This is a genomic window from Faecalispora anaeroviscerum (assembly GCF_947568225.1).
Lineage (GTDB): Bacteria > Bacillota > Clostridia > Oscillospirales > Acutalibacteraceae > Faecalispora > Faecalispora anaeroviscerum.
The window spans coordinates 748523-805422 of record NZ_CANOOQ010000001.1 but is presented as its reverse complement, the minus strand read 5'-3'; the positions used below and the strand labels follow the sequence as shown (position 1 = coordinate 805422).

Here is a 56900-nt window from a genome sequence, read left to right as displayed (position 1 = left end):
TGAGTCGTTTTATAATCTTCAATCAGCTGTTTGCGCTGCTCGATGGGATTTTCTGAGCCAGCCAGCTGATCGCCGGACTGGAACAGAGCGGCCGCGGAAGGCGAAATGGGAGATACCACCGCGCTGGTCCATGCCATTGTTACATCCGCGTTGGCTCCACGGCCTGCGGTAGCAATATAGAATGCACCCACAGCTTGGCCGGAAATCACGGTGATCTTAACGGTAGTAGCCTCGGAATACGCGGCGGAGAGCTTTGCAGCCTCGCGCAGAGACGCAAACTTATCAGCGTCCACAATCGTAATCAGTGGCAGAGAAAACGCGTCACAGAAGCGAACGAACCGGGCGGCCTTCGAGCAGCAGTAGGAACCGACCACATCGCGGTAAGCGATCATTCCGACGGAAGTCCCGTTAATCAGTGCTAGACCAGTAATAGCGGAGGTGCCATATTCGGGGCAGAACTCCATGAAACTGCCGTCATCCACAACCGCAGAAATAATGTCTGTTACCTTTGCACCCTCCTGCAGCTCGGAATTGCTGCAAACACCGAGAGTGTCGGCCTCCGGAGCCAAAGCCAGGTTATTCGAAGGCAGGCGGCAAAGCACCTGACGTGCTCTGTCCAGAGCCTCTTCTTCGGTTTTCTCTACCCAATGGGCCAGTCCCAGTTTGGCCGCCGCTTTTGCGGAGCCGTCCTCATCGCCTGTTTCCACAGTGAAAGTTGCATTTTCCGCCATAACAACAAAGTCGGCGCAGGCTGCAATCAGAGCAGAGGTGCCTACACAGGGACCGAGTACAACAGAAATTTGAGGAACCACACCGGACAAATTATTGCTTTTCAGCAAAATTTCTCCATACGCCGCGAGCAGCTCGGCCCCTTCTTTCAGATGTCCGCCCACAGAATCATAGATTCCCACAACCGGTGTTCCGGTTTTCAACGCCAGATCATACAGCTTGCGAATCTTATACGCCTGCGATTTGGACATTGCTCCCCCGTCGACTTCGCTGTCCTGTGCAAAAACATAGACCGGTAACCCGCCGACATACCCGAAGCCGGTTACAACTTCTGCCGAATGGTCAGCAGATTTTGCATAAGCATCCAATTCCTGAAAGGAGCCTTCGTCTACCAAGAGGGAAATACGCTGATACACTTTTTTACTCTCAGCAGCATCGCGAGCGCTTTGTAGCAATTCTTTATTGCCGACAACACTCATGTTTTTGTTCCTCCATTCCTTTGCAATATACTATTTTTCACGATACAAATCATACAGATGACCAATGACTTATGCCCAATTTCATTCTTTCTTCTCCAAAAAAACGAAAATGAATCCATAATTCAACAATCAATACTTGGTATTATTATACTGTATTCCCATAGGAATAACAAGCCGAAACACACAAAAAAATCAATAGAAATATGAGTAACCGCTGAAAAAGACGGAATGTTCAAATTAGGAACCATTCCGTCTTCGGCATTATTTTTTAGGAGAAAATTTTGGCTTGCGGCGTACTGCGGGCCTGGCGGCGGTTTTAGTCTTCTCTGGCTCGGGCTCCGGCTCGGGTTCCTTGTCCCCTTTTGCTGCAGCCATTAGTCGTTTGACCTCTTCCCCGGTCAAATTCCGCCACTGGCCGGGCTGAAGCATACCCATGCGAACGGGGCCGACAGAGATGCGCTTCAGTCTGGCTACATCCAGTCCCAGAGCTTCGCACATCTTTCGAATTTCGCGGTTGCGGCCCTCGTACAATACGACTTCCAGTACGACTCTGCCCGGCTCCTGAGAAATAATATGCACATTGGCCGGCGCAGTTTTCTGGCCGTCAATCACAATTCCAACGGCGATCTGCGTGAGCTGATCCTCCGTTACGCCGGGGCGTACGGTAACACGATATGTTTTCGATACATGTTTCGACGGGTGCGTCATCGCATTCGCAAACGCGCCGTCGTTTGTCATCAGAAGCAGGCCCTCCGATTCTCTGTCAAGCCTCCCTACGGGATAAACCCGTTCCGGAATCTCGCTGACGAGCTCCGCCACGCATTTGCGCTCCATTTCATCACTCATAGTTGTAATAAATCCGCGGGGCTTATGCAGCATAATATATACATTTTTAGTGCGCTTTGCAACATTTCTCCCGTGAACCGTCACTTTATCCTTGTGTACGTCCACCTTGTCGCCAATCTTCGCCACCATGCCGTTCACACGTACGGCACCTGCGGCAATCATTTCCTCCGCTTTTCGGCGGGATGCGATGCCGCTGTCAGCGAGCATTTTTTGCAGTCTAACGTCTTTTGCCATAAATTACTTCCTTACTGAATTTTCTGATTTATTGAAAAATCGATTTAATTCTGTCCCATATTTTTTCCATTCGTGTTTTTTGCGGCTGCGGGCACTCTACCACCTGCTCCGCCAAAAGCGGAACCTCAAGTATGACCTTCCCGTCCAGCAAATAGCTGACCGTGCCTAGCATTTCGCCTTCCCGGATGGGTGCATAAACAAAACGCGGCAGCTCCACCTGCTGCTTCATTCGAGCGATCTCGTCATCCGTTAGCGAAATGCTGTCTGCTGTACCCGGAACAATCGAAACAGTCTCGGCCGTACCGCCGACGACGGGAAGGGTATAACGCAAGGCGGCAGTATCCGGAGTAAACGAATGCAGCTTAGCAAAACCATAGTTAAAGAGCTTACTGTGATCGTCCCAGTCATTCGGCGCATTGAGGGTAACGGCCACAAGGCGGACGCCATCCCGCTGAGCTGCGCTGACCAAACACCGCCCCGCCTTTTTGGTAAAGCCGGTTTTAATACCGATGCTGTCCGGATACAGACTAAGCAGGCGGTTATGGTTTCCGTAGCTGATCGTCTGCTCCGGGTTGATGAATTTTACGGTCATTTGCTTTTGCGACACGATGCCGGCGAACCGGCTGTTATTTAAAGCCTCGGCACCCAAAAGCGCCATGTCGTACGCAGTGGAATAGTGCATAGCCGAATCAAGACCGGAGGGGGTAACGAAGTGCGTGTTCTTCATGCCGATTTCCTGCGCACGGGCATTCATCAGCTCTGCAAATTTGGCAGCGCTACCGGCCATGGCTATTGCCGCGGTATTGGCGGCATCGTTGCCCGAAACCATCAGCATGCCCACAGCAAGATCGCTCAGATGAAGCTTGTTCCCGGGCATCAGCCCCATGGAGGAACCTTCCACCCGAACCATCTCATCCGTAACGGTCACAACCGGGTCTTTCACCTCTGCCTGCTCCAGCGCGAGCAGCGCCGTCATTATTTTCGTTGTGCTGGCCATGGGCAGCTGCAGAGATTCCTGTTTGGCAAACAAAATCTTGCCACTGTCCGCATCGATCAATACCGCCGCTCTGGCGGAAACCTCCGGCGTACTGGTTTGCTCCTGTGTCTGTGCAGATACCGCAGAAAAAAGAGGTATCGTTAAAACTGCCGCGATCAGCGCCGCAAAAACTCTCTTTAACAAACTCATCACCTGCCTGCTAATAGTATGCAGGCAGGCGTCGGTTTATTAGTTAGATTTGAGGGTCGTCCATCTTGCCGGATTCGGTGGAGGAAGCGGATTTTTTTGCTTTCTTCTGCCCGATCATGTCGTTGACCTTGTCAAACACTTCGGGTACCATGCCGATCACGCGATCCACAGAGCCGTGGTACGGGTCGACCTGCATCATTCGCACATTACCGCCGCTGATAGTCAGAAACGCTACCGGCTGAATGGTGATTCCCGCCGCAGCTCCGCCGCCGAACATATTCTTCTCCCCGGCGGTCTTTACCGGCAGATCGGAACCGCCGGAACCAAAGCCGTAAGAGATTTTCGAAACCGGAATAATGATTGTTCCGTCCGGAGACGTTATGGGGTCGCCAATAATGGAATTGACGTCCACCATCTGCTTGATCTTCTCCAGGGTCGTATCCATCATGCCTTCAATTGGATGTTCACTCATTTGATTACACCGCTCTTTCTTTATCAGTTTCCTCTATTATGATTTTCCCACAGCTTCTCCGGTCATTGCAGCCTGCCGGCCTTCTTCTCGTTTTTGCCGAAGGATCATTTTAACGTACCGCAAGAGTGCGTACAAGCCAACCGTGATCAGAAACACCAAGCGGACGCTTCCGTCCAGAAACATCTGCGCGGAGAGTTCCTCTCCGTTAAAATTTGGCGTTATCCGCACATCGTAGTGCCTGCATCGAAATGCCGTTACCAGCGTGCTGGCCGCAGGATAAATCACTCCGCCAATCGTGCCGTACAACACAGCCGTTGTGGCCGCATCCTCCGCCCCGATGGTAACGTGTATCTTCATTTCCTTCAAAACAAAGTGCAACAGCAGTCGTTTTGCCGCGCCCGCGGCGATGGAAGCAAGCTCAGAAAGGAATTTCAGAAATCCCGCGAACCCCTTTTCTTTTATTATATCCCGAATAGACTGCTTTTTGTCTGGCTTGCCGGTTTTTTTCTCTTCTTTTTTCTTTTTTTCAGCTTCGCTCTCTGGCTTTTCCTCTGTGGGGAAGCGATAACGGAAGAACAGGTACCGCGCCTCTCCGGAAAATCCATCCTCCATGCCAAAGGAGAAACGGATTTTTACCCGAGCTGCCAGCAGCAGCGCCAACAGGCCGAGAATGCCCAGTAAAATCCAAACCCAGGTCATTGGCGCGTACCCTCCTTTGCTTTTGTGCTCCGTCCGAAAGCCTAAAGTGTTTTCTCCAAAATATCCTCTTCCTCCTCATCCGATTCCTCCCGGTTGCTCTGAGGCAACGGGGGCAGATCGTGCAGGGAGGAAAGATTAAAGCAGCGAAGAAAATTAGAGGTTGTTCCATACAGCAACGGGCGACCCGGCAAATCAAGCCGGCCCCGTTCCTCCACAAGCCCTTTTTCACACAGGTTAGAGATCACCCCTGAGCTGTCCACTCCGCGCACCTGCTCCACAAAGGCCTTGGTTATCGGCTGTTGGTAAGCAATTACCGCCAAAACCTCCATCGCCGCCTGTGAAAGAGGAGCATTCCTTCTTAAGTCCAGTGTGCGCCGTACCGTTTCACCGTATTCATCAGCGCTGCACATTTGATACTGATTTTCTAACTGTACGATCCGGATTCCTCTGGCGGACTGGTTAAAGGAATCCATCACGCTTTTCATGAGCCTCCCCGCCGTGGCTCGATCCAGTTCTAATGCTTCCGCAATTCGCTCCAGCGGAACAGCATCCCCGCTGGAAAACAGGATGGCTTCGATCGCACCCTGCAATTTTTTTATTTCCATCGATCAGCACCGCCAGTCAACAGAGTAATCGTTGTTCCGCCGTCCTCTCCGTCTACACGGACGCGGTGATTTTTCACTAGCTCCAGCACCGCCAGAAACGTCGCTACCAGATCTGATTTCTGCCGGCTTTCCCACAAAAGATCATGAAACGGCATCCGCGTTTGCTTCCACAAGCGGCGGAGCACAAAGATAATCCGCGAAGCGACCGAAACGGGCTTGCGGGTTACAATACCGTCAAAGGATTCCGCCGGCGGGGGCAAAAAGCGTTTTCCCCTTCCCGCCGCACTGAGATATGCCGCAAGCAGCTCGTCCGGGCTGTGGGAACGGCTGTACGCCCGTTCCGGCGGCAAGGGCGCCGGCGGCCGAATGAACGAGTCCCACGAAAAGAACCCGGCTAGGGCCTGCGCCGTGCGCTTCCACTCTTGATATTCCATCAGCTGCCCGGTTAGCTCTCGGCGCAGTTCCTCCGCTTCTTCATTCTTGGGAAGAAGCGAAACGGTTTTTAAATATACTAGACGTGCGGCCATCTCCAGAAACTCGCTGGAAACCTCCATCTGCTGCTCCTGCATTCTCCCAATCTGCTCCAGATACTGGTCGAGCAGCTCTGAAATCGAGATTTCGCAGATCTCCACCTTGTTTTTGGAAATCAACGCCAAAAGCAGATCGAGGGGACCGTTAAACACATCCAGATGATATGACAGCTTTTCCATTTCTTAAAATGCGCCGAATAGGCGGAACGGAAGGGCTGCGAGCCATTCTACACCTGACTGCACCCACATCTGCATCAGGCTCAGCGGAAGATCCAGAACACCAAGGAACAACAGCACAAACAGCGCCAGCATAATCATCTGCTGATTCTGATAATACCGATACATCGCGCGGTCCGATAAAAAGGCTCCCAGGATTCTAGAGCCGTCGAGCGGCGGCAGGGGAATCAGGTTAAATACCGCCAGCATGACATTGATGGCAACATAATACTGAAAAAACACCGCAATTCCGATCATAATCGCATGCGGGATGCTCCCAATAAACAGGTAAGCAACATTCAGAAGGATCGCGCCCACCAGCGCGGCCACAATATTGGAAACCGGACCTGCCAGAGCAGTGATCGCCATATCGCGCTTCGGATTTTTAAAATTGCGAGGGTCTACTGGAACAGGCTTGGCCCAACCGAAGCCGAACAGCAGAATTGCAAGCGCTCCGAGCGGATCGATACTGGCCAGCGGATTGATCGTCAGGCGGCCCTGATATGCCGCCGTATTGTCGCCCAGCTTTTTTGCCATCCAGCCGTGAGCGAACTCATGGATAGGCAAAACGCAAAAAATGATGACCAGAACAGCCAAAATCTGCATGATGACGCTGGTCATATCAATTTGGTACCCTTTGAAAATGGATTGAATTACTTGATAAAGCATTTTTACCGCCTTTCGCAGCACAGCAGCCATATGACCGCGTTCCCGGTTCCGTTGCAGAGATAGCTCGTGTTGATTCCTCCGCCTGTGACAAAGAAATCAAAGATTGTCTCACTCAATGGAATTGCCTTGACTGCCTGTACGTAAAAGTGTATGATTTGTTAGCATTATAATACGTTTTCCAATAAAAGACAAGAGAATGTTCCCCACCGATTCGGGACGCTATGCGGCGGAAGAACCGTTATTTTGGTTGATTTTTGCAATTCCTGTGGAAATGAGTGAAAAAAAGCTTGCAATTAGCGTTTAGATTTGCTAGAATATTCTTCGTAGTTTAAAGCCCTTTAAAGGAGGTGCAGACACATGGCGAAGTGTGAGGTTTGTGGCAAGGATATTGCTTTCGGTATAAAAGTTTCTCATTCTCACAGACGTGCGAACAGAACTTGGAAGCCCAATGTAAAACGCGTAAAGGCAGTTGTTAACGGCAGTCCGAAGCGGATTTACGCCTGCACCCGTTGTTTACGTTCCAACAAAGTGACCCGCGCAGTTTGATGACGTAAAACCGGAAAGTTTAGAGGAGCCTGATGTAGGTTCCTTTTTTCTTTTTTATGGCCGTTTCGATTTGGCCATTCAAAGGAACACACAAAGAACAGCTGCAGACAGTTTTAGTCTGCGGCTGTTCTTTTCAAAATAATTCCTGCGCAGGAAATACCGGTCACTGCAATGTTGATTTGCTTTTCGATAAAAAGCAAGTCGGACTTCATCCGGCTCAAGCGATAAAAAAACACTCTTCCCCATTTTTTTACGGAGAAGAGCATTTTTTATAACATGATTTCTAATTACTGCGGTGGGGACTTATGGGAACGCAGACTGACTTTCTTTTCCGTTCCATCCAGAATCCGTTTGATATTCCCCCGGTGCTTGATGATGATAATGCACCCGATGATAAAGGAAGAAATCGTGGCAATCACAACGTAAGAGAGCGGCACCGTAGCGCTGGAACGGTAATCGTAAAAAAAGGTCAGGAAGAAGGTGGCGAACGGGTAGGTAGCCGCGCCGCAGATCGAGCCCAGTGAAACCATTTTAGAACAGAATACCGCAATGAAAAAAGCAGCCCAAACAATAATGGAAACGCGCCAGTCGATGATCATGATCATCGCGATGGAGGTCACCACTCCCTTGCCGCCCCGGAAGCCGAAGTACAAGGGGAAAATATGGCCCAAAATACACACGATACCGGCAATATAGGCGCCTGTCTGCTCAATGACCACGGGAGAAATGCCGGGGATTTGAAAAAAATAGCTGAAAATAGCCCGGCCAGCCAGAACGGCCAGAACACACTTTAAAAAGTCAAAGAGAAAGGTTAGAGCCGCCGGCAGTCTGCCGACAGAACGCAGCACGTTTGTTGCACCAGCATTTCCGCTGCCCATCTTGCGAATATCCGTCTTTTGGCCGAACATTCGGGTAATCAGAATGGAAGAATTGACGCTGCCCAGCAAATACGCAACCAAAGCGGTCAGAACGATTGCCAGAATGATGTTTTGTAGATTCTCCAAAGAAAATCCTCCTCCTTATTTGTCCCCGCGCTCCCGAACAACCATCCGGATCGGAGTGCCCTCTAGTCCAAAGGTTTCGCGAATTCGATTTTCCAGGTAACGCTGATAGGAAAAATGAAACAAATCCTCGGAATTGACAAAACAAATAAAGGTCGGCGGCTTCACAGAAGCCTGAGTAATGTAATAAATCTTCAGGCGCTTGCCCTTATCCGTAGGCGGCTGAACGCGCGCCGTAGCCTGTGCCAGAATATCATTCAATATGCCGGTGCTGATGCGCATAGAATTCATGCTGGCCACATGCTTGATGGTTTCAAAGAGACGGTCTACCCTCTGCCCCGTCTGGGCGGAAATAAAGAGAATGGGCGCATAGGACATGAAGGAAAAATCTTTTTCCAACTGCTTGCGGTATTCATTCATGGTATAACCGTCTTTTTCTATCGCGTCCCATTTATTAACCGCAATCACGCAGCCCTTGCCCGCCTCATGCGCACGGCCTGCCACCTTAGAGTCCTGCTCAGTAAAGCCAACAGTGGCATCAATCATGATCACGCAGACATCGGAGCGCTCAATGGCCATTTCGGCACGAAGAATGCTGTATCGCTCAACAGAATCCTCAATTTTGTTCTGGCGGCGGATTCCAGCGGTATCGATTAGAATAAAGATGCCGAATTCATTTTCAATTTTGGTATCGATCGCATCACGGGTCGTTCCGGCTATATCAGATACAATGCTGCGGTTTTCGCCGGAAACATAGTTGATCAAAGAGGATTTTCCTACGTTCGGTTTCCCGATCACAGCAACCCGAATGACCTCTTCTTCATCCTCCTCCCCGGTTTCCTCCGGGAAGAAGTCGACAATACGGTCCAGCAAATCGCCTGTGCCATGACCGTGTACAGAAGAAACCGCAACCGGCTCCCCAAGACCCAGATTATAAAATTCATAAAAGTCAGGCGGTGGGTCACCGATCTGGTCGCACTTATTCACGCACAGAATCACCGGGCGGCCGCTTTTCTGCAGCATCGCCGCAACCTCCATATCCGTCGCTACCACGCCGGAACGAAGATCTGTTACCATCACAATGACGTCTGCGGAATCAATCGCAAGCTGAGCCTGCGCCCGCATTTGAGACAGAATGATATCCTTGGATTCCGGCTCGATTCCACCGGTATCTACCAGACTGAATTTATGACTTCCCCATTCACAGTCACCAAAGATTCGGTCTCTGGTAACACCGGGGGTGTCTTCTACTATAGAAAGGCGTTGGCCGATCAGCTTATTGAACAGGGTGGATTTCCCCACGTTTGGCCGGCCGACAACCGCCACAATCGGTTTGATCAAATTATACTTCCTCCTACCGCTGCATTACACAGCCCTCATCAAAATCGTTTTTAGGTAGCACCGCATAAAAGCCGCATAATAAATGCAATCCGGATGTACTTCGTTTGCAAATTCTATATTTGTACATAAGCCCTTCTGCCACGCGGAACTGGAATTCAACCGTTTTATTTTACCCCAAAACGATTTGGAGTATCTGCCTTTTAATACGTTTGATTATGGCATTTAATTGGCGATTCGTCAAGTAATTCCACAATAAAAACACAAACGCTTTGCTTGTTTTGTGCAGAAAATTTTCGTCTTGATTTTTTTCACAAAAACCATCTCGCAGAATCTGTATTCGCTTATGATCTTAGCGAATACAATTGATTTTCAGTCAAGAAAAAACAGAGAAGGATCGCTCCTTCTCTGTTCTCTGCGAAAATAAAAAAAGAAATCAAGCTTCTTTTTTCAAAACATCTCTGCCGTTATAGTAACCGCAGCTGCCGCAAACTCTGTGAGCCAGTTTATACTCACCGCACTTCGGACATCTTGCCAGAGCGGGGGCGCTCAGCTTCCAAACATTGGAACGTCTCTTATTCTGTCTTGCGCTGGATAATTTTCTCTTTGGTACCGCCATTATCAGCACCTCCTTATATCTTTAAAATTAATCTATCAGCTGTTTCAGAACCGCCAAACGAGGATCTGTCTGCCGGGAAACACATTGGCACATCCCCTGATTCAGGTTTTGTCCACATTGCGAGCAAAGGCCCTTGCAATCTGGTGAACACAAGAATCTGGTGGGCAGTTCCAACAAAACATCCTCCCGCAGCAGCGTATCCAAATCCAAACGATGATTCTCTGCGACGATATACAGGTCGCTGCCCTCATCTGTTAAAGAGGACACCACAATATGTGAAAAAGAAAGATCATAGTGAGTACGGAATTCCGTTGTGCAGCGATCGCAGGGAATTTCAAAATCAAAGGAAACCCGGGCATCCAACTTTGCGGAGCCCGCATGACTTCGAACCGTTCCTGTTACCGCAACGGGAGAAACAAACGGATGAAAACCGTTTACAGTGGTAGAGGAGAAAGACATTTCATAAGAAAACGGGAGAATTTCACCGTCACTTAGCATGATCTTTTTCAGTTCAATAATCATATCATTTACCTCGACACTACAATATGCTATTATATCGACTTGCTTCTCTTTTGTCAACAATAAATCAGGATAAATCTGCTTTTTTTATCAAAATCAGCGGAGTCAGCTCATCCGATTGTCCTGCAGGGTTGTCTTTGATCATCGCGATCAAATCCTCATCCTGCACCGGAGCCAGAGTATCGGATTTACCGAAGATGACAACGCTCAGGTCGTTGGCATCTACCAAGAGACAGTCTATCCCAAGCTCCTGCTGGATGTCGTTACAGACCTTTACCGGTTCCTTTGGGTTCAGCAACGCCAGATCATGGTACAGCTCGAAGGAAGAACCCATATAGAATCCATCAATTCCATCAATTCCATGTCCGGCAATCTTATAAAACACACCGTGCATTCCAAACAGCTTTGTGACTGCGGAACAGAATGCAGCCAAAAGGATTCTAGGCAGGCCCGCCAGATTAATCGCCAGCTGAAGCTTATACGGCTCGTCCATGGCAATTCCGTGATTATTCGAAGAAGCAAACTTAGATAAAAAACGCGCCCAAAAGCCGATTTTTACATCCTTCTTCTCTACCACATTGTTCTGGCACATGGAAATGATCTTCTCACTCATGGACAGAATATCTCCGGGCTGATATAAGGGCAAAACGTACTTTCTTACCAGCTCCACATACGATTCGCCGCGCTCCACAAAATGCGTCTGAACCGCATACCGCTGGTGCTCCTGACCGTTCACCGTTACGGGGTCACGCAAAAAATAGGTAATCCCGTTTTCCTCTCGCTTGGCTTCCGGCAGATTTCTAAACGACATACAGATGATCTCCTCGCTGTCTTTTTGCACAAAAGCGCTGCCGGCAGTAAAAAACTGCCAGCAGCTCTACCTTTACAAATACTGACATTCTAAACTATGATTGAAAGCAAAAGCCAAATCAGATCTCGGCGATCTCCGCCTTTATGCCCTCAGGAAGCTCGTTCTGATCAAGAGAAACGGAAAGAAGGATTTTGGTATTGGCCAGTTCAGACAGAGCATTTGCTTTCTCAACGAGAGAACTCAGAACCGCAGTGTCGGAACCGATGATTTTGAACGTGGAATCGATAAAGAGATCGGTCACATCATAGTTTCCAGCGCAGATGCCGCTGATGAAGCCGTACAGACCATCCATGCCCTGCACCCCATAAGCGTCGATGTCAACCAGTCTGGCTCTGTGGGAAATGTCGTAAGTGAGCTTTAACCCCTTTTCAATTACCACCACGTTGCCATCCGATTTTTTGACTGCAGCATTCGCCATTTCAATCAGTTTTTTTGTCTTTCCGGAACCTTTTTTACCGATGATGAGAGTGACCATATCAAAACTCCTCCTGCTATTTTTTAGTATTTCCGCAAAATGCGGATTTCAATCCTGAAAACATAGAATCTATCAATGTTTCAGACGGGCCTGCAAAGCAGCCTTCTCGGCCTCATACCCGGGCTTGCCCAATAAAGCAAACATGTTTTTCTTGTAGCTTTCTACGCCAGGCTGGTCAAACGGATTGACCCCCAGCAGATAGCCGGAAATCGCACAGGCTTTTTCGAAGAAATAGATCAGCTCGCCGAGCGATTTTTCAGAAAAATCTGCTACCCGCAGCACAATGTTGGGAACACCGCCGTCCACGTGCGCCAGAACGGTTCCTTCAAAGGCCTTTTCGTTGATATAGGCCATAGATTTCCCCTGAAGGAAATTCAGCCCATCCACATTCTCCGGGTCGTTGCCAAGCGTAATCTCCTGTTTGGCCTGCTCGAACAGAACTACCGTTTCAATTAGAAGCCGGCGGCCGTCCTGTACATACTGGCCCATGGAATGCAGATCGGTCGAAAAAATAACGGAAGCCGGGAACAGACCTTTTTGATCCTTTCCTTCACTTTCGCCATAAAGCTGCTTCCACCACTCGCACATCATGGTAAAGCAAGGCTCATAGCTGGCTAAGAGTTCGACCGTTTTTCCCTTTCGGTACAGCAGATTGCGAATGGCTGCGTATTGATAACATGGATTTTGTTGTAAATCAGGATTCGAATACTCGTCTCTTGCCTGTAAAGCACCCTGCATCAGCTGAGTAAGATCGGCTCCGCTAACCGCAATCGGGAGAAGTCCCACAGCGGTAAGCACAGAATACCGCCCGCCAACATCGTCGGGTACCACAAAGGTTTCGTACCCTTCCTGATCTGCCAGCTTTTTCAGGGTTCCTCGCGCACGGTCTGTGGTGCAATAGATTCTTTCGCAGGCAGCCTGCTTGCCATACTTCTTCTCCAACAACTCCCGGAATACACGAAACGCGATGGCCGGTTCGGTTGTCGTACCGGATTTCGAGATCATGTTAATGGATACATCTTTCCCTTCACAGATGGAAAGAAGCTCAGCCAGTGCACTGGAGCTGATGCTGTTGCCGGCAAAATAAATATCCGGCGTGTCTTTTTTCATCGAATTATAGTATGGGGATTTTAAAAATTCAATCGCAGCGCGCGCACCAAGGTAAGAACCGCCGATTCCAATGACAACAAAAACATCGGTATTCGAACGGATTTTCGCCGCCGCTGACTGAATGCGTGAAAATTCTTCCTTATCGTACTCGCCGGGCAAATCCAACCAGCCAAGATAATCGCTGCCAGGGCCGCTTCTAGAATGAAGCAGCTCGTGTGCAAGCTTTACCTGAGGTTCGATTGCTTCCAGTTCGCCTGAATTCATAAAACCGGACAGATGCTGTGCGTCAAGCTTCACAGACATGAATGCTAACCTCCTGTCATTTTCTGAATCCTTTTGTTTATTTTACAATATCTTAGCATTATTTGCAAGGCGGCGGCCGCAAGAATTTACGAATAATTTCGGTGGAATTTACCAATCAGAAGGAGATCATCCCCATGCAAAGCAGGCGGAATACGGAGAAGAACGTGATTTTTTCCACCGCCGTTTTGGCGTGGATGTCGGTTTCCAGAAGGGTTTCATCCCCCAGCTTATACGTAATTTTCCCAATAATCTGCCCGGCCTCCACAGGGGCCTCCAGGGAATCTGCCACCACGATCTGGCTGGCTACCTCGGATTCCTTGCCCTTTGGTACCAACAGGGCGGGATTATCGGTTGTTTCAGGCTCCACCGAAGACCGCATGCCGTTACTGACCGGAACCTGCTGCAGCTCGGGCTTTTCCGGGGTGGCCATCGACCAATTCGCAAATCCGTAATCCAACAGCTTTGCCGCCGAGGAAAACCGATCGTCGGTAGAGGAACTGCCCAGAATGACCGCGATCAGATTGACTGAGCCTCTGGTTGCGGAAGCACTGATACAGCTGCCCGCTTTCCCCGTCGTTCCCGTTTTCAGGCCCGTGATTCCCTTATAGGTTTTGATCAGTTTGTTGGTGTTGACCAGCTGTGTCTTGCCGTCGCGCACATGGTCGATCCACGTGAGGGTATACTCCGTGATTTTAGGGTGCTTGAGCAGCTCCGCAGACATCAGCGCAACATCGTTTGCCGAGGTCAGGTGACCGTCTTCATCCAATCCGTTGCAGTTCTTAAAGGTGGTGTCTTCCATGCCAAGCTCCTTGGCTTTTGCGTTCATCATGCCCAAAAAATCATCCTCGGTGCCCGCCACATGCTCCGCAAGAGCCACAGCGGCGTCGTTCGCGCTCATAATTACAGTGGCCTTAATCAGATCATTGACAGACATGGTTTCCCCCTGCTGCAGCCAAATATCCGACCCGCCCATAGAGGCCGCGTGGGCACTTGCAGTGACCGTATCGGTCAGCGCAATTTTACCGGAATCGATCGCCTCCATAACTAGCAGGAGTGTCATGACCTTGGTAATGGAAGCAGCCGGACGTTTTTCATGGGAATTCTTTTCGTACAGGACCTTACCGGTTTTTGCTTCCATCAGAATTGCCGCGGGGGCCTTCACCTCTTCGTTCGAAATCGCCATCGCGGGAGCAGTGGCGAAAATCAGGACACAGACGGATAACAGCACAGAAATTGTTTGTTTTTTCCAATTCACCTTTCCTACACCTCCAGCATAGAAAACCGGTATCCCGGTTTTTTCAGAATAAACCGAACTTACTCCATTCCCCCGGCACGCGCAGTTTGACCGGTTTGGGCAGAGGAACAGAACTTGGTAATTCTTATGCCGTGTCCGGCAAATCTATCCATAAAGCGAGAAATAATCGGAAAAAGAAGCGGATTCCGGTTCCCCGGAATCCGCTTCAAAGCACCCGTCGATTACAAACGGACAGGAATCTGTTTTTCTTTTAAATATTTTTTCAGCTCCGGGATGGTGATCTCTCCGAAATGGAACAGCGAAGCTGCCAAAACAGCATCGGCCTTTCCCGCGGTAAACGCGTCGTAAAAATCCTTCAGACTGCCGGCCCCGCCGGAGGCGATCACCGGAACGCCCACCTGCTCAGAAATCGCGGCGGTCAGCTCCAGATCGTACCCATCCTTTGTTCCGTCGCAGTCCATGCTCGTCAGCAGGATTTCCCCCGCACCGAAGGAGACCGCTTTTTTTGCCCACTCCACGGCGTCCAGACCCGTATCGATTCGGCCGCCGTTTAGGTAAACCGTCCAGCCGCCGGAGGATGCACGCTTGGCGTCGATAGCACATACTACACACTGGCTTCCGAATTTTTGAGCAGCCTCACTGATCAGCGACGGATTGCGCACCGCCGCGGAATTGACCGAAACCTTATCTGCCCCCGCGCGCAGCAGCTGGGTGAAATCTTCCACCGAGCGAATGCCGCCGCCTACCGTAAACGGAATGAAAATGCGCTCCGCGACACGCTGCACCAGCTCTACAATCGTTCCGCGCGCCTGCACGGTTGCGGTAATATCCAAAAACACCAGCTCGTCCGCGCCCTGCTTATCATACTGTACCGCAGCTTCCACCGGGTCGCCCGCATCGCGCAAATTAACAAAATTCGTTCCCTTGACCACGCGCCCGTTATTGACATCCAAACACGGGATGATTCGTTTCGCATACATCAGCAGATTTCTCTCCCTTCCTGACCGGTTTTCGCCATTTGCGCAAAATTTCTTAGCATTTGAAGACCGGCCTGTCCGCTTTTTTCGGGATGGAACTGGGTAGCAAAAACATTCCCGGATTGCACTGAGGCATCAATTGTAACGCCGTACTGCGTGCGTGAAGACACGATTTTTCGTACAGGCGAGTGCAGGTAATAGGAGTGGACAAAATAAACGTAAGATTGATCCGGCACTTGGCTGAACATGCCGTTTTTTTGGTCAAGTGTCAGGGAATTCCAACCGATATGTGGAATTTTCAACCCCTCACCGTCCGGAATCCGGCAAATTTTCCCGGGAAATACAGAAAGCCCCTTCACCCCCGGGGATTCTTCGCTCTCTTCAAATAACAGCTGCATTCCAAGGCAAATACCCAAAAACGGTCGTCCACTCGCGATAAAATCAAGTGCCGGCTGCCACAGCCCGGATTGCTCCAAGGATGCCGCGGCATCTCCAAAGGAGCCGACTCCCGGCAAAACAGCTGCCTGTGCCTGCATCAGCCGATCGGCATCGCGGGTGATTTCCACCTCCGCACCGATAAAGCGAAACGCGTTGACGACGCTTTTTAAATTACCCGCCCCATAGTCCAGAATACTGATCATAAGCTCTGCCCTCTTTGCCATCCCGGACAAAATGCCGGTTCGAATTTTGCAATTTACTATTCTAGGTGCAAAGCACCAATTGAATAAAAAAATACTATTTTTTATTTAGATAAAACAAATGCATTGCGTCTATTTTATCATGTTTTCACTCTGGTAGCAAATGAAAGTGCGTATTTTTTCGATGTGATGTCGCACAATAATTGCGGAGGTGTGATGCATGCTATTTCACAGAAAAGACAAAGAGGAGCTTGGCCGGCGTGAACGGCTGAACTCTGCCGCAAAAGTGACCGGTCCCGGGCCGGAACGGGATGATACAAATAAGATTACCATTCCCATTACCTATCCGGACAGACGCTACCGCAAAACGAAAGCGGCCATGCCATCTGACGAAAATGTAAAAGAAGCCAAGGACTGGGTAGACTTCAATATTAAATAACAATAGCGGGGAAGAACAAAAATTTCTGTTCTTCCCCGCTATTGTCTCTGTAAAAGCTCTCATATTTTCGGTCGTTCCCCAATATATTCTTTTAAGAAGCAGAATCAAAATGAACACGAAGGGAAGCTGCGTATGGATTATATCTCCCTTGTGGGAATTGCTGTCGGTCTTTCCATGGATGCGCTGGCAGCCTCCATCGCAAACGGAACCGCCGTACGAAAGGTAACACCCGGATTTGCCTTTAAGGTTGGCCTGACCTTTGGCATTTTTCAGGCGTTTATGCCCTGCCTTGGCTGGGCCTTGGGGACGGCGGGTGCCAATCTCTTAATCCATATTGAGCATTGGCTTGCTCTACTGCTGCTAACCTATTTAGGCGTGCAGATGATTTGGGAATCGTGCTTTGGGGAGCACTCCACAGCGGCCAGATGCCATACAGTAGGGAAACGAACTCTGCTGATTCAGGCGGTGGCAACCAGCATAGACGCGCTGGCCACGGGGATTATTCTGCCTTCCTCCGTAGGGATTGACAGTGTTGCGCTGATGCTGTTTTCAGTTTCGCTGATCGGTGTGATCACCTTCGTACTTTGCTTTGCGGGGGTCTACCTCGGCAGAAAATTCGGGTCTCTTCTCTCCGGTCGCGCCGAAATCGCCGGAGGAATCATCCTGATTTTGATCGGTATTAAGATCTTCGCCGAGCACCTGCTTACCTCCGCTTGAACCCGCCTTCAACGACTTGTCAGAAGCGCAGTACTGCCGGTTACGCTTTTTCGGATCATAATCTTTTTATCGATTTTTTCTTTAAGCTCCGGAACATGAGAAATAATGCCTACCAGACGGTCGCCGGTTGTGAGCGCCGACAGCGCGGAGATCGCCTGATCCAGTGATTCCGAATCAAGCGTGCCGAAACCCTCGTCGATAAACATGGTGTCAATCTGCACTCCACCGGCATAGCTTTGAATCACGTCGGATAATCCCAGGGCCAGCGACAGCGAAGCCTTGAAGGATTCCCCTCCGGACAGGGAGCGTACCGAGCGCAGCTTGCCGGTATAGTAATCCATCACGTCCAGCTCCAAGCCGGACTGACTGCGATTATCCTCGGGAATTTCCTTTCGCAGAAGCTCAAACCGACCGTTTGTCATTCGATTCATCCGCTTATTGGCTTCCTGAATTACCATTTGAAAATACGCCGCCTGCACATATTGCTCAAACGCCAGCTTTTGGCGTTCAGGCAGTTCGCCGTTTGCCGTTCTGGAAAGAGACGACAGCACCAGATAACGATGCTCTAGCTTCTCCTTCTGCCGCAGTGCTTCTTCCAGCCTTTGCAGAGTCCGTTGATTCCCATGAAAGCGCTGTGAAATTTGAGAAATCTGTTCCTCCAAAACGGATTTTTCTCTTTTCAGCTCTTCCTGCCGCAAGGCCAGCTTTTCGACATCCACCGGGTTTTTCCCCGCCGTTTCTTTGCTCAGGCGGCGGATCGTCTCTTCGGTAAAGCGCTGGCTCTCCGTAAAGGACTGCACCTCATTCCGCCAGGCTTCAATTCGGCTCTGATTAGCCAGCGCAGCCCGGTATTTTTCCTCATTAAACTGATTTTTCTCCAGCGCTTTGCGGTAATCCTGTTCGGTTTGCTCCAGCTTTTTTTTCTGTTCTGTCAGCTGGTTCGCATTTTCCTGCAAAACAGCGCGGACGCTATCCAGCTCATTGCAACCTTTGGAAAAAGCGGCTTCACTCTCCTGAAGCCGTTTTTTCATCTCCCCTAATCGGGTCTCGGACTGCAAAATCAACCGCCCCAGTTCTTCCTCTGTTTCACAAGGCAGCTTTTTGCGAAGCAGAGATACTTCCGCCTGTTTTGCACTAGTCTGTGAAGAAAGCCGCGATTTTTCTTCGGTTTCGCGCTGTACAAGAGGTTCCGATTCTTTTAGGAGCTGCTGTGTTTCGTCGAACTCTTTGGCCCAGAGTTCCCGATTTTTACAAAGCTGCAGCAGCTCGCCGTACTTTTGCTCCAGACTTTTTTTACGCCCTGTGTTTTCCATACCTAGTGCGACAATCTGAGCTTTGAGCGCAGGAATCCCTTCCTGCGGAGCGATATCCGGCAGAATATGCTGCCACTGCTGGCGCAGCACCTGCCAGGCCGATTGCACCTCAACCTCTTTCCCGTGCGCCTGCGAGCTGGTTTCCCGCAGGCGGGCCGTGGCCTGCTCCTGTTGCTTGCGCAAATGTTGCAGTTCCTGCTCGTCCGGAGCGCCATCGATCATTTCCGCCTTCTTGGGGTGTTCTTTCGAGCCGCAAACCGGGCAAGGCTCACCCGACTGCAACCGGCCGGCCAGAACACCTGCTTGCTGACGAAAATACAAAAGCTCCTTTTCTTCACACAGATGGTGAATTTTCGTATATTCCTCTTCAGCGGCAAGATAATTTCTCTGTGCATTCTGCTTTTCTGATTCCATCACTTCTAACTTTGCTGCCATACCGTGCAGCTGGAGCAGATTGGTACGCAAAGCTTCAGCCGCTTCTTTTTCCTTTTCGCATTTCACAAGAGAAACCGGTGCGTCTGCAGACTGTGTCATCAGGGTCTGGCGTTCCTCCCTCTCTTGAGTGAGTGCTTCTCTTTTTTTTATCATTTGCTCCAAACGAAGAGCGTTCTGCGAAAGTGCACGCTCTAAATTCTTCTGCTGCTGTGTCAACGCGTTATAATGCTCATAATCCGGTAGAGCGGAGCGCAGACCTGTTAAATGCTCTGCAAGCTTTGTGCGCTGCGGTTCGGCCTCCTGCTCTTTTTTCCAGTTTGACTCCAGCTGCTGCAGCTGCTGTTCCAGCAAAACCGAGCGCTCGCCCAGAGCTCGGATCCCGTTTTCCAACCGATCTGCGTTTTCTCTCGCGGAAAGATAGATTTTTTCATACGGCAGCACCTGTTCCGCAGCGGCACCGGCCAATCGAGCCAGTTGTTCCGTCTGCCGGATCTGCGGTTCTCCTTTCAACAGCTCCTCGCGTCGGAGCAAAGCTTGTTCCAGTTCACGTAACATCCGATTGATCTGTTCCGCGCAGGTTTGTTCGGCAATCAGCTGCGCGTCGGCTTCCCCCACATGCTTTTGCTGAGTCTTCCGGGCTTCGAGAAGAGTTTCATCCTCCTGCAGCATTTTGTTCCAGAGTGCTGTCATTTCGTCTATACGGTGCAGATTCTGCTCGGCTGCCCATGTCTGAACCAGAGGTTTTGCGGCCTGCTCCTCGCTGTAAAGTAAATCACCTGTGTACTGTAATATAGCTTTACAACAATCGTCCCATTCAATTCTGGCTGCTTTTTCACGCTTTTTTAGTTCCAGCTGCACCGCTTCCAGGGGAGCCGTTCCGAACACCCGGCGAAAAATTTCCGCTCGCTCCCGGTGATCGGCCAACAGAAGCTTTAAGAATTCTCCCTGCGCGATCATGGCGATCTGCTTGAACTGCTTATAATCGATGCCCAAAAGCTCGGTGACCGCACCGGTCACCCGCACGTTTCCGGTGATCACTTTGCCGTTTGGGAAGGTCAGCGCGGCATCCGCAGGTTCCTCCGTAAAACCTTCACCGCTCTTTTTGGGGCGGGGATATTTGGGATTCCTGCGTAAAAAGTATTCCTGTTCGCGGTGCAGAAAAGACAGCTCTACATAGGTTTTATCTTCGGGCCGCGCAAAATCACTGCGAAGGCTGTCCACCGGACGCACACTGCCGCTTGATTCCCCAAACAACGCAAAGGAAATTGCATCAAACAGCGTTGTTTTCCCTGCACCGGTATCTCCGGTAATTAAAAACAAACCCGCGCCGCCAAACTGCTCAAACGGAATTTCTACCTTGCCTGCAAAGGGGCCAAACGCGCTGACAGTTAAATGCTTTGGCTTCATCGCGTTCCCTCCTGATTGCTGAGAAACAGAGCTTCCATAATCTGGGTTTGCTCCTGTGTCATTTCTTTCTGGTTTTGCATTTGGAAGAAATCCTGAAACAGCTCCATTGGTGTTTTTTGAGAAAGGTCTTCTCCGGACGCTGCGTTTTTCTGCTTTGTTTCTTTGCTGAAACGATTTTCAAAATCCAGCCTCATAATATTCGGGTAAAATCTGCGCAGACGGCCGATGGGGTCCATCAGTTCTTCCGTATCCGTCAGGGTAGCGTGAATATAATCCTGGGAATTTGCGGAATCGACGACCTGCGGGTCGGTCAGCTGATCGATCGGGCCGCGGATCTCTCTCATATCGCGCAGCGGAACAAGGGGAATCTGCCGGATGAATGTATTGCCTTTTTCCATCAGCTCAACAATCGTTACAGATTTTTTCTGTCTGCTTTCCGAAAAGGAATATTTAAGAGGGGAACCGGCATATCGAATGGTGTCGCACAGCATTTTCTGCGGGCCATGCAGATGCCCCAGCGCCACATAATCAAAGGCATGAAAGACTCCGGCGTCCACCGCGTCCGAACCGCCGACATAGGCGGTTTCAGAATCTGACTGCTGCGGCAGCTCTCCCCGGTTGGTCACGAACTGATGCGCAACCAGAACTCTGCGGTAGTTCGGCTGTTCAGAAACCGATTCCAAAATCAAACGCACGGCATCTTCCGTGCATTCCAGTTCTTTTTCCGGAAAAAACGGAGCAGCCAGCGCAGGCTTGATAAAAGGCAAAAGGTAAAGCTCCACCACCCCGTACTCATCTTGCAGCAGGATCGGCTCTAAGGCGCCATCGTAAGCTGCGGCGATCGTAATTCCCTGACGGCGTAGAATGCGGCTGCCGAAGCCCAGGCGCTCCGCAGAATCGTGGTTCCCGGAAATCATAAAAACCGGCAGCCTTAAAAAAGCCAAGCCGGTCAAGAAGTCGTCCAGAACAGAAACCGCCTCCCCGGGCGGAATGGTTTTGTCATAAACATCCCCGGCAATCAAAACGGCATCGGGCATCTCCTGCTCGGCAACTTCTAAAATCTGTTTTAATATGGCCCGCTGATCTTCAAGCATACTGAATTCATTGACGCGCTTGCCAATATGTAAATCCGCCAGATGCAGCAGCTTCATACAATCCCCCTTTTCCGTAAAGAAAACCGGCACGGCAGCCATCTTCTGCTTGCCGCGCCGGAAAATATGCTTGTATTTCATTGGTTTCGATTGCTCAGCGGCTCTTTTTCAGGCTGACAATCTGAAGCACGGTCAAAGCGACGCTGACCATTGTAGCCGCAATTCCCAAAACAAAGCTGGCGATCGATAAGCTTTTTTGCATGATGTTTCACCTCATTCTTTCTTTTGCATATCACACGGCAGAGATTTGACGACCTACTGTCTAAAAACACATCGGTTCTTCAGCGCGGTACCGGATTGTAAGCCAGTACATATTCATATTATAATTATAACATCTTTACGGAGATTGGAAAAGCTCTAAGACAAAATTTCCGCAAAATCTTATTTGTTTTTGGATGACCAATTTTACTCCATGCGCATATTATATTGGTACCAGCATTTGTGCGGAGGTGGAAACATGGAGGTCAGAACCAAAATTTACGACTGCAAAAATCCCGATCAAAATCCGGTTCCCCGTTGGATGGGGTACTACAATAACAAATCGGAGAAAAGCAGTCTTGAACTGGATCTTGTTCAGCAATTCAAAAAAAATCCAGACAGCTTTTTCCCCGATCTTACCAAGAAAAAGTGAAAGCGTAGCGCCTGGTAATACACCGGCGCGCGCCGATTTTGCCGCCAGCGGAAACTGCGGCGTTAGAAAGCCCCGGCTTTGCAATACTGCAGGCCGGGGCAAGCTGTTATTATTTCTTTTTATTAAAGCTGTCTTTGAGCGAAACCGAACGGTTAAAGACCGGATGCTCCGGTGTGCTGTCAATATCTGGGCAAAAATAGCCCTGGCGCATGAACTGGAACGAAGCTGGCGCACAGGCTCCGGCCACGTCGGGTTCCACCTTGCAGTCTTTCAAAGTATTCAGCGAATCGGGATTCAGCAGTTCCAAAAACTCACCGGATTCCGGATCGGGAACAGTAAACAGGTTATCATACAGGCGAACCTCTGCCGAAACCGCTGATTTCGCATTGACCCAGTGAATGGTCCCTTTCACCTTTCTGCCGTCCGGCGTATTCCCGCCGCGTGTAGCGGGGTCATATTCTGCATAGACCTCAACCACGTTGCCGGTTTCATCCTTTTGGCAGCCGGTGCAGCGAACAATGTACGTCGTTTTCAGGCGAACCTCATTGCCGGGGAATAAACGGAAATATCCCTTTGTCGGCGTTTCGGTAAAGTCGTCGCGTTCAATCCAGACTTCCCGTGAAAAATCGACCTTACGTGTTCCGTCCTCAAGGCGGTTGGGGTTGTTTTCCATCTCGAACTCTTCCACTTGGTCTTCCGGATAATTGGTAATGATCAGCTTGACAGGGTCGAGCACACACATGACACGCTGCGCGTTCAGGTTCAGGTCTTCGCGCAGGCAATGCTCCAAAAAGGCATATTCCACCGTGCTGTTGACTTTGGAGATGCCCAGGCGCTCAATAAAGTTTCGGATAGATGCCGGCGTATAGCCACGGCGGCGCAGGCCACACAGGGTAGGCATACGGGGATCATCCCAACCGGAAACATATTTCTTTTCTACCAAAAGGCGCAGGCGGCGCTTGCTCATCACCGTGTTGTTGATGCCAAGGCGGGCAAACTCAATCTGGCGGGGCTTTGAAGGCAGGTCGACATTCTGAATCACCCAATCGTACAGTGGGCGGTGATCCTCAAACTCCAGGGAGCACAGCGAATGCGTAATATCCTCCATTGCATCTTCAATAGGATGCGCGTAGTCGTACATGGGGTAAATGCACCATGCATCGCCGGTTCTGTGGTGAGAGGTGTGGCTGATGCGGTACAGAACGGGGTCACGCATGTTAAAATTACCGGAGGCCAAGTCGATCTTCGCGCGCAGCGTCATGGCTCCGTCCGGGAATTCTCCGGCCCGCATTCTGCGGAACAGATCCAGACTTTCCGCCACCGGGCGATCGCGATACGGGCTGACCGCCGGATTTTTCAGGTCGCCTCGGTTTTCCTTCATCTGCTCGGGCGTCAGCTGGCATACATACGCAAGGCCATTCTGTATCAGCTTTTCGGCAAGCTGATACATCGTTTCGAAATAGTCGGAAGCATAGTAAAAACGGTCGTCCCAATCGTAGCCCAGCCACCGGATATCCGCCTGGATGGCGTCTACATATTCGGTATCTTCTTTGCTGGGATTTGTATCATCCATACGCAGGTTGCAGATGCCGCCGAACTTTTCCGCTGTGCCAAAATCGATGCAAATTGCCTTTGCGTGGCCAATATGGAGATAGCCGTTTGGCTCAGGAGGAAAACGGGTATGAATGCGCTTTCCTTCAAAGCGTCCACCCGGCGCAATATCTTCCGTAACAAATTCATGAATGAAATTGCCGAAAGACTCCTGATTCAACGGTTCTCTTTTTTCTTCGCTCATAATACTCTCCCCATTATCCTTCACATTTTTTCAGGCCCAGCTCCAGCCGGCGCAAAGACTCTTCCCGGCCAAGAATGGCCAAAATCTCCATTGCGCCGCCCGGCGTAACGGTCTGGCCGGCCGCAGCAATGCGAACAGGCCAAAGCAGCGTCCCATTTTTTATCTCAAGCCGCAGAGCCAGTGCTAAAAGCGCCTCGTGCAGACTCGGCACCGTCCAGTCAGACAGCTCTTTCAAAACAGAAATCGCCTCACGCAAAATGGGCGCGGAATTTTCGAGCGTTGTTTTACTTTTTTTATTTATAAAGAACTCAGCGGAATAATCCGGCAGATCCTTCAAAAATCCCACCATCTCGGGGATTTGACTGAGCTTGGTCACGCGGGGCTGTAGAATCAGCGTTAGCACAGACCAATCGGCCTGCGTGTCGCCGAACACCTTTTGATAATACGGCATCGCAAGCTCTGTAAACTGCTCCGGCGTCATTGCGCGCAGGTATTCCCCGTTGAGCCAAGTAAGCTTGTCATAGTCAAAAATTGCGGGGGACTTGCTGATACCATCAATCGCAAAGCGCTCGATCAGCCCTTGCATGTCCATTTTTTCCTCGTTATCCTTGGGGCACCAGCCCAGAAGGGCAATATAGTTGATGATTGCCTCAGGCAGGTAGCCTTCCTTGACCAGATCGGCAAAACCGGTGGAGCCATGGCGTTTGGAGAGCTTAGAAGCGGTACCGTCGGCATTTCTGCCCTTAATCAGCGGCAGATGCACATACGTCGGTATTTCCCAGCCATAGGCCTCGTATAGCAAATTGTACTTCGGTGTAGAGGACAGGTATTCGCTGCCACGCACCACATGAGTGATCTCCATCAAATGATCGTCGATCACATTGGCAAAGTTATAGGTGGGAAAACCATCAGATTTCAGCAGAACCTGATCCTCGAGCTCTTTATTTTCCACAGAGATATCGCCGTAAACGGTATCGTGAAACGTTGTGGCACCCTCGGCCGGCACCTTCTGGCGAATCACATAGGGAGTGCCCTGCGCAAGCAGACGGTCGATTTCCTCTTGGGGCAGATTTCGGCAATGGCGGTCATACCCGCCAAACGTGTTTTCCTCATGCAGAGAGGTAAGACGCTCTTTTGTACAAAAGCAGTAATACGCCTTCCCCTCCTGTACAAGCTGCTCTGCATACTTTTTATAGGTACTCATGCGCTCGCTCTGTACATACGGACCGTACGGACCGCCGATATCGGGGCCTTCGTCGTGCTGCAGACCAACCATTTTCAAGGTGTTGTAAATGACCTCGACAGCCCCCTCCACCTGACGTTCCTGATCGGTATCTTCGATTCTCAGGACAAAATCCCCACCCTGATTCTTGGCGATCAGGTATTCATACAGCGCTGTGCGCAAATTGCCCACGTGCATAAATCCGGTGGGACTGGGAGCAAATCTGGTTCTAATTTTTTTCTCTTGCATAGTAACACCCCTTCAGGATTGAGTCGTTTCTTGCTTTCAGCGTGTTCCTAAAAAAAGAATGACGGTTGAAGATTTCCCCCGCCGAAGGCGGGGGAAATCTTCGCCTTCCTCTCTCAGAAGTAAACGGCCTCTTTTTGTTATTATATCAAAATTTGGAATTTATTCAATTATTTTCTTCGTTTCGTGCAAGGTAATTCACGTATTCTTCCAAACTCATGCCCAATTCTTTCATTTTTTGCGCATTTTCCTTACCGACATACCGGTAATGCCAAGGCTCAAACATAATTTTCGTTATTTTTTCTTTGTCTTTCGGGTAGCGTAGAATAAAACCGTATTCCGCTGCATGCTTCTGCAGCCATTCATATCCCTTTTCTTTTTCAAAATCAGGCCGCACACCATTAACATCAATCGCCAAACCGGTATTATGCTCGCTGTGCCCCGGAGCAGCTACGGCAGCAGCAGCTTTTTCCTTGGCTTCTGCGGAGCTCATCCCCTTTTTTTCGTTCTCCTGAATTTCCCTTTCCAGAAGCTCTTTCTGCAGTTCCGGGGCACGATATGCGGAAGAAATCCAGAGTGTCACTCCATCTTTCGAGGCAGCCGCTGCCATTTGACGATACGGCTCCATAATACGCTCGTCCATTTCCATGTCATACGCTTTGACCAAATGAGGCTCGTAATGATCCGGAAGACCGTATTCCCAGTTGACCAGAATTAAATTACTATCTTTTTCCCATACTGTTAACAGCTCTGAGGCTGACAGGGAGGTTTCCGTTTGTCTTGATTCCAAAGCGGAATCGCCAATGACTTCTGAAGAAGAGGCGGATTTCGAAACACTGGGCGAAAAGGTTTTCATCCAGTGGATCATAGGCTCATTTTGCGCAACAAACAAAAACAAGACCGAGGAAGCCAGAATCAAAAGGCAAATCAGCAGCAAAGCCGCTGTTTTTTTCATTTTAGGATGTCTTTGGTTCATGGTATTGCTCCTTATTTTCCATTCTTTCCCTTAGAATACCTCATTTTTCTAAAAATATGAAACATTCAAATTTTGATACAGTTAAAACCTTTTATATCTGTCAATTCTTTCTTCATCAAAGTCGGGGAAAGAATGAAATGCTATTTTTTTAGTCGTATCGCTATAGTACCATCCTCATCCGATCGAATCAATCTCAAAATTTGCACTTCATAATTCGTTTCGTTTTTACCATACTATAAATAGTCTTTCAGTGAAAGGAGGCGAACTCAGATGATGAATTCTAATAGCCATCCCAATCCGTCAATCGGTTGCAGTGTAGAACAGTGTCAGTACCATTGCGCAGCACAGGATTTTTGTTCTTTGGAAAAGGTTCAGATCGGTACCCATGAACAGAATCCTACCATGGATCAGTGCACAGACTGTCAGTCCTTCCGCGCAAAGCAGTAATTCAACTCTGCCAAGTCAGGCGTTTTCACCGCCGTGTTCCGGCATAGCGGTGAAAGCGTACATAATTTACTACGATGCATAGGATATAGCATCCTATCTAAAATAAATGGAGGAAATTTCCATGCTTCGCATCGTAGCCTATAACCGGACCGCTGCTGTGGAGTATGCCCGCAAATGGGCGTTCCAGAGAAATCCGGCCTATTATAATTTTGAAAACCTGGGAGGAGACTGCACTAATTTTGCCTCTCAATGTCTTTACGCTGGCAGCGGTGTGATGAACTTCACCCCCACGTACGGATGGTATTACAGAAGCAGCAGCGATAGAAGCCCTTCCTGGACGGGGGTTGTTTATTTGTACCAGTTTCTAACTAAGAATAAAGGTCCAGGGCCCTTTGCCACGGAAACGGGCATCTCCGAAATGATACCGGGGGACATTATTCAGCTGGGCGATCAAACCGGACGATTTTATCATTCTCCCATTGTTGTGGCGGTCGAACCGGATGAAATTTATGTTGCTGCCCATACCTTCGACGCATTTATGCGTCCTTTAAGCTCTTATGTATTCGACCGCATCCGTTTTCTTCATATTGAAGGCATCAGAAAGTATCAATAATACAATTTTTTCTAAAATTTCCTATGCTTACCTGAAATTTTTATGAAAATCAGTGCAAAATAAATCAGAGGTGAATTTTATGGAGAAAAAGTACCCTGATTTATATGCTTTGATGAAGGATGACCCAGCGGCCAAGCATTACTTTGAGTCTCTTCCGGAACACGTGCGTTCGGCCATCAGCCAGCGCCCCGGCGGCGTTAATTCCTTTGATAGCTTGTGCAGCTATGCCGACAATCTGACGCAGGGGGACCGATGACGATGATTCTGCCGCCCGAAGTCCCCTGGAGCCAACCCTTTCTGGAAGAAGAAATCTGCGATGACCCGCTGAAACCAATCTCACAGACTTCGGAAGAAACAACGTTTCTTCCCTTTCCGTTTAAAGACGATTTTTATCGCCCCGAACAACCCCTGTAAGGAAAAACACTGTACCAAAATGGTACAGTGTTTTTTTATGGGAGCGGAAGCATGTCTCCACCCCAGCCAAAAATTGATTTTTATTTCACGATATTGTTTCCCGTATCCTTCAGTACAACGTCGTGAGCGCCGCCCTCCACAATCGAGGTTGAAGAAACCAGGGTGATTTTGGCCTTCTTTTGCAGCTCAGAAATGGTCAGAGAGCCGCAGTTGCACATGGTAGAACGAATTTTATTGAGGGTCAGGTTTACGTTATCCTTTAGCGCACCGGCGTAAGGAACATAAGAATCCACGCCCTCTTCAAAAGAAAGCTTGCTGGCGCCTCCCAAATCGTAGCGCTGCCAATTTCTAGCGCGGTTTGAACCTTCGCCCCAGTATTCTTTCATATAGCTGCCGCCGATAGTGATTTTCCCGGTCGGACTTTCATCAAAGCGGGCAAAATAACGGCCCATCATCAGGAAGTCCGCTCCCATGGCCAGAGCCAGAGTCATGTGATAATCGTAGACCAAGCCGCCGTCGGAGCAGATCGGTACATAAATGCCGGTTCTATCATAGTACTCGTCACGAGCCTTGGCCACATCGATCAGTGCGGTAGCCTGGCCACGGCCGATGCCCTTTTGCTCGCGGGTGATGCAGATGGAACCGCCGCCGATGCCAACTTTAACAAAATCAGCTCCGCTTTCCACCAAATACAAAAAGCCCTCTCTGTCTACCACGTTTCCGGCGCCAATCTTTACCGTCTCGCCATAGTTCTCACGAACCCAGCCGATGGTTTTCTTCTGCCACTCAGAGAAGCCCTCGGAAGAATCGATGCACAGAACATCCGCGCCAGCCTCAATCAGAGCAGGAACACGCTCCGCAAAGTCGCGGGTATTAATCCCCGCCCCCACAACATAACGCTTATGGGAATCCAGCAGTTCGAGCTTATTCTCCTTATGCGAAGCATAATCTTTACGGAATACCAGATAGGCCAGATGCTGATTCTCATCCACAATGGGCAGAGCGTTCAGCTTGTGATCCCAAATAATATTGTTTGTCTCTTTCAGGGTAACACCCTTTTCGGCATATACCAGCTTTGAGAAAGGCGTCATGAATTCAGAAATCTTGGTGTCCGGATCCATACGGCTGACGCGGTAGTCACGGCTGGTAACAATCCCTAGCAGCTTACCGGTAGCGGTTCCGTCCTCGGTTACAGCCACCGTGGAATGGCCGGTTTTCTCTTTTAGATCCAGAATGTCCTGAAGCGTCAGATCCGGCTTAATGTTGGAGTCGCTTACCACAAAACCGGCCTTATGGTTTTTGACACGCTGTACCATGGCAGCCTCTTCTTCAATGGATTGAGAGCCATAAATAAAAGAAATACCGCCCTCTTTCGCCAGAGCGATCGCCATTTTATCATCTGAAACAGACTGCATGATTGCCGATACCATCGGAATATTCATCGAAAGTGCAGGCTCTTCATCCTTTTTAAATTTGACAACCGGTGTTTTCAGGCTAACATTCGCCGGAATACATTCGGCAGAAGAATATCCCGGAATCAGCAGGTATTCGTTAAACGTGCGGGAAGGCTCTTCAAAGTAATAAGCCATAGATTGATCGACTCCTTTTTCATTAAGACTTCTATTCAGGTTCATTTTTATAATTAGATAATATTATAGTCATATTTTCTACCAATGTAAACAGGCTTGTCCAACAAAATCCCCCGCATCCTCTGAAAAATCATGGACATTTTGTCAATGCGCGGATGAGGTCCCTTTTTCGCGCAGGTAGGTCGATTCCAAATCTGCTAAATGCAGCTTTACCGCAATCGGATATTTTTGATAAGCGAGGCTGATCGCGAAATTTCCAGCACGGGCGGAATCGTCAAAACCGCCCATATGCCAGCGAATCGCCACGGCCTCCGCGGGCTTCAAACGCAGGAAGCGTTCGATCAGAAAGACAGACTTCTCCCCGTGCCCATACGGGAAGCTGTCCTCCACCATATAAATCGGACGCTTTTCCCATGTACCGGTTTCTTCGTTCTTCACGTTTTTCGTAGAGGTTTTATAATACTGCGCCTTGCAGACATCGTGCAGAAGCCCGCAGATGGCGAAGCTTTCTTCATTATCTTTCCCCTCTTCGAAGTGCTTTTCGCGCATTACACGGTACACATTGACGCTATGCTGCGCCAGCCCGCCCAGACAGGCGCAATGGAACTTTGTGCTTGCCGGCGCGGTAAAAAAGTCGGTAGTGGAAAGCCACTCCAACAACTCTCTGCTGCCGTTGCGGTGAATATTGGCGGTATAAATTTCTTCAAATTCTTCTTTGGTATTCATTTCTTCTCCCCCATCCCCTGATCATTTATTAAGATGATTATAGCATAAAACCTTTCCCCTTTCCATGATTTTTCCAGCAAAGAGAAATGCCCTCTGCCGGGTCAATTACCACAGGCAGGGGCAAAGATTTTTCTCTATTGCGGACAAATCGGGGGGCACTCCAGCTGATCGAACGGCACGGGAAAGAGAACGATTCCGGAAACATATGGCGCGATTTCATACAGCTGAAAGTAAAAAGTCACACTATTCTCCGTCAAATAAAACCGGTTGGGATTAAAATACCGGGTAATCAGCTTGCGGTAATTTTCAAAATAGATACCCGGGCATTTTCTCATGTTTTCATCGGCTTGAAACAGGATTTCATCCAGAAGCGCTTTTCGGAAGTTCGTTTTCGGGCCAAAGAAATCACATGCCTGCACGGCCCTGCATGCCTTCAACGACCACGTGTCGGAACGGCGGACGGTGTTGCCGTGTGCGCCTCCCGTGTACTCATAGGCATCCCGATACAGGCTGATATAGCACGGATTGCAGGCAGTCACGTGATAGTGCAAAACGGCGTCGTACGGGTGGAAGGAATCATCATCCCCTGTATGGGTTGCGTTGTGCAGTGCACAGGCCGCCTGGCGAAAAAGGATTGTCGCCGCATCGTGAAAAAAGCACTCGACCTGCCCCCAGATGGAGCGGTTAATGATCGTTTCCATCCTTCCGCATTCGGGAAGCTCGAATTTCGGGTACTCAATTTTTACCGTCAGTACTTCCGTTCCGGTGCTGCTGAAATTCTTATCCAGAGCGCACATCGAAAATCCGCACTCTTCTGGTAAGCTCATTGTCATCCCTCCCGTTCTCAATGATATGCCCGGAATTTGGCTTTAGACCATTTTGCAGGATGATTTTCGTATTTACGAGTGCAGTGTACCACGCAAAAAAAGGCCCCCGCATCAAGCGGAGGCCTTCTCAAAAAAGAATATTAATTTTTAAATACAGCCGCACCCTGATTCGACTGTTCCAAATAACCGGTGGCTGCCGCCAAACGCTGACGCACGCGAAGGATTCCGCCCGCATAAACGGCATTGATTCCGGTGGAAGAAAAAATCAAAAGGAAAAGCATTGCGGTCTGTCCCCAGAAGATGGTCACATCCGTAAAGCCGTGTACCAAAACAGCACAGGAACAGGCTGCCAGAAGGACATTCATGTTCCCGCAGATTCGACCGCGGAAACGAGCCAGTACAATTCTAGCCTGAACATACACATATCCAGTAATTACTGTTGCGCCGACCAGTCCAAAATTCAATAATGTATCAAGATACAGGTTGTGCGCGTGATATGTCTTGTAGCCGAAATATTCCTCGCAGGCCAAACGATAGGCTGCCGCGCCTTCACCAAAGAACGGATGATGCTGAATTCCCTTAATGGAAGTCGTCCAGATGTTTACCCGTTGATCCCACGATTGATCGATAAACTCAATGCGGGGGAACAGCTCCGGTAAAATCAAACCGAACACTACCAGGAGCATCCCGCCAAGGGCAATCATCGTTGCCATTTTGCGTTTTCCCTTCAGGAATAGGAACACCAGCACCGCAAGGCCAAGAGAAAAGATGGCAGACATGCTGGCTGAAAGGTAAAGCCCCACAAGGTTGCTTGCGATCACGATCATATAAAACCGACGGTTCTGCGCATTGGTAATCATTCGATAAATTGCGATCAAAACAACAAATTCGATAATGGTCGCATAGTAGTTTGCGTTAATGAATGTTGAAATCGGGCGAAACGAAGGATTCGTCGCGTAGGTGGAAATCTTCTGAAATATCGCCACCGCCGCACATGCCACACTGCTCAGGCAGGCGGTATCCATCGCCTGATCGTACAGCTGCTTCGTCATAAAGCTACGGATGTAGAATCCACATACTAAAAGAGCCGCGGCAAACAATGAATAAGCGCTTCCAATATGGTTATTGTATACTTGCCCGACGAAACCAGTAAACAGAAAGAATAATACAATTCCTATAGAATACGGATCTCCAAAAGCCTCTGCTCGTCTTTCGTAATTGATAACCGTCATAAATGCAATGATTGAAACAGCCGCCATGCTGACATAAAACGGTAGAAAAATAGAAATAGTCAGAAATAGCACTAGCATGCCGTTTAGATCCTTGCTCGATTTTAAAGAGATAAAATCGAACGCGTCTTGCTTAAAAATGGTATCAATCTCCTTTCTTTCTGCAGCAGAAATTCACCTGCACAGAATTGTGAAATTACAACGCATTTTCTGTTCACCTTCACTAATCATCCATTATACCACAAATACCATTTGCAACAAGACACATAATCGTTAAATGGAGAAATGCTCTATCTTGTTTTTTTAGATACTCCTACAAAAATTATGACGCAATTTTGAATTTTCAGGAATTGAAGCCGATCCTTTTTTCGCTTTAGGGTATACTGTTAAAAAACATAAGGTGGATGAAAGTAAATGACCGAACCGTCACAATCTTATTTTGAACGGTTTCATCCCGACTATTCAACTGGACTGACGCAGGAACAAATTGACCAGCGGCGTCAACAGGGCCTTTTTAATGGGGAATCGGACATAAAAACCAAGTCGGTGAAAGAAATTGTTTTGCAAAACATTATAACCCCCTTTAACATATTAAATGCCGTTTTGGCCTCTTTGATTTTGCTGGTGGGCTCTTATAAGAACCTGCTGTTCATGGGTGTGATTCTCAGCAATCTGCTGATCGGAATTTTTCAGGAAATTCGTGCCAAACGAACCATAGATCGCCTGGCCCTGATCGCCGAGCCCAAGGCCAGGGTAATTCGAAACGGTGAACAGCTGACCATTGAAATCCGCGACATAGTTCTGGATGACATTCTGTTTTTGGAAGCGGGAAACCAAATCTGCACCGACTGTATCCTATGCAACGGTGAGTGCGAGGTGAACGAGTCCCTGCTGACGGGCGAGACGGACCCTGTTTTGAAAAAAACGGGCGATACGATGCTTTCCGGTAGCTTTATAGTCAGCGGCGCCTGCCACGCCCAGGTTGAGCACGTGGGCCAGGAAAATTATGCGGAAAAGATTTCGCAGGACGCCAAATACTTGAAAAAACCGAATTCCGAAATCATGGTTTGGATCAACCGCATTATTCAGGTGATCGGAATTCTGATTGTGCCGGTCGGGTTAATTCTGTTTTACAAGCAATATTACATTCTGCAAACCGGTTTTTCGAAATCGATCGTCAGCACCGTGGCCGCTCTGGTCGGCATGATTCCGGAGGGTCTGGTGCTTTTGACGAGTGTTGTACTGGCTGTCAGCGTAATTCGTTTGGCCTCGCATAAAACACTTGTTCAGGAATTATACTGTATCGAAACGCTGGCTCGCGTAGATGTTCTTTGTCTGGACAAGACCGGCACTATTACCGAAGGCATCCTGCAGCTTGACGATTTGCTGCTTTGTAATGAAACGGAACAGGAACAGGCGGAAACTGCTCTATGCGCACTAACCGCCGTACTGCCGGACAACAACCCAACCATGAACGCGGTACGAAAAAGCTATTGCTCTCCACCCGGCTGGAGCTGCAAGGAAATAGTCCCTTTTTCCTCCGCCAAAAAATGGAGCGGCGCTTTTTTTGAAAATCAAGGATCTTTCATTCTTGGCGCTCCGGAGATTCTTTTGCCAGACAAATCCTCAGACATTCGGCGTAAAGCTGACTCCTGTGCGCAAAGTGGGCAGCGCGTTCTGCTTCTCGTAAAATCCGCCGGGAATTTTCAGGACAAGGAGCTGCCTGCCGAGCTTGAACCAATGGCTCTGCTGTTGTTCAGCGACAAAATAAGGCCGGAGGCGCCGCAGACTCTGCTGTATTTCGCCGAGCAGGGCGTTACGCTCAAGGTGATTTCCGGTGACAACCCAATTACGGTTGCGAACATTGCCCAAAAAGCAGGCATGAAAAACGCAGACAGCTATGTGGATGCAACAACTCTAGATACACCAGAAGCACTGGCCGAAGCTGCCGAACGTTACACCGTTTTCGGCCGCGTGACCCCTCAGCAAAAGCTAGACTTAGTCAAAATACTGAAAAAAGCAAATCATACAGTAGCGATGACGGGCGACGGCGTCAATGATGTTCTGGCCCTCAAAGAAGCGGACTGCAGTATTGCGATGGCCTCGGGAAGCGACGCCGCCAGAACGGTTTCTCAGCTGGTACTGCTGGATTCCAATTTTGCCTCTTTGCCCAAGGTGGTACACGAAGGGCGGCGCTCGATTAATAACCTTCAGCGCTCCGCCTGCCTGTTTCTGGTAAAAGCGTTCTTTTCCGCCATTATCGCAATCTATTTTATCTTCGCGCCATATGACTATCCCCTACAGCCGATTCAGTTTTCTCTGATTAACCTGTTCGCCATCGGCATACCATCCTTCCTTCTGGCTATGGAACCAAACAAAGACAGAGTCCGGGGAAAATTCATCGTCAACATCATTACAAAATCCTTGCCGGGCATGCTCGCCATGGCGCTCACGATCATTATTGTGATGCCGGTCAGTACCTTCTTTCACCTTTCGGTCGATCAGGTGTCTACCGTCAGCGTGATTCTCATCGGCTTTACCGGCCTGATGAACCTGCTGAGCATTTGCCTGCCATTCAACACCCTGCGCAAAGTGTTGTTTTACACCATGGTCGGTGGATTTTTGACCGCCATGCTGTTGTTTCAGGATTTCTTTTCTCTGGTTGACCTTACCGCACCGATGCTGCTGGTTATTGCGGTAATGATGATCTTTTCGGCGTGTGTAATCACGATCATTTACCGTATGGTCAAGAGAATAGGTTGATTAATAGCTGATTCCGCCGAGAAGTTGGGGACAGATAAAAATAGGAAAAAATCGACTGATTCTATTAAAATACGTCATTTTTGGACTAAATTGCCAATATTCTCCTCTATTGTGCTGTCAGAGAATATACTATAATCCGGTTGGTATTATAATCTTTTGTGACATTATTATTAAGGAGTGTTCCCATGTTTTCTACCATTGGCGACAGTGTCACCGAAAATGACGAGTCTTTATTAGAACAGACTCCCCTCGTAGAAACCCCTTCCCCCGAACAAAACCCTGCCGATCCACCAATGCCCAAACAGCGCAAGCCTGTAATGATTGCGGTTATTGCAGTATTGGTTCTGCTTGTTGGAACGTTTGCAGTTGGCAAGCTGTTTTTTAACCGTGATTTTACGCAGCTGCTTATGGGCAAAACCAAATATGCTCAAAATATTGAGCTGGCAACGGCAAAATCCAGCGCTGACCAGATCGTAGCCGGAATGGACAAAAGCGTTAAGCTTCTGCAAACCTACACCAAACCAAAAACACTGGACTCCACTGTACAGTTGAATGTGAAAATGGAAGACCAGTTTTTGAAGGGCATGGGTCTTCCAGAGGAACAGACTTCTGCCGTTCAGCAAACTATTAAATATCTTAACACCCTGAAAATGAGTGCAAAAACACTTATTAATGAAAAAGGGACACAATCTACTGTAACCATAACAGATCCTTCCGCATTAAAACTGACCGTCAGTTCACTCTCTTATGTGGACGGGAAAACGTATGTGCATATTCCAGAGCTTCTGGAACAATATTTATTGCCAGGGGAAGATTCGCTTTCACAATTAAACCCCAGCAGCCTTGCGAATATGAAATACGATTCGGCAAAAATGAAAACCAGTCTCGACAAGCTTGCCGAAGTGTATGCGAATGCTCTTTCTACCGCTCAAGTAAAAGCAGAAAACGACCAGAGCATTACGATTGACGGAGTAACCGTTCAGGGGCAAAAGCTGACTGCCTCGCTGACGGAGGCTCAGACTGCGGAAATGTTTAAAGCAATTGCTAAGGCTGCCAAAGAAGACGAATACCTGTACAGCTTTGTGGCAGACAATTACAGCCTCTTCTCCTCGTTGTCCGGCAGCGACAAATCAGCCGCTAAGGAAGCACTTACCAAAGAAAAATATGGCGAAATGATTGACGAGATTTTCCCCACCAATAACTTAGAAACAGACACCTCCGCATTTAGTGCGGTTTCTTATGTTGAGCAAAGCGGCGCTTTGTTGGCTCATTCCTATGAATATAAGGACGGAAGCGATGCGTTGCAGTTAATATACTTAATCACCGAGCAGAAATACGCAGTTGAACTTCTGTCTAACCAGGAATCCGGCTTTCTTTTCTCCAACACAAAAACCGGTGAAGAAACTGGTAAAATCCAGTTAAACATTAAGAGCGAAAGCGAGCCAAAAAACATTGGTGTGAATGTGGATTATTCCGGAGCAAAGTTGGTTCCCTTCCTCGATTCTGAAACCTTGGTCGGAAAGTACGTGCTTTCTTTGAACGATCCCGACCACGAGATTCAAAAGCAGATGAAAAATGAAAATCTTCCGCAGGAATTTGATCAGATTGATCAATCCAGCATAACCATAGAATCTGCTGTGGACGGGAGTCAGGTAAACAGTACAATACTGTATTCCATCCCGAAGCTGCTGTCGGCATCCATAACCGAAAAGATCAGTGGCACTGTGGGTGATACCACTCTCCCCGCTCAGCCGCAGGCAAATCAGGTAATTGACCTTTCTCAGGATGTATCTGGAGAAGCAACAAACGAGCTTGGTATTCAAACAATTCAGTTCCTGTCTGAAACTATGAAAAAAGACTCTGAACTGACTGCTGTTTTAGCCGGTTTTGGCATTACCAAAGAGCAGGTTGAGATGATGGCGGCTTATTACGCACAAGCGAATTAAGGATTATTATCAAAAAGTAAGGCCGCTTTTTTAAAGCAGCTTGAAACAAGTATCATCTGAAATTTTCAGAACAGGGAGGCACCAATGAAGGTGCCTCCCTGTTCCTTTGTCTACGCAAGTTTTGAAAATACAGGCTACTCTTTTGTATCGTTCAGATTATTGTTTGAGCCACACTTTCATGTGTTACCGAATATACTGACTGCTGGCATAACCGATAATACCGTTGTAATTGACAACATACCACCCCTGCCATTCACCTAGAACAGTAATTGTGGCACCGTTGGGTGCCTGACCGATCACAGGAGCATCCAGGCTGGGTTTGCTGCGAATATTCAGGTTACCCCCCTGTGTTACCACCTTTGCGGTACGCGCTGGCTGGGGGTTATCGATAAACGGGATTCCGAAAATCTCTGTCAGGGATTTCACCAGATTAGCCGCAATTTCCGGCATATTATTTACGAGCCAGTCTGCGTCCTCCGGATTATCGTGGTATGCCGTTTCAATTAGAACAGAGGGGGCATTCGTTTTGGTGATTTCTACAAGCGTCGTGGTCGGCATTGTACGTACCTTTTCGGGTATCGGATAAATTTCTTTATAATTTTTGGCAATGATCTCCGCCGCGCGGCTACCGGCAGTGCTGTATGGATAATAGTAGACATCGGTACCGCGCAGCTGACCGGCAAGGGCCGGGGGTGCGGCATTAGAATGCAATGCAAGATGCAGGTCGTAATACCCTGCATTCGATTCGCGGATTGCCTGGCCGAGCGTCATACCAACCGTATTTCGCGTAAAGCGGATTCCATTGGCGCGCAGATACGGCTCTATATTGTCCGCGAGAATATTCATATGATATTGCTCACTTCCGCCGTTTACGTATTCGTTATATGGCTGCAGGGACGGACTAAGATAAATATTAGGCATAAACAGCTTCCTCCTTTTGTTCCATGATATGCGGAAAAGAAAAAACCGGTAATCACAAGAAGGTTATTTCAGCCGTGTGGCAAAAAAACTTTCGCTGGTTTTGCCCGGAGTGCGCAAAAAACGCCCCAGCAGATACAAACTTTCCGGATCGCGGGTAATATCGTTGATCCGTTCCTCACAGCTTAGGGAGGCTCGAAACCCCATGCTATGCACAACAGGAAAGGATTCTTTACTGATGATCCCAAACGGATAGGTAAAGGCAGTAGGGGTCCACCCCGTGTGGGAACGGATGAGCTCCTGCATCTCGGTCAAGTCATTCGTCAGGAGCGTCGTATAGGCTTCCGTAGTCTCTCGTTTGTTCTTCTGCGCGCCAAGGCGTCCTGTATCGGCCGTTCCATGCAGATGGTAACTGTGGTTTTGAATCTCCACCATGCCGGACTGCATCATTTCATTGATTTCTGTCCAGGTAACATGAGAATACAACTCATTTTCCTCACCGGACTCACTGTACTTTTCTGTAAAATATCCAATCGGCGAGATGACGATCTTCATATTATATTTTAGGGACAAGGGGTAAGCGTACACATAATTATTGTAATACCCGTCGTCAAAGGTGAGCATTACGGGTCTTTCCGGCAGAGGCTTACCCTTGTCGACGTAGTCGATCAGATCCTGAACCACTACCGCGGTATACCCCTTCTCTTTTAAGTATTTCATGTCGCTTTCCAGCAGCTGCGGAGAGATCATGTAGGTTCCCTGATGCCGGCTGTCTTTGATCACCCCGTGGTACATCACAATAGTGAGCGGCACCCCCTCAAATTTTCGGTTGCTGCCCAGTGCTCCCACGGTGGCCCCGGTCACACCGGTAACCAGCAGAATTAGAACCAGCGCAAGAGCGGCAATGCTTTTTTTGCTTCGAAGGCTAACAGTGAAAAACATGAAACCGAGGCCCCTTTTCTTTGATGAACTTGATTTGTTTCTGACCTGACAAAAAGAATGCGAAATCAGCAATTACAGTATAAACAAAAATAATGAAAGGCTATTTCCCATGAGCATCACGATTCGTGCTATCTCAAATAGAAAGTAAGCTTCTCGATTATTTTCTTGTATTTTTTTATGACCCATGATATACTAAAACTAAACAATAATACTTCCTGAAATATCCAAATACTGCTTTCACTAAAACGATTTTCTGATAAAACAGGACCTTTCCTCCATTGAGCGGGATTTTATAATCTTTTTTAAATTTACTGCAATTCACTTGTCCGGAGGGGCTCCATGAAAAATACAATGTTTCTGCAACCTAAAAAAATAACTGCGCTGTGTTTGCTGCTCGCCAGCACCTGCTTACTTGGTGCGTGTGCGCCGGTCACCTCTGCAGAAATCACGGCACGCAACAGCATTTTATCCGGTGCGGCTCTTCTGGGCCGGCCAGTTACAAATGCAGAAAGTAGCGCTCAATTATCAAACGACGGCGTTTTGAAACAGATGGTCTATGAATCTGTTCCGTTCCAGACGGCTGCATCGACCGTTTTCTCCCGGAACGGCGTTATCATCGACTCCAGCACCGCTGCAAACGGCACGATTCAGGTGAAATATGCGGGCGCTGATAAGCACCTAAAGGTTCAGATCAAGAAGGACAGCGCCGCCTACAATTACGACCTGAACAGCAAGGGCACTGCTGAAACCTACCCCTTGCAAATGGGAAGCGGACAGTATTCTGTCCGCGTTCTGGAAAACGTGTCCGGCAATTATTATAGGGAACTATATGGCATTTCCCTGGCGGTAGCGCTGTCGAGCGAAAATGCACCGTTTTTGCACACAAACCAGTATGTGAATTACACCGCATCCTCTCTTGCGGTCAAAAAAGCTTCAGAACTGTGTGCAAGCTCTGGCACCGATGTTGAAAAGCTGAAAGCCATTTACAACTATATGATTAAAAATATTAAATATGATTTTGAAAAGGCAGCCAAAGTAACCTCCAGCTATGTGCCGAACGTGGACTCAATTCTGACCTCTCAGAAAGGGATTTGCTTTGATTACTCTTCTCTAATGGCGGCAATGCTGCGCTCACAGGGGATTCCCTCCAAAGTGGTGGTCGGTTCTGTCGACACACTGGCCGTAACACATGCTTGGAATGAAGTCTATTTACAGGGAACAGGATGGATCTCCATAAAAATTGAGGTGTCTAAAACAGGCTGGAATCTAATGGATTCCACCCTTGGTGCATCCAACACGATTGGAACCGGATATACGACGGCTCGCATCTATTAACCGACGAAGGCCGGAGGAATGAAAATGCTTGAAAAAAACAGTACCGTCTTTACGGCAGGCGAGCTCGCTTTACTCTGCTCACAGATTTCCTGGATGTTAGAATCGGCAATTCCTTTAGAAGAAGGAATTGCCGTAATTTGTGAAAACACAGAAAATCCCCGGCAAAAAAAGATGCTTCAAAGCGTGTGCGACGCAACCACCCAGTGCGGCTCATTCAGCCAGGCTATTCGCGAATCCTCTTTTTTCCCGTCATATATGGTACATATGGTAGAAATCGGAAAAAAGACCGGCAGACTCGATGACGTTATGGCCAGCCTTGCCGTTCATTATCAGCGTGAGGATCAGATCCTGCGCCAAATTAAGGGAGCCGTTACCTATCCCCTCATCCTGATTTTTATGGTTGCCGCAATTCTTGCAGTGCTTACCGCCAAAATTCTGCCGGTGTTTCGGCAGGTATTTGACGGACTGAGCTCGTATGATTCCGCTGTTTCGTACCGTGCGGTAACTATGGGGATTACCGCAGGACGGGTCACCGTAGTCATTATGGTTCTGGCAGGGCTTTCCATGCTTTTGGCTGTCCTGTTCGCCGAAACCCGGCGTGGCCGCTGGGCCTTTCTTTCTGTCTGTTACCGGGTTCCTTTTCTCGCTAAAATCATTAACAGAATCGATTCCGCCCAGTTTGCTTCCGCATTGTCCATCCTTCTCAGCAGCGGATACGACGTTTCGGAGTCTTTAAATTTAATGCCGGATATTTTGCAGAACCCCCGCAATCTTGAAAATGCAAAGAAAGCAGCTCAGGCCGTGGAAGGTGGGGCTCCCCTTTCGTCCGCTTTGCAGCAGACCGGGCTGTTCTCCGGGCCGCGCTTCAGTATGATCCGCGTGGGAGAAAGCGCCGGCAGCATGGAAAAGGTTCTGTCTAAAATTGCAGACATCGATACGGAAGAGGCTCTGGAGTTGATGAATCAGAAAATTGCCCTGATCGAACCAATTCTGGTAGGTCTGGTTTCCGTGGTGATCGGTGCGCTCCTTCTTTCCGTTATGCTGCCGCTGATCGGAATTATGACCAGCATCATCTAAAAGAGGGATTTTCTATGAAAATGCGCCGTTTTCTTTCTTTGCTCCTGTTTGCAGCGCTTCTTGCTGCATTTTCGATCGGGTTTACCCACTTGGAACAGGTCAACCGCCGGAACACCAGCAGTCTACTTCTTCAAAAAATCGACCGGGCCGTCATCAACTGCTATGCAATTGAGGGAACGTATCCTCCCAGTTTTGAATACTTGGAAGAAAATTATGGAGTCCAGGTGGACGATCAAAAATATTATGTTGATTACCAGATTTTCGCTTCCAATATCAAGCCCGAAATTCGCCTCGTTGAGCGGGGCCATTCCGAGGAGGCCAAGCCGTGAATGAAAAAACACACCAGTCTACGCAAACCTTTTTTGCTCTGCTGATTGCCTGTGTGTTTACCGCTGCTTCTCTTTTTCTAGTGACATTGGGAGCCGACGCCTATCGAAACAGTTTGCACTCGATTACTGTCAATCATCAGATTCGTGCCGCGCTGTCCTATACGGCCAATCAAATTCGTTCCGCAGACAACGCGGACAATATTTCGATCGAATCACTCGATAACCAGCAGGTACTTTTGATCCGTTCCCAAGAGACCGAAAAGAGCGGGAACACATATCTGTATTTTCGTGACGGATATTTAATGGAGCTTTTTGCCGGTGATCAGGACCCTTTTGAGCCGGAATATGGAGAGAAAATCACGCAAATAAATCAATTTGCTGTGACAAAAAGCGGTAAATTATTTGTCATTTCCGCGACTGCTCAGAATGGCAGGCAATTTTCAGTTTCTGTCTGCCCGAGAGCCTCTTAACAGAATGAGGTGAAGCCTGATGAAACACGCCGTGCGGATTCATCCTTTTTTTATTGAAATTATTTTTGTAATTTTTTTTCTTGCGGTTTCTTCCGTTGCCGTGTTACAGATTTTCTTTGCAACGAATGCCACCGCCAAAAAGAACACAGACACCCAGCTTGCCATAGCCACCGCGCAAACGGCAGCTGAAACGCTGCATTCAATCAAAAGCCCTGCCGATGCGGAGCAGTCCTTTGGGGAAAAGGAATCCACAGTGCAGGGAGAGGCTTTTATCTCCCGTTACGACGAAAACTGGGCTCCGGTTTCTTCGGGAGGCGTTTACTACGCGGAGAAGCATCTTCAGTCTTCCGCAACAGAGGCCGGCACAGTAATGACACTGGAGGTTTCGGTTTATTCCCAAAAATCCAATGACAAGAAAGAGTTGTTTTCTCTGACCTCACAGCGCTATTTTCCTTCCTTTTCCTTAGAACAGGAGGAACCGTAAATGAAGCAAAGCAGACGGCAGCTATTCCCCGGCGTAGGGCTCTCTTCCCTGTTTATGGTATTTGTTGTTCTGTGCCTGACTGCCTTCGGAATTCTTTCCTTTTCCGCCGTGCGTTCTGACTGGGATCTGACGAAAAAGCAGATGCAAAGCGTTCAGGCTTATTATGTGGCTGATTCCAAGGCACAGCAGGTTTTAAGCGGCATTGACGCCGAGTTAACCCGCTTACTTCGGGAAAATCCCTCTATGAGTGAAGCTGAGCTGTCACAGCGCCTGAACGGTACAATGATCGACGATGTTTCTTTGTCTCTTGCAGCCGATTCCAGCAGCATTGCTTTTTCCATCCCCGCCGGCTCAGTTCAGGAAATCCAGGTGGAGATACAGCCGATCACCGGACCAGAACGCTATCGGGTTCTCTATTATCATCTGGCTGCCTCCAATGAATGGGACGGAGCCGACCAGCCGTTAAATGTCTGGCAAGGCTCTCAGCCTTAACCGAAACGAAAGGAATCTCACTCTATATGGAAATTCTGGAAATGCTTCAAACAGCCGTATTGAAAGGCGCATCCGATATTTTTATCATTTCCGGATGCCCAGCTTCTTATAAAATCAACGATATGATTCAGCCGATGAATGATGAAAAGTTAATGCCGGATAACGCAAAGCTGATCATCTCTCAAATTTTTGAAATTGCGAGCCAGCGTGATTTTCAGGCCTTTTTGCAAAAGGGCGACGACGATTTCTCTTTTTCCATTCCCAAGCTGGGCCGGTTCCGCTGCAATGCCTATTTACAGAGAAACTCCTGCGCAGCTGTTCTGCGTATTTTAGGGTTTGAACTGCCCGAGCCTCGTGCGCTCCATATTCCTCAAACTGTAATGTACCTGGCCAATAAAGAACGGGGACTGGTTCTGATCACCGGGCCAGCCGGCAGCGGCAAAACCACTACTCTCGCATGTTTGATTGAACAGATTAATCAAACGCGCAACAGCCATATTATTACCATTGAAGACCCGATCGAGTTTCTGCATGCCCATAAAAAAAGCATTGTCAGCCAGCGAGAAATCGACAACGATACCCGTGGGTATATTCCCGCGCTCCGCGCCGCACTCCGGCAGGCCCCCGACGTAATTTTGATTGGTGAAATGCGCGACTATGAAACCATATCCACGGCTGTAACGGCTGCCGAAACCGGCCAGCTGATTCTCTCTACCCTGCATACCTTGGGGGCCTCCAGCGCAATTGACCGCATTATTGATGTGTTCCCCCAGAACCAGCAGTATCAAATTCGTGTTCAGCTTTCGATGGTATTGCAGGCTGTCGTTTCTCAACAACTGATTCCCTCGCTGGACGGCACTCTTGTCCCGGCATTTGAGATTCTGCTGGTCAACAGCGCAATCCGCCATATGATCCGCGAGGCAAAAACCCATCAGATTGACAATGCCATTTCCGCGAATGCTGCAATTGGAATGCTCTCAATGGACAACGACCTGCTTCGCCTTTATAGAGAAAGAGTTATTTCAAAGGAAACTGCGCTGACCTATTGCAGCAATGTGGAATTAATGAGCAAAAAGCTTGCATTGTAATGTTCTGCCGAATCTCCCAGGGAGTCACAAAATTGAATTGCTCACAAAAATACCTCCCCTGTTCCGAAACATCCGGAACAGGGGTTCTTTATAGCTGGAATTACCGTTATTTCAAAAGGCCTCCAGAGACAGGATCAACCCGCCTCTGGAGGCCTTCAAAACTTTTATTCTCAATTTATCTTAAATTCTTCGTTACAGCTGCACAACCATATGATAAATCATAAAGAAATGCAGGATGCTGCCAGCCAGAACAAACAGGTGCCACACGGAATGCAAATACGGAATCTTTTTCCCTTTTTGATAAATGATAGCGCCTGCGGTATAGGCAACACCGCCGCCAATCAGCAGAATTAGATCATGCAGTTGAAGTGCCTGAACCAAGGGGCCGAACGCAAAAACCACGATCCATCCCATCGCAATGTAGCAGATCATCGATATCTTGCGAAAACGTTCCATATCCGCCACATTTAAAACAATACCGATAATTGCAGCAGCCCATACCACAGAAAAAAGGACGAAGCCGGTTTTTCCCGCCAAAGCGATCAGAGTAATTGGCGTATAGGAACCTGCGATCAACAGAAAGATGGTGCAGTGATCCAACACCTGAAACACACGCTTTGCCTTGCATACGCCAAGCGCATGGTACATGGTGGAAACGAAATACAACAAAAACAGCGTTACGGCATAAATACTGACAACCACCTGAGGAAAAATCTCATTGGGAGCGGCAGCATACAGGACAAATAAAGCAACCAGTGCCAAGATGGCCCCGACGCCGTGTGTAACGGCATTGGCAACCTCTTCCCCCACACTGTATGACGGCAGTCCCAATTCACCGCGTCTGGTTTTTCGCCACTCATTTTTCTCTTCTTTTCCTTTTTGCCTGAGCGCATACCCGTTCAGCTGCAGCGCCCGTTCTGATTGTTCTGCCAACTTGAGGCACCTCCGTTTCATTTACATAGTTTTTAAAACTAGATGTTGTAATTATATTAACCCTACCATTTCTGTTTGTCAATCAATTTCAAAAAAATATACTGCTTTCCGTCTAAAAAGATTCATCTCAGCTCCTTGAGTTTGTCGCCTCTCCTCAAGCGGAGGATGAAACTCATCAATGATAAATGTATTTATCTTTTCTAAAACAGCTTGAACAGAAAAAATAAAAATATGCACTCGAAACAATAAAAAAAGGATGGCCGTGGCCAGAGCCGAAAACCATCCCTTTCATTATTCCAAATGGTGAAACGTCATGACCCCCACAGAGAATCCTGCTTGCGGCCAATCTGGCTGCGGCGCTCCGCCGTTTTTTCCGCATTCACTGAAAGGATTCCATCCTCATTGATTTCCAGCACATCCCCCTCACGCACCTCTTTCGGGAGCTCTGACAGCTCAATAGCAAAGAATTTTTTTTCTGCGTCCTCGCAGATGGCATACATGCCCTCGAAACGGTCGACAATCAAATTTTTCATAGAATCACCTTTCTGTTTGATAGGTAACGCTTGTTCCGTCACTACAGTACAGCAACGTACCACTGACATCAGTACGCCCCACAACGGCGGAAAAACGGTTCAGACGATCCATAACCTGGCGGTTCGGCAGCTCATAATTGCTGTCTTCCACAGAAACCGCGGCATATTTTGGTGTTACGGCAGCTAAAAAAGCTGCCGTGCTGGAGGTTTTGCTGCCGTGGTGCCCCACCTTAAGCACGTCTGCGCTCAGATTCAGCCCCGAAGACAAAAGCACCAACTCCTCATCGGCTTCCGCATCGCCCATCAGCAAAAATCGGGTTTGGCCAAACGTAAGCAGCAACACAATGGAATTGTCGTTTGTGGTATCCAGCACTGAGAGTGGCGCTAGAACCTGAACGGACAGCTCTCCCAGGCTCAAAGTATTGCCGCCATGCAGATACTCTACCGATATCTGCTTTTCTTCCAAAACCTTCATCGTATTGGAATAGGCAAAATCTGACGGGATTAGCTTTGCCGGCAACTGCGGCATGAAATAGCGGCCGACTGAAAATTCCTTGACCACTCCGCCAAGCCCGCCGATGTGGTCGCTGTCCGGGTGCGTATTAATAACATAATCAAGAGTCGTCACCCCACGTCTAGCCAGATAACGGTTTACCTTCTCAGACTGATCCGGCGTTCCGCCATCCACCAGAAGATATTTTCCCTGGCACTCCACCAGAATGGAGTCGGCCTTCCCAACCTCCAGCACATGCATCGACATAGGAAAATCGTCTGCAATACTGGAAAAGTCGGACAATCCTGTGGCAGAATAAACCTGCCGCCACCAAGCGGAATACCCTCCGGGAAGGAAAGCGGGCAAAAGACCCAGGCAGAGCAGAAATACCGCCAGACCGGTCAAAAATAAATGCTTTTTCCGGGATTCCCCTATGGTCGTTTGTGGCTTCATCCCCGGGATTTCTCCTTTGATCGGGTATTTATTCGTTGTTACAATCCGCCTGCTGCATGGTCATTTCAAGGTATTGCTGGCGGGTCAAAAGAACCTGACGCGGCTTTGAGCCCTCGTGGGGGCCTACTACCCCAAGCTGCTCCATTTCGTCGATCAATCGACCCGCTCGGGCATAGCCCAGACGCAGCCGGCGCTGGAGCAAAGAGGTAGAAGCCTGTCCGGCTTCGACCACGCATTTGATTGCTTCGTTCATCATGGGGTCTGTCGTTTCAGCATCCGAACCATTCCCGCCAGAAACGTCCTTTTCCGCCACAGCGTTGCGCTCGATTTCTTCGATAACCGACTGATCATAGCCGGAATCCTGCACCTTCTTCACGTAGGTGACGACAGATTCGATTTCGCTGTCGCTGACAAAACAGCCCTGAATACGGATCGGCTTTTGCGAGCCAACGGGGGAAAACAGCATATCGCCGCGCCCCAGCAGCTTTTCAGCGCCGCCCATATCCAAAATAGTGCGAGAATCGATCTGGGAGGAAACCGCAAAAGCGATTCGGCTCGGGATGTTGGCCTTGATGATACCCGTGATAACGTCTACGGAGGGACGCTGTGTAGCAATCACCAGATGCATACCAGCTGCGCGGGCCATCTGCGCCAAACGGCAGATGGAATCCTCCACCTCATTCGGCGCCGCCATCATCAAATCCGCCAACTCATCAATAATGATGACGATCTGCGGCAGATGCGGCATGGGATTGCCTTCTTCATCCTGATTATTTTTGCTTTTCGCAAGCTTATTATAAGAAGCAAGGTCGCGCACGTTGTTTTCCGCAAAGATTTTGTAGCGCTTGAGCATTTCTGTTACTGCCCAGCCCAGCGCACCGGCCGCCTTGCGGGGATCGGTCACCACAGGCACCAGCAGATGCGGAATCCCGTTATAAATGCCAAGCTCCACTACCTTTGGGTCAACCATCAGAAAACGCACCTCGTCCGGAGTGGACTTATACAGCAGGCTGACGATCAACGAGTTGATACACACCGACTTACCGGAACCCGTGGAACCGGCAATCAGCAGATGCGGCATCTTCGACAGATCAGTAACCGCTACCGCACCGGCAATGTCGCGCCCTAAGGCAACGGTCAGCTTGCTTTTTGCAGATACAAACGCATTCGATTCCACCAGATCACGCATACGAACCACATTGACATTTTTATTCGGTACTTCAATGCCCACAGCCGCCTTACCGGGGATTGGCGCTTCAATACGCACGCCTGCCGCCGCAAGGTTCATGGCGATGTCGTCGCTGAGGTTGGTAATTTTGCTGATCTTCACACCGGGCGCCGGCTGAAGTTCATACCGTGTTACAGCGGGGCCGCGGCTGATGTCGACTATTTTTGTTTGTACCCCAAAGCTTTTCAGGGTGCCGACTAGCATATTGCCGTTGCTCTGAAGCTCTGCGGTAATATCCTCCTGATTTGCTCCGGCGGAATATTCCAGCATCGAAAGCGGCGGGAAATGATACCCTTCCGGCTGCGGAGCAGGCTCTGCCGCCCGAACTGCTGTTTCACGAGCGGCAGTTTGCAGCATGGCAGCTTTCTGCAAGAGAGCCGCCGCGGCCGCCGCGGAGCCAAAAGCATCCTGCGATGCCGAAGGAACAGGAGCGACGGAGGCCGTCGGTGCGGGTACAGGTATAGTGCTTGCAACCGGAGCCGAAGCCGGTACGGAGGGCTGCGGAACCTGCGGCTTTTCTTCCTCTTTTTCCTGCGAAGCTCCGCCGGTAAAATTAAAGATTTTCTCGAGATGCTCCAGCTTTTCACTCTTTTCTGGAGGATCTGCCGGCGTGCGGTCTGATTTTACCGGGTGTGCGGGCAGCTCGTCCGCATCCAGAGCAATATCAATGTTCGGATCCCGTGATCTTCCTTTTTCCAGCGCGTGGCGCTCACGAACAGCATCGATATTTTCCGCCACCATATCCACCGGCTTGGTAACAGTCTTAAAAAGCTGAATCAGGCTGGTACCCGTCAGCAGCATAATCATTACAAACAGCAGCAGAATAATGACGATCTTCGAGCCAACGGATCCCAAAACAGAAACGAAGAGCACCCCGATCAACCCGCTGATCAGCCCGGCCCCTCGCTGACCGACACCCTGCACATACAGCTCTTTCAGGTGCGTAAAATATGTTTCCTTCTGAATCACGGCTGTTTCCGGCCCGAAGATATAAACGGTTGCGCAGACCATAATAATAATACCGGAAATCATCCACACCTTAAGGCGCATATTATCACTGACGCGCTCTACCGCTGTAATAATTGCTATGTACAGAAGCAGGATTGGCCACAGAATGGCACAGTTGCCGAACAGCCCCAGAAGCACGTTATGCGCCCAATTCCATACATGGTCGCCCTTTACAAGCACCAGAAACGCCATCAGTACGGCCACAGCGAAAATCACCACTGCGGTCATCTGATTGCGGTGGCGCAAAACCTCCAGCTCCCGTTCCGTTCTGGGCTTCGATTCAGAGCGTTTCGCACCCGACGCCGCGGAAGCGCCTTGGCGCCGACTCGCCGCAGGCGGGCGTTTGGCCTGCTTCTTTACCTGCGAGGGTTCCTTTTGAATTGATTTTTGTTTTGCCACAGCATTCTCACCTTGTTTTTAAATTCATTCGCGTAATAACATCCTATTTTTAAAGTGGCACTCTGGCTCGCTTTGTGCTCAATTTAAAAGAAGGTAACCGTCTGCCCGGTCTGGTGTTCAAATACACCGATCGCGATGGTCACAATACCCAAAATCAACGTATACCATACAAAAACAGCCAGCTTATCGGAGGCTACCATCCAGCGCAGCAGCTTAATCGCCAAAAAGCCAACGATCGCGGCTGCGATAACTCCCGCTAGAATTGGCGCAATTCCAACGGTCATCGGCTCGCTCAGTGCGTCCTTTAGCTCCAGAGCAGCCGCTGCCATAATAGCCGGAATCCCAATGACAAAGGAATAATCCAGAGCCGTTTGGCGGCTGATTCCGCGCATTAATCCGGCAGAAAGCGTGGAACCGGAACGGGATAACCCGGGGAATACCGCCGCTACACACTGTGCAAAACCAACCGCTATCGCATCCGGCACATCAAAGCTCCTTCTTCCGGATATAGCCCCCGCTCTGCCCCGGCCCCGCTGACGCTTTGTCGCAAAAATGCCCAGCGTCAGCAAAATGGAAGTCACGACCAGCGCGCAGCCTTCCACTACGATATCCCGATCCGTAGCCCACAGGTCGGCATAATCCTTGATTCGATGCCCCGTACCCGGAACAGGCAGGAATAGGAGAAACAACGGCAGCAGACCAATCACCAGCATCACCAGCAGCCGACGGTCAGCGCTCATGCGCGACCAGTGGAATTTTCCGGTGAAAATATCCCGCACCAGACGAATCAGAGCCACAATCAGGCGCAAAATCAAATCGCGGTAAACGATCAGAACGGCCAGCAACGTACCAATGTGAAGCATCACATCAAATAAAAGGCTGTCAACCTTCACACCCATAAAGTGCTGTGCCAGTGAAAGATGCCCACTGCTGGAAACCGGCAGAAATTCTGTGGCACCCTGAACGATTCCCTGAATAATTGCTTGCAGAATACTCAATGTGAACCTCCGTAATATGTAATTCGGCGGCAGCCGCAAAGCGGAGCCGGCCGTTTTTCGGCTAGGACTTATTCTTTCGTGTCCCGTACCGTTTTTGTATTTTTTCTGTTGGAACGTGGTTTCGTCTTTTTTTCCTTAGCGCGATTTTCATCAATCATATTCCGCAGGCAATCGATCGCGTCTGAAAGCGTGCCCACAGAGTCGATTAATCCTTCCTCCACAGCGTCGGATCCGGTAAGCACCGTCCCCACATCCATCACAAGCTCCTGCGTATTCATCGAAAGCTCATAGAAGCGCTCCGGCGACATTTTGGAATTCTGCGTGACAAACCGCGTGATCCTCTCCTGCATCCGCTGAAAATACTCCAGTGTTTGGGGGACACCCAGCACCAGACCGCTCATGCGAACCGGATGAATCGTCATCGACGCGGACTGCGCGATAAAAGAATGCTTTGCGGCAACCGCCAGCGGCACACCGATGGAATGTCCGCCGCCCAAAACAAGCGAAACCGTCGGCTTTTTCATTCCGGCCATCAGCTCTGCGATGGCCAGACCAGCTTCCACATCGCCGCCCACTGTATTTAGAATAATCAGAAGCCCGTGGACCTTCGGCTCCTCTTCAATGGCTACCAGCTGCGGGATCACATGCTCATATTTTGTAGTCTTATTCTGCGACGGCAAAATATAATGACCCTCCACCTGACCAATAATAGTCAGGCAGTGAATCATGTGATCGGGGTCTCCTGCCAAAACGGAACCGTTCTCCGTAATTTGATCCGTTTGTTTTTCACTGCCAACCTGCGCGGGTACCAGTTCTTCTCTGTCATCCTCTTGCGGGGATGGATTTTCGATCTGCTGATTGCGGTGTTTACCCATTATTTCAGCCACCTCCTGCGTACTAGTGTGCCGTAAGGAGCGGCTTCTCATTCACAGGATGGAGCGTTTTTCCCTTTTCTCAGAGCTACCGGGAATCCACACACTAAAAATCGGCGCAAAAAACTAAAACAATTCAGGAAGACCTCAAGGCAAAAAGCAGTGTACATTATTATAGCATTTTGTGCGAACTTCTTCAATGTGATTCCAAAGAAAAAGCCGCTGAAATCATTCGACAAACCTTGCATATCCTTCAAGAATTGTAAAAAATCCTCTACCGTAAACGGCAGAGGATTGAAAAGCCTGATGATTTAAATTGATTTCGAGATCACTTCTTCGGCGGCTTCTTCCGAAACGATTTCTTCCGTTACGGTGTCTTTTGAGACAGCCGCCAGCCCAGCGGCCGCCTTCTGACGTTTCCAGCCGGGAATGAATGTGATCATCGAGCCGATCAAAATCAGCACAATGCCGGCAATCTTTGTAGAGGTAAGAGGCTCCTGAAGAATCAGGAATGCCAGAACCGGCGCGAGAGCCGGTTTGATGAAAAAGACAAGCGAAGCGGTGATAGCCGAGGTTTCTTCCATCGCCATAAAGTAAAATGCAAAACCCAGGCCGGTAACGCCAACACCAATATACAAAAGGTTGGGCAGCAGATCTGGAGTAATCCCGGCAAAAATAGGAGTGTTGGAGAACACGCCTAACCCGACATTGGTTAAAAAGCCCCCAAACCATGCTGTTTTTGTCAGCAAAACAAGAATGAACAGCTCAACAGCACCAAAAATAAAGCTGAAGCAAGTGGTTACGACGCTGCCATAACGGGCGCCGTGCTTTTTGCCCATCACACTGTACAGCGCAAAGGTAATCGCCGCCAGAACAGAAAGGATGGTTCCTGTTGCGGAACCCTTGGCGTGAAAGGGATCGATTGTCACCATCATGCCGGTAAGGCTGACAAGTATGGAGACAATCGAATATTTATAAACTTTTTCTTTCAGAATCAGCGCGGCCAATATCATAACAAACACAGGATTGCAGCTGAACAGAATTGCAACGATCGACGCGTCCGAATAGATAACCGCCATCTGATACAGAACCATACTGATGACGACGCAGCAAAAGCCCGTAAAAGCCAAATACAGCAAATCCCCGGAATTCAACCGGCAATTCTTCCTCTTTAAATGCCGAAGTGCAAAGGGCAGCAGCACCAGTGCGCCGATGGAAAAACGCAGCACTGTAATTTGCAGCGGATGGAACCCGCCTGCCGTAATTTTCAGCATGATCTCCATCGTGCTGAAAAAGATAGTAGTAATCAGAATGTACAAATATCCCTTTTTCATATGTAGCCTCTCCCAACCCCTGTTTTATGTTTACTGCCAAGCAGAAGCGCCCCACAGTATTTCCGAATATTCGATATCGCTTTGAGCGGAACAGCAAACCAGCTAGCTCTGCGTAATTAGAAAAAGTCTGCCTCAATCAGTTTAACGCAGCATATTTAGAATGTCTATCCCTTTTGTGTATTTTTTCGCGACCAAAGATCAGTCAATTTCTCTCCGCCCGGCATATTTCAATCATCTCCATCATGGCATCTGTCTGATATTTTCCTTTATGATAAATTGCCTTAAACCATCTGCGAAACTGCATATGATTGACATCGATCCTGCACAGCTTTCCTGCCTCGCATTCTTCTTTTACCGCGAGATGTGAAATGACGGAAACACCCAACCCCTCCTGCACGGCTAGCTTGATCGTATCCGCATTGTTACAGATCCAGCCCTCCCGCCAGGTGAGTGATTTGGCCGCCATCTCGTCCTCAAAGGTTTTACGGGTTCCGCTGCCCTTTTCACGGATGATAAAGTTTTCCTGCTCCAGCTCCTCAGGGTCTATTTGCCTGCGACCGGCCAAACGGTGCATCGGCCCGCAGATCAGCACCAGCTCGTCGCTGAGAAAGGGAATTGTCACCAGATCGGGGGAAACCGTATCCCCCTCCACCAGCGCCAGATCGAGCTGCCCCCCTAGCAGCATCGCTTCAATATTCGCGGTGTTGTCCTCCACTACGAACACCTCTGTACCGGGCCGGTTTTGCTGAAAGCGCGACACCAGCTTTGGGAGCACATAGGCCCCGATGGTTACGCTGGCCCCCACCCGAATCGAGCCATCTTTTTGCAGGGCCTTCATATTATCCTCTGCCTCCAAATCCGTCCGGACAATCTGATTCGCATAGCGCATCAGCTTTTTCCCGGCGGTGGTCAGGTACAGCCTGCGGGACATCCGCTCGAATAGGCGGACACCATAGTGCTTTTCCATTTCTGCAATGGCCTGGCTCACAGCCGATTGAGAGAGAAACAGATTTTCCGCCGCTGCCGTCATATTCATGCTCTCACACACTGCCAGAAAAATTCTATAATGCCGCAAAGTCATACGGATCGTTCTCCTTTTGTTTTCTTTACAAGAGTGATTTTATTAATAAGTAATTACAAATTAAATTAATTATATGATACTGTTTTACTTATTGGAAATCAAGTGTAAGCACCTGCGCTCCTTGCCTAAATTTGTGCTATAATAAATATAATTGAAAATGTTGGGGGAATTTGGCTGTGGCGGAGCGAATTACGCTTTCTTTGTTTTTATTGGGGCTTGTTGCTTGTATTTTGAGTGGATTTCAAATTCTATACGCATTGGCGTTTGGTCTGGCCTGCTTTGTTGTTTACGGCCTTTTGAAAAAGCACACGCTTTGGCAAATGGGTTCCATGATGCTGGACGGTATTCGAGGCGCAAAAAACATTCTAATCATCTTTCTGTTAATTGGCGTTCTGACCTCCGTCTGGCGGTCATCAGGAACCATTCCGTTTCTGATTTACCATGCCGTGCGGGTACTGAATCCCAGCTTCTTCGTGCTGTACACCTTTCTTTTGTGCTGCATGATGTCCTTTCTGATGGGAACCTCGTTTGGAACAGCCGCCACCATGGGCGTTGTGTGCATGATGATCTCGCGTTCTCTGGGGATTGACCCGGTTCTTTCAGGCGGCGCGATACTGGCAGGCTCGTATTTTGGCGACCGCTGCTCACCAATGTCCTCCAGTGCGCTGCTGGTCAGCGAGCTAACGGGTACCGACATTTATGACAATATACGGCGAATGCTCAAAACAGCGGCCATACCCTTTGCTCTCTCCTGCCTATTGTATCTGGCAGCACGGGGGTCCACCTCCGCAACCGGCGGCGCAGCCTCTCTGGAGCTGTTCCACGAGCATTTTAATCTCTCTTTTATCGTAGTGCTGCCCGCGCTGCTCATTGTTGTTCTGTCGCTGTTTCGTGTTCCGGTGAAGCGCGCGATGCTGTTGAGCATTCTCGTCGCCTGTGTAATATGCCTTACCGTACAAAAGATCTCGCTGTTACAGTTGCTCCCCAGCCTGTTTCTGGGCTATCAGTCCCCGGATGCCAAGCTTGCGGTACTGCTGAACGGCGGAGGGATTCTTTCCATGGCCAGAGTGGCCGGGATTATCCTGATTTCCACCTCTTATTTTGGCATATTTAAGCAGACAGAGCTATTGACGGAGGTTCGCAGGCTGGTGGAATCCTCTGCCGCAAAAATCACCCCCTTCGGTTCAGTGTTGTTTACCTCTGTTGTGATGAGTGCCATCAGCTGCAACCAAACACTGGCCACTATGTTGACCTTTCAGATGTGCGATTCGATTTTGCCGGATCGAAAAAAGCTGGCAATTGTGCTGGAAGATACCGTTATTGTTATTGCACCGTTGATTCCCTGGAGCATCGCGGGTGGCATGCCCCTGACGACGGTCGGCGCACCGACCATGAGCATTTGGTTCGCGTTTTACCTGTTTCTGCTCCCCGTTTTCAGCTTCGGAACAGAGCTGTTCCTGAACCGGAAGAAAAAGCAGGTCACCGCCGCGGAGCCATCGGAATCACTGCCGCACAACGAAACGAACGAATCAATGAGATAAAATATTGACAGGAATAAAAGAGTACCGGGGATGGCCGAAACCATCCCCGGTACTCTTTTATGTTATGATAGGAGATCTTATTTGCAAGGTAAAAACAATACCGGTTAAACTCGAACTTGACGGCGCAGCTGAAAACCGGCCTTGGTGAACATCTCGAAATCCTCTTCCACCGTATTGCCGGAGGTGGTGAGCATATTCCCGGTAATGGAAGCGTTAGCCCCGGCGTGCAGAGCCAATCGGCCGCAGTCTGTCATAGCATTTCGCCCGCCCGCCAGACGGATATTGGCCTTAGGATTAATAAACCGGAACAGTGCGATCGTGCGCAGGATTTCAGGCTCCGGCAGCTGTGGGCAATCCTGCAGAGGAGTTCCCGGAATCGCCATCAGCACGTTGACGGGGATTGACTCAACCCCTAGGCCGCGCAGCTCAAAAGCCATATCCAAACGATCGCTCATTTCTTCGCCCATTCCGATAATACCGCCGCTGCAAATTTCAAGCCCCGCCTTTTGCGCCGCCCGGATGGTGTTGATCTTATCGTCATACGTATGGGTGGTACAAACCTGAGGGAAAAACCGCCGGGAGGTTTCAAGGTTATTGTGAATGCGGGTAATACCGGCATCCTTCAGGCGCAGAAACTGTTCGTAGTTGATCAAGCCATGAGAAGCGCACAGCTGAATATCCGATTGCTCATGAATTTTTGCATAGGCACGGCACAAAGCGTCAACCTCAGAATCAGACACTCGAACGCCGGAGGTAACGACCGAAAAACGATCCACTCCCGCATCGGCAGTTTGCAGACCTTCTTCCACAATGCGGGCTACCGTGAGGAGAGGATATTCCTCCACCCCGGTGTTATGGCCGCGGGCCTGTGCGCAATACTTACAGTTTTCGGTACATAAGCCGCTCTTTCCGTTTAAAATCGAGCAGGTATCCAAAGTGTTGCCGTTCAGCTTTTCACGGATTTCGTTTGCGGCTTCACATAATTCTTCGAGCGGAGCCTCCAATAATGCTTCTGCTCCGGCGCAATCAATTTCTTCGCCGGACAGAATCTTGTTTTTCCAAATCTGCACAATACCCATTTTCGTGACTACCTCCCAGTCTTTGCTGTTGGTTGATTTTTAGCCAACCCGCTAAAAATCATGTTTGCCTTATTGTATCAGGCCCGCTTCAAATTGTCAACTTTAATATTAAAGTTAAGTTTACAATTCATCTGCACTAAAATTTATAAATTTAAAAGAATATAAACAAAGAGGACTCCCGGCCAGTTTAGCCAGGAGTCCTTCAAACAAACCGATTAGTTAAATTAGCCCTCAATTGCCTTCTGGAGAACCTGATCAAACGACTGCGCCCCAAAGGTAGGTTGCACATTGCTGTTGACGATCAGAGCGGGAACGCTCATGATCTGATATTGCTCCCGAATCTCCGGGAACAGGGCAATATCCATCATCTCCGCCGTAACGTTTCCGCCGCTGGCAATCGCAATCGACTGAGCCGCCGCGACAACGTCGGGGCAATAGGGGCAGGCAAGCGTTACACCAATCTTTAGCGTTGTATTGGGAGGAAGCTGACGGATTTTCTCCAACTGCTCCGGAGTCAGCTTATCCTCTGCGGCCAAATGGAGAATGCCCAGCACAAACGAATTGATTTCGTGCCCGCCGGGAACCCCACTGAATTTCACCCCGCTGAAGC

The 56900-nt window shown here is 49.1% G+C and carries 57 protein-coding genes (2 of these 57 running past the window's edge); 18 read left to right on the top strand and 39 right to left on the bottom strand.

Features of this window, described 5'->3' with window-relative positions; genetic code table 11:
* The 8 genes from QOS46_RS03970 to QOS46_RS03935 form a co-directional block, all read right to left on the bottom strand.
* Positions 1-1208 carry the 5' portion of a carboxyl transferase domain-containing protein gene (locus QOS46_RS03970; RefSeq protein ID WP_283607433.1) on the bottom strand. Its footprint begins 151 nt before the window's first position, so 1208 of the gene's 1359 nt are visible here — the first part of the coding sequence; the start codon lies at positions 1206-1208; its stop codon lies beyond the left edge, outside the window.
* A 261-nt stretch (positions 1209-1469) separates the two neighbouring features.
* Entirely contained in the window at positions 1470-2288 is an 819-nt protein-coding gene (locus QOS46_RS03965) for a pseudouridine synthase (protein ID WP_283607432.1), read from the bottom strand.
* A 28-nt stretch (positions 2289-2316) separates the two neighbouring features.
* Positions 2317-3474 carry a D-alanyl-D-alanine carboxypeptidase family protein gene (locus QOS46_RS03960; RefSeq protein ID WP_283607431.1) on the bottom strand — a complete coding sequence of 386 codons (1158 nt, stop codon included), beginning with the start codon at positions 3472-3474 and terminating at the stop codon, positions 2317-2319.
* 43 nt (positions 3475-3517) lie between these two features.
* Complete coding sequence (ytfJ, locus tag QOS46_RS03955; RefSeq protein WP_283607430.1) at positions 3518-3946, bottom strand: GerW family sporulation protein; 429 nt, start codon at positions 3944-3946, stop codon at positions 3518-3520.
* Positions 3947-3982: 36 nt separating this feature from the next.
* A complete protein-coding gene (locus QOS46_RS03950; RefSeq protein WP_283607429.1) occupies positions 3983-4645 on the bottom strand; it encodes a DUF2953 domain-containing protein in 663 nt (220 codons plus the stop codon).
* Positions 4646-4686: 41 nt separating this feature from the next.
* A complete protein-coding gene (gene scpB, locus QOS46_RS03945; RefSeq protein WP_283607428.1) occupies positions 4687-5250 on the bottom strand; it encodes an SMC-Scp complex subunit ScpB in 564 nt (187 codons plus the stop codon).
* Positions 5241-5960, bottom strand: coding sequence for a segregation and condensation protein A (locus QOS46_RS03940; RefSeq protein ID WP_283607427.1), 720 nt, complete (start codon positions 5958-5960; stop codon positions 5241-5243). The genes scpB and QOS46_RS03940 overlap by 10 nt, the downstream gene beginning before the upstream one ends.
* 3 nt (positions 5961-5963) lie before the next feature.
* Positions 5964-6665, bottom strand: coding sequence for a site-2 protease family protein (locus QOS46_RS03935; RefSeq protein ID WP_283607426.1), 702 nt, complete (start codon positions 6663-6665; stop codon positions 5964-5966).
* Between the two features lie 357 nt (positions 6666-7022).
* Between QOS46_RS03935 and rpmB the strand changes: the two genes are divergently transcribed.
* Positions 7023-7211, top strand: a complete 189-nt coding sequence (gene rpmB / locus QOS46_RS03930) for a 50S ribosomal protein L28 (protein ID WP_074432602.1) — start codon at positions 7023-7025, stop codon at positions 7209-7211.
* A gap of 287 nt (positions 7212-7498) precedes the next feature.
* Here rpmB and plsY read toward each other — a convergent pair whose 3' ends face one another.
* The 10 genes from plsY to hisH form a co-directional block, all read right to left on the bottom strand.
* A complete protein-coding gene (gene plsY, locus QOS46_RS03925) occupies positions 7499-8215 on the bottom strand; it encodes a glycerol-3-phosphate 1-O-acyltransferase PlsY (RefSeq protein ID WP_283607425.1) in 717 nt (238 codons plus the stop codon).
* Positions 8216-8230: 15 nt separating this feature from the next.
* Positions 8231-9553, bottom strand: a complete 1323-nt coding sequence (gene der, locus QOS46_RS03920; protein ID WP_283607424.1) for a ribosome biogenesis GTPase Der — start codon at positions 9551-9553, stop codon at positions 8231-8233.
* 433 nt (positions 9554-9986) lie between these two features.
* On the bottom strand, positions 9987-10169 hold the full coding sequence (gene rpmF / locus QOS46_RS03915; protein ID WP_035316903.1) for a 50S ribosomal protein L32: 183 nt from the start codon (positions 10167-10169) through the stop codon (positions 9987-9989).
* 27 nt (positions 10170-10196) lie between these two features.
* Complete coding sequence (locus QOS46_RS03910; protein ID WP_283607423.1) at positions 10197-10691, bottom strand: YceD family protein; 495 nt, start codon at positions 10689-10691, stop codon at positions 10197-10199.
* 64 nt (positions 10692-10755) lie between these two features.
* Positions 10756-11499, bottom strand: a complete 744-nt coding sequence (locus QOS46_RS03905) for a F420-0--gamma-glutamyl ligase (RefSeq protein ID WP_283607422.1) — start codon at positions 11497-11499, stop codon at positions 10756-10758.
* 118 nt (positions 11500-11617) lie between these two features.
* On the bottom strand, positions 11618-12034 hold the full coding sequence (locus QOS46_RS03900) for a hypothetical protein (RefSeq protein WP_283607421.1): 417 nt from the start codon (positions 12032-12034) through the stop codon (positions 11618-11620).
* 72 nt (positions 12035-12106) lie between these two features.
* Complete coding sequence (locus QOS46_RS03895) at positions 12107-13447, bottom strand: glucose-6-phosphate isomerase (protein ID WP_283607420.1); 1341 nt, start codon at positions 13445-13447, stop codon at positions 12107-12109.
* Between the two features lie 115 nt (positions 13448-13562).
* The gene (locus QOS46_RS03890) at positions 13563-14702 is read right to left on the bottom strand and encodes a D-alanyl-D-alanine carboxypeptidase family protein (protein WP_283607419.1); all 1140 of its coding nucleotides are present in this window, start codon (positions 14700-14702) and stop codon (positions 13563-13565) included.
* Between the two features lie 221 nt (positions 14703-14923).
* Positions 14924-15682: an imidazole glycerol phosphate synthase subunit HisF gene (gene hisF, locus QOS46_RS03885; protein WP_283607418.1), complete on the bottom strand. Its 759-nt coding sequence runs from the start codon at positions 15680-15682 to the stop codon at positions 14924-14926.
* Entirely contained in the window at positions 15682-16320 is a 639-nt protein-coding gene (gene hisH / locus QOS46_RS03880; RefSeq protein ID WP_283607417.1) for an imidazole glycerol phosphate synthase subunit HisH, read from the bottom strand. Before hisH ends, hisF begins: the two co-directional genes overlap by 1 nt.
* A 217-nt stretch (positions 16321-16537) precedes the next feature.
* Here hisH and QOS46_RS03875 point away from each other — a divergent pair, with 217 nt between their 5' ends.
* Complete coding sequence (locus tag QOS46_RS03875) at positions 16538-16756, top strand: CDIF630_02480 family spore surface protein (protein WP_283607416.1); 219 nt, start codon at positions 16538-16540, stop codon at positions 16754-16756.
* Positions 16757-16888: 132 nt separating this feature from the next.
* Positions 16889-17473, top strand: a complete 585-nt coding sequence (locus QOS46_RS03870) for a manganese efflux pump MntP (protein ID WP_283607415.1) — start codon at positions 16889-16891, stop codon at positions 17471-17473.
* Positions 17474-17481: 8 nt separating this feature from the next.
* On the opposite strand, the gene QOS46_RS03865 is transcribed toward QOS46_RS03870, so the two are convergent.
* On the bottom strand, positions 17482-20628 hold the full coding sequence (locus QOS46_RS03865) for an AAA family ATPase (RefSeq protein WP_283607414.1): 3147 nt from the start codon (positions 20626-20628) through the stop codon (positions 17482-17484).
* Positions 20625-21860, bottom strand: coding sequence for an exonuclease SbcCD subunit D (locus tag QOS46_RS03860; protein ID WP_408611438.1), 1236 nt, complete (start codon positions 21858-21860; stop codon positions 20625-20627). The genes QOS46_RS03865 and QOS46_RS03860 overlap by 4 nt, the downstream gene beginning before the upstream one ends.
* 376 nt (positions 21861-22236) lie before the next feature.
* On the opposite strand from QOS46_RS03860, the gene QOS46_RS03855 reads away from it, so the two are divergent.
* Positions 22237-22410, top strand: coding sequence for a hypothetical protein (locus QOS46_RS03855; protein WP_283607413.1), 174 nt, complete (start codon positions 22237-22239; stop codon positions 22408-22410).
* Between the two features lie 109 nt (positions 22411-22519).
* Here the strand turns inward: QOS46_RS03855 and QOS46_RS03850 are convergent, their stop codons facing one another.
* The 3 genes from QOS46_RS03850 to QOS46_RS03840 all read right to left on the bottom strand — a co-directional run bounded on the left by QOS46_RS03850 (position 22520) and on the right by QOS46_RS03840 (position 26649).
* Positions 22520-24205 carry a glutamine--tRNA ligase/YqeY domain fusion protein gene (locus tag QOS46_RS03850; protein WP_283607412.1) on the bottom strand — a complete coding sequence of 562 codons (1686 nt, stop codon included), beginning with the start codon at positions 24203-24205 and terminating at the stop codon, positions 22520-22522.
* A gap of 13 nt (positions 24206-24218) precedes the next feature.
* Positions 24219-25676: a glutamate--tRNA ligase gene (gltX, locus tag QOS46_RS03845; protein ID WP_283607411.1), complete on the bottom strand. Its 1458-nt coding sequence runs from the start codon at positions 25674-25676 to the stop codon at positions 24219-24221.
* A gap of 163 nt (positions 25677-25839) precedes the next feature.
* Positions 25840-26649: a M15 family metallopeptidase gene (locus QOS46_RS03840; protein ID WP_283607410.1), complete on the bottom strand. Its 810-nt coding sequence runs from the start codon at positions 26647-26649 to the stop codon at positions 25840-25842.
* Between the two features lie 270 nt (positions 26650-26919).
* Between QOS46_RS03840 and QOS46_RS03835 the strand changes: the two genes are divergently transcribed.
* The 4 genes from QOS46_RS03835 to QOS46_RS03820 all read left to right on the top strand — a co-directional run bounded on the left by QOS46_RS03835 (position 26920) and on the right by QOS46_RS03820 (position 28123).
* Positions 26920-27096 (top strand): DUF1540 domain-containing protein, encoded by a 177-nt coding sequence (locus QOS46_RS03835; RefSeq protein ID WP_283607409.1) that lies wholly within the window; start codon positions 26920-26922, stop codon positions 27094-27096.
* A 121-nt stretch (positions 27097-27217) separates the two neighbouring features.
* The gene (locus QOS46_RS03830; RefSeq protein ID WP_283607408.1) at positions 27218-27709 is read left to right on the top strand and encodes an amidase domain-containing protein; all 492 of its coding nucleotides are present in this window, start codon (positions 27218-27220) and stop codon (positions 27707-27709) included.
* A 79-nt stretch (positions 27710-27788) separates the two neighbouring features.
* Positions 27789-27965, top strand: coding sequence for a hypothetical protein (locus QOS46_RS03825; RefSeq protein WP_283607407.1), 177 nt, complete (start codon positions 27789-27791; stop codon positions 27963-27965).
* Positions 27962-28123, top strand: a complete 162-nt coding sequence (locus tag QOS46_RS03820) for a hypothetical protein (protein WP_283607406.1) — start codon at positions 27962-27964, stop codon at positions 28121-28123. Before QOS46_RS03825 ends, QOS46_RS03820 begins: the two co-directional genes overlap by 4 nt.
* 80 nt (positions 28124-28203) lie before the next feature.
* On the opposite strand, the gene QOS46_RS03815 is transcribed toward QOS46_RS03820, so the two are convergent.
* The 4 genes from QOS46_RS03815 to QOS46_RS03800 form a co-directional block, all read right to left on the bottom strand.
* Positions 28204-29712, bottom strand: a complete 1509-nt coding sequence (locus QOS46_RS03815) for an IMP dehydrogenase (protein WP_283607405.1) — start codon at positions 29710-29712, stop codon at positions 28204-28206.
* A 144-nt stretch (positions 29713-29856) separates the two neighbouring features.
* The gene (locus QOS46_RS03810; RefSeq protein ID WP_283607404.1) at positions 29857-30438 is read right to left on the bottom strand and encodes an HD domain-containing protein; all 582 of its coding nucleotides are present in this window, start codon (positions 30436-30438) and stop codon (positions 29857-29859) included.
* Positions 30439-30572: 134 nt separating this feature from the next.
* The gene (locus tag QOS46_RS03805) at positions 30573-31265 is read right to left on the bottom strand and encodes a DUF3298 and DUF4163 domain-containing protein (protein WP_283607403.1); all 693 of its coding nucleotides are present in this window, start codon (positions 31263-31265) and stop codon (positions 30573-30575) included.
* Positions 31266-31405: 140 nt separating this feature from the next.
* Complete coding sequence (locus tag QOS46_RS03800; protein WP_283607402.1) at positions 31406-32575, bottom strand: O-antigen ligase family protein; 1170 nt, start codon at positions 32573-32575, stop codon at positions 31406-31408.
* A 333-nt stretch (positions 32576-32908) separates the two neighbouring features.
* Here QOS46_RS03800 and QOS46_RS03795 point away from each other — a divergent pair, with 333 nt between their 5' ends.
* Together QOS46_RS03795 and QOS46_RS03790 are read left to right on the top strand one after the other, a co-directional pair.
* A complete protein-coding gene (locus QOS46_RS03795) occupies positions 32909-35257 on the top strand; it encodes a cation-translocating P-type ATPase (protein WP_283607401.1) in 2349 nt (782 codons plus the stop codon).
* A gap of 185 nt (positions 35258-35442) precedes the next feature.
* Positions 35443-37203, top strand: coding sequence for a hypothetical protein (locus tag QOS46_RS03790; protein ID WP_283607400.1), 1761 nt, complete (start codon positions 35443-35445; stop codon positions 37201-37203).
* Positions 37204-37386: 183 nt separating this feature from the next.
* Here the strand turns inward: QOS46_RS03790 and QOS46_RS03785 are convergent, their stop codons facing one another.
* Both QOS46_RS03785 and QOS46_RS03780 read right to left on the bottom strand, forming a co-directional pair.
* Positions 37387-38124, bottom strand: a complete 738-nt coding sequence (locus QOS46_RS03785; RefSeq protein ID WP_283607399.1) for an SH3 domain-containing protein — start codon at positions 38122-38124, stop codon at positions 37387-37389.
* Positions 38125-38187: 63 nt separating this feature from the next.
* Entirely contained in the window at positions 38188-39063 is an 876-nt protein-coding gene (locus tag QOS46_RS03780; RefSeq protein ID WP_283607398.1) for a polysaccharide deacetylase family protein, read from the bottom strand.
* Positions 39064-39402: 339 nt separating this feature from the next.
* Between QOS46_RS03780 and QOS46_RS03775 the strand changes: the two genes are divergently transcribed.
* From QOS46_RS03775 to QOS46_RS03745, 7 genes are read left to right on the top strand one after another with little or no spacing between them, the layout of a single operon-like run.
* Entirely contained in the window at positions 39403-40398 is a 996-nt protein-coding gene (locus QOS46_RS03775; RefSeq protein ID WP_283607397.1) for a transglutaminase-like domain-containing protein, read from the top strand.
* Positions 40399-40422: 24 nt separating this feature from the next.
* Positions 40423-41475, top strand: a complete 1053-nt coding sequence (locus QOS46_RS03770; RefSeq protein WP_283607396.1) for a type II secretion system F family protein — start codon at positions 40423-40425, stop codon at positions 41473-41475.
* A gap of 14 nt (positions 41476-41489) precedes the next feature.
* Positions 41490-41804, top strand: a complete 315-nt coding sequence (locus QOS46_RS03765; RefSeq protein ID WP_283607395.1) for a hypothetical protein — start codon at positions 41490-41492, stop codon at positions 41802-41804.
* Complete coding sequence (locus tag QOS46_RS03760; protein WP_283607394.1) at positions 41801-42274, top strand: DUF4860 domain-containing protein; 474 nt, start codon at positions 41801-41803, stop codon at positions 42272-42274. Before QOS46_RS03765 ends, QOS46_RS03760 begins: the two co-directional genes overlap by 4 nt.
* A 19-nt stretch (positions 42275-42293) precedes the next feature.
* Positions 42294-42758 (top strand): hypothetical protein, encoded by a 465-nt coding sequence (locus tag QOS46_RS03755; protein ID WP_283607393.1) that lies wholly within the window; start codon positions 42294-42296, stop codon positions 42756-42758.
* A complete protein-coding gene (locus QOS46_RS03750; protein ID WP_283607392.1) occupies positions 42759-43250 on the top strand; it encodes a hypothetical protein in 492 nt (163 codons plus the stop codon).
* Positions 43251-43276: 26 nt separating this feature from the next.
* Positions 43277-44338, top strand: coding sequence for a type IV pilus twitching motility protein PilT (locus QOS46_RS03745; RefSeq protein WP_283607391.1), 1062 nt, complete (start codon positions 43277-43279; stop codon positions 44336-44338).
* A gap of 192 nt (positions 44339-44530) precedes the next feature.
* On the opposite strand, the gene trhA is transcribed toward QOS46_RS03745, so the two are convergent.
* From trhA to QOS46_RS03705, 8 genes are all read right to left on the bottom strand, one after another.
* Positions 44531-45271 carry a PAQR family membrane homeostasis protein TrhA gene (gene trhA, locus QOS46_RS03740; RefSeq protein ID WP_283607390.1) on the bottom strand — a complete coding sequence of 247 codons (741 nt, stop codon included), beginning with the start codon at positions 45269-45271 and terminating at the stop codon, positions 44531-44533.
* Between the two features lie 311 nt (positions 45272-45582).
* On the bottom strand, positions 45583-45804 hold the full coding sequence (locus QOS46_RS03735) for a DUF3006 domain-containing protein (RefSeq protein ID WP_283607389.1): 222 nt from the start codon (positions 45802-45804) through the stop codon (positions 45583-45585).
* Positions 45805-45808: 4 nt separating this feature from the next.
* Positions 45809-46750: a ComEC/Rec2 family competence protein gene (locus QOS46_RS03730; protein ID WP_283607388.1), complete on the bottom strand. Its 942-nt coding sequence runs from the start codon at positions 46748-46750 to the stop codon at positions 45809-45811.
* A gap of 28 nt (positions 46751-46778) precedes the next feature.
* On the bottom strand, positions 46779-49385 hold the full coding sequence (locus QOS46_RS03725) for an FtsK/SpoIIIE family DNA translocase (protein ID WP_283607387.1): 2607 nt from the start codon (positions 49383-49385) through the stop codon (positions 46779-46781).
* A gap of 83 nt (positions 49386-49468) precedes the next feature.
* Positions 49469-50383: an undecaprenyl-diphosphate phosphatase gene (locus tag QOS46_RS03720; RefSeq protein ID WP_283607386.1), complete on the bottom strand. Its 915-nt coding sequence runs from the start codon at positions 50381-50383 to the stop codon at positions 49469-49471.
* Between the two features lie 68 nt (positions 50384-50451).
* The gene (locus QOS46_RS03715; protein WP_283607385.1) at positions 50452-51258 is read right to left on the bottom strand and encodes a ClpP family protease; all 807 of its coding nucleotides are present in this window, start codon (positions 51256-51258) and stop codon (positions 50452-50454) included.
* 308 nt (positions 51259-51566) lie between these two features.
* Positions 51567-52589 (bottom strand): DMT family transporter, encoded by a 1023-nt coding sequence (locus QOS46_RS03710; RefSeq protein ID WP_283607384.1) that lies wholly within the window; start codon positions 52587-52589, stop codon positions 51567-51569.
* A 202-nt stretch (positions 52590-52791) separates the two neighbouring features.
* Positions 52792-53670 (bottom strand): LysR family transcriptional regulator, encoded by an 879-nt coding sequence (locus tag QOS46_RS03705; protein ID WP_283607383.1) that lies wholly within the window; start codon positions 53668-53670, stop codon positions 52792-52794.
* A 176-nt stretch (positions 53671-53846) separates the two neighbouring features.
* Here QOS46_RS03705 and QOS46_RS03700 point away from each other — a divergent pair, with 176 nt between their 5' ends.
* Positions 53847-55211, top strand: a complete 1365-nt coding sequence (locus QOS46_RS03700; protein ID WP_283607382.1) for a Na+/H+ antiporter NhaC family protein — start codon at positions 53847-53849, stop codon at positions 55209-55211.
* Positions 55212-55315: 104 nt separating this feature from the next.
* Here the strand turns inward: QOS46_RS03700 and bioB are convergent, their stop codons facing one another.
* Complete coding sequence (gene bioB / locus QOS46_RS03695) at positions 55316-56290, bottom strand: biotin synthase BioB (protein ID WP_283607381.1); 975 nt, start codon at positions 56288-56290, stop codon at positions 55316-55318.
* A gap of 224 nt (positions 56291-56514) precedes the next feature.
* Positions 56515-56900 carry the end of an FAD-dependent oxidoreductase gene (locus QOS46_RS03690; protein WP_283607380.1) on the bottom strand. 1297 nt of this gene lie beyond the right edge of the window, so 386 of the gene's 1683 nt are visible here — the last part of the coding sequence; its start codon lies off the right edge, out of view; the stop codon is at positions 56515-56517.

Excerpts from the sequence above, each read along its gene's own strand:
- QOS46_RS03960 (WP_283607431.1), bottom strand. The coding sequence starts at position 3,474 with ATGAGTTTGTTAAAGAGAGTTTTTGCGGCGCTGATCGCGGCAGTTTTA.
- QOS46_RS03705 (WP_283607383.1), bottom strand. The coding sequence starts at position 53,670 with ATGACTTTGCGGCATTATAGAATTTTTCTGGCAGTGTGTGAGAGCATG.
- QOS46_RS03745 (WP_283607391.1), top strand. The coding sequence starts at position 43,277 with ATGGAAATTCTGGAAATGCTTCAAACAGCCGTATTGAAAGGCGCATCC.
- bioB (WP_283607381.1), bottom strand. The coding sequence starts at position 56,290 with ATGGGTATTGTGCAGATTTGGAAAAACAAGATTCTGTCCGGCGAAGAA.
- QOS46_RS03835 (WP_283607409.1), top strand. The coding sequence starts at position 26,920 with ATGATGAATTCTAATAGCCATCCCAATCCGTCAATCGGTTGCAGTGTA.
- QOS46_RS03750 (WP_283607392.1), top strand. The coding sequence starts at position 42,759 with ATGAAGCAAAGCAGACGGCAGCTATTCCCCGGCGTAGGGCTCTCTTCC.
- QOS46_RS03715 (WP_283607385.1), bottom strand. The coding sequence starts at position 51,258 with ATGGGTAAACACCGCAATCAGCAGATCGAAAATCCATCCCCGCAAGAG.
- QOS46_RS03735 (WP_283607389.1), bottom strand. The coding sequence starts at position 45,804 with ATGAAAAATTTGATTGTCGACCGTTTCGAGGGCATGTATGCCATCTGC.
- scpB (WP_283607428.1), bottom strand. The coding sequence starts at position 5,250 with ATGGAAATAAAAAAATTGCAGGGTGCGATCGAAGCCATCCTGTTTTCC.
- QOS46_RS03860 (WP_408611438.1), bottom strand. The coding sequence starts at position 21,860 with ATGAAATACAAGCATATTTTCCGGCGCGGCAAGCAGAAGATGGCTGCC.
- QOS46_RS03770 (WP_283607396.1), top strand. The coding sequence starts at position 40,423 with ATGCTTGAAAAAAACAGTACCGTCTTTACGGCAGGCGAGCTCGCTTTA.
- QOS46_RS03875 (WP_283607416.1), top strand. The coding sequence starts at position 16,538 with ATGCTATTTCACAGAAAAGACAAAGAGGAGCTTGGCCGGCGTGAACGG.
- rpmF (WP_035316903.1), bottom strand. The coding sequence starts at position 10,169 with ATGGCGGTACCAAAGAGAAAATTATCCAGCGCAAGACAGAATAAGAGA.
- QOS46_RS03755 (WP_283607393.1), top strand. The coding sequence starts at position 42,294 with ATGAAACACGCCGTGCGGATTCATCCTTTTTTTATTGAAATTATTTTT.
- QOS46_RS03790 (WP_283607400.1), top strand. The coding sequence starts at position 35,443 with ATGTTTTCTACCATTGGCGACAGTGTCACCGAAAATGACGAGTCTTTA.
- QOS46_RS03730 (WP_283607388.1), bottom strand. The coding sequence starts at position 46,750 with ATGAAGCCACAAACGACCATAGGGGAATCCCGGAAAAAGCATTTATTT.
- QOS46_RS03905 (WP_283607422.1), bottom strand. The coding sequence starts at position 11,499 with ATGTCGTTTAGAAATCTGCCGGAAGCCAAGCGAGAGGAAAACGGGATT.
- QOS46_RS03800 (WP_283607402.1), bottom strand. The coding sequence starts at position 32,575 with ATGCTAGTGCTATTTCTGACTATTTCTATTTTTCTACCGTTTTATGTC.
- QOS46_RS03865 (WP_283607414.1), bottom strand. The coding sequence starts at position 20,628 with ATGAAGCCAAAGCATTTAACTGTCAGCGCGTTTGGCCCCTTTGCAGGC.
- QOS46_RS03810 (WP_283607404.1), bottom strand. The coding sequence starts at position 30,438 with ATGAATACCAAAGAAGAATTTGAAGAAATTTATACCGCCAATATTCAC.
- gltX (WP_283607411.1), bottom strand. The coding sequence starts at position 25,676 with ATGCAAGAGAAAAAAATTAGAACCAGATTTGCTCCCAGTCCCACCGGA.
- QOS46_RS03855 (WP_283607413.1), top strand. The coding sequence starts at position 22,237 with ATGGAGGTCAGAACCAAAATTTACGACTGCAAAAATCCCGATCAAAAT.
- QOS46_RS03900 (WP_283607421.1), bottom strand. The coding sequence starts at position 12,034 with ATGGTCACTCTCATCATCGGTAAAAAAGGTTCCGGAAAGACAAAAAAA.
- QOS46_RS03765 (WP_283607395.1), top strand. The coding sequence starts at position 41,490 with ATGAAAATGCGCCGTTTTCTTTCTTTGCTCCTGTTTGCAGCGCTTCTT.
- QOS46_RS03935 (WP_283607426.1), bottom strand. The coding sequence starts at position 6,665 with ATGCTTTATCAAGTAATTCAATCCATTTTCAAAGGGTACCAAATTGAT.
- QOS46_RS03825 (WP_283607407.1), top strand. The coding sequence starts at position 27,789 with ATGGAGAAAAAGTACCCTGATTTATATGCTTTGATGAAGGATGACCCA.
- QOS46_RS03850 (WP_283607412.1), bottom strand. The coding sequence starts at position 24,205 with ATGAGCGAAGAAAAAAGAGAACCGTTGAATCAGGAGTCTTTCGGCAAT.
- QOS46_RS03830 (WP_283607408.1), top strand. The coding sequence starts at position 27,218 with ATGCTTCGCATCGTAGCCTATAACCGGACCGCTGCTGTGGAGTATGCC.
- QOS46_RS03805 (WP_283607403.1), bottom strand. The coding sequence starts at position 31,265 with ATGAGCTTACCAGAAGAGTGCGGATTTTCGATGTGCGCTCTGGATAAG.
- QOS46_RS03815 (WP_283607405.1), bottom strand. The coding sequence starts at position 29,712 with ATGGCTTATTACTTTGAAGAGCCTTCCCGCACGTTTAACGAATACCTG.
- QOS46_RS03910 (WP_283607423.1), bottom strand. The coding sequence starts at position 10,691 with ATGATTATTGAACTGAAAAAGATCATGCTAAGTGACGGTGAAATTCTC.
- QOS46_RS03775 (WP_283607397.1), top strand. The coding sequence starts at position 39,403 with ATGAAAAATACAATGTTTCTGCAACCTAAAAAAATAACTGCGCTGTGT.
- QOS46_RS03820 (WP_283607406.1), top strand. The coding sequence starts at position 27,962 with ATGACGATGATTCTGCCGCCCGAAGTCCCCTGGAGCCAACCCTTTCTG.
- QOS46_RS03710 (WP_283607384.1), bottom strand. The coding sequence starts at position 52,589 with ATGAAAAAGGGATATTTGTACATTCTGATTACTACTATCTTTTTCAGC.
- QOS46_RS03950 (WP_283607429.1), bottom strand. The coding sequence starts at position 4,645 with ATGACCTGGGTTTGGATTTTACTGGGCATTCTCGGCCTGTTGGCGCTG.
- QOS46_RS03895 (WP_283607420.1), bottom strand. The coding sequence starts at position 13,447 with ATGTCTGTGAAGCTTGACGCACAGCATCTGTCCGGTTTTATGAATTCA.
- rpmB (WP_074432602.1), top strand. The coding sequence starts at position 7,023 with ATGGCGAAGTGTGAGGTTTGTGGCAAGGATATTGCTTTCGGTATAAAA.
- QOS46_RS03840 (WP_283607410.1), bottom strand. The coding sequence starts at position 26,649 with ATGAACCAAAGACATCCTAAAATGAAAAAAACAGCGGCTTTGCTGCTG.
- ytfJ (WP_283607430.1), bottom strand. The coding sequence starts at position 3,946 with ATGAGTGAACATCCAATTGAAGGCATGATGGATACGACCCTGGAGAAG.
- hisF (WP_283607418.1), bottom strand. The coding sequence starts at position 15,682 with ATGTATGCGAAACGAATCATCCCGTGTTTGGATGTCAATAACGGGCGC.
- QOS46_RS03940 (WP_283607427.1), bottom strand. The coding sequence starts at position 5,960 with ATGGAAAAGCTGTCATATCATCTGGATGTGTTTAACGGTCCCCTCGAT.
- QOS46_RS03785 (WP_283607399.1), bottom strand. The coding sequence starts at position 38,124 with ATGCCTAATATTTATCTTAGTCCGTCCCTGCAGCCATATAACGAATAC.
- QOS46_RS03780 (WP_283607398.1), bottom strand. The coding sequence starts at position 39,063 with ATGTTTTTCACTGTTAGCCTTCGAAGCAAAAAAAGCATTGCCGCTCTT.
- hisH (WP_283607417.1), bottom strand. The coding sequence starts at position 16,320 with ATGATCAGTATTCTGGACTATGGGGCGGGTAATTTAAAAAGCGTCGTC.
- QOS46_RS03795 (WP_283607401.1), top strand. The coding sequence starts at position 32,909 with ATGACCGAACCGTCACAATCTTATTTTGAACGGTTTCATCCCGACTAT.
- QOS46_RS03870 (WP_283607415.1), top strand. The coding sequence starts at position 16,889 with ATGGATTATATCTCCCTTGTGGGAATTGCTGTCGGTCTTTCCATGGAT.
- QOS46_RS03965 (WP_283607432.1), bottom strand. The coding sequence starts at position 2,288 with ATGGCAAAAGACGTTAGACTGCAAAAAATGCTCGCTGACAGCGGCATC.